Raw genomic sequence first — 56,235 nt, forward strand, 5'->3', positions numbered from 1 at the left:
ACCTGACCCCATGCCGAACTCAGAAGTGAAACGCCGTAGCGCCGATGGTAGTGTGGGGCTTCCCCATGTGAGAGTAGGGAACTGCCAGGCATCAACTACGTGGAAAGCCCCTGTCGAAAGACAGGGGCTTTTTGCTATGGACGTTAGGAATAGTTGTTTATACGTATCCGGTGGCAAAAGACAGCCGGTATCTTGCGTAGATCAGGTAGATAGCCGTAGCAAATGCGGGATAGAAGGGCAGCTTTTAGGATGCAGAAACCTTTCTACCTTATGCAGCTCGCGTTAGTTATGAATTAACGCGAGCTGTAAGATCCCTCATCATGGTGATGTTGGGGAAAGCCTGCGCAGGTACGCAGGCTAATTTGGTTGTACTGGATTAGTGCAAAATCTGTGAAAGAAATGACTGCGTGCGCTCTGAACGAGGGCTTGAGAAGAAGATGTCCGGTGGGGCTTGTTCTACGATCTCACCTTGATCCATAAAGATCACCCGATCAGCGACGGTTCTCGCGAATCCCATTTCATGCGTGACGCAAAGCATCGTCATACCATCCTGAGCCAGCCCGAGCATAGTATCTAACACCTCTTTCACCATCTCAGGGTCCAGGGCGGACGTCGGTTCGTCGAACAGCATAATCTTGGGCTTCATGCACAGCGAACGCGCGATGGCCACTCGCTGTTGCTGACCTCCAGATAGCTGTCCTGGAAATTTATGCGCGTGTGCGGCAATACGCACACGCTCCAGATAGTGCATTGCCAGCTCTTCCGCTTCTTTTTTCGGTGTGTGGCGCACCCAGCATGGTGCCAACGTGCAGTTCTGCAATACGGTTAAGTGTGGGAAAAGATTAAAGTGCTGAAAAACCATGCCGACTTCCGTACGAATTTTTTCGATGTTGCGCAAATCATTATTTAATTCAATCCCATCAACAACAATTCGCCCTTGCTGATGCTCTTCGAGATGATTAATACAGCGTATGGTGGTTGATTTTCCCGAACCGGAAGGGCCGCATAGCACAATGCGCTCGCCTTGCCTGACCTGTAAATTGATGTCTTTGAGCACGTGAAATTGCCCGTACCACTTATTCACATTTTCTAAGGTAATCATGTGATCGGTTGATTGAGTGAATGCAGTCTGATTCATGGATGGCCTCAGTGTGACTTGTGTCCGGTGTTAAAACGATTTTCCAGATGTTGGCTATAGCGCGACATGCTGAAACAGAAAATCCAATAAACCATGGCGGCAAAGACATAGCCTTCTGTCGACATACCCAGCCAGGTGGGGTCGACGGTTGCCTGCTGGATGCTGCTGAAGAGATCGAAAAGGCCGATGATGATCACCAGACTGGTGTCTTTAAAGAGAGAAATAATGGTATTCACCAGACCAGGGATAACCATTTTCAGTGCTTGCGGGAGGATGACCAGCCCCTGCATGCGCCAATAGCCTAAGCCCAGGGATTCCGCGGCTTCATATTGTCCTTTGGGAAGCGCCTGTAAGCCACCGCGAACCACTTCGGCGACATAAGCTGACTGGAATAAAATCACGCCAACTAATGCTCTTAGCAGTTTGTCGATCGTGGTGCCTTCCGTTAAAAACAGCGGCAGCATCACGGATGACATAAAAAGCACGGTGATGAGCGGTACGCCACGCCAAAATTCGATGAATACGACGGAAAGCATACGGACAATCGGCAGCGTGGAACGGCGGCCTAACGCGAGCAAGATGCCAAGCGGCAACGCACCGGCGATACCCACAGCGGCGATGATCAGCGTCAACGTTAAGCCGCCCCACTGATAGGTTTCCACTCTACTGAGCCCGCCAAAACCACCGTAAAGTAACCACCAGGCGACGAGCGGATAAATCACCGTCCAGACGGCAATATAACGTCCGCTATAGGGGATACTTTTCAGGAACATCGGCAGGATACTCAGCAACCCGATAGCGAGCGCAAAGTTGATACGCCAGACTTCCTCTGCCGGATACAGTCCATACATGAAATGACCAAATCTGGCATGAATGAAGACCCAACAAGCACCATCACGCGTACAGTCATTACGGGTTGTGCCAATCCAGTTAGCCTGAAAGATCGCCCAATTGAGCAGCGGCGGTATGGCAACCCACAATAGCCAGAGGCAAAACAGCGTTAACAGGCTATTGCTGATACTTGAGAAGAGATTACGTCGTGCCCACTGTATCGTTCTGAAAAGAGGGGACTGACGGCCTTGCGTATAATGGTTCATCGTCATGACGTCCTCTTAGCGTTCGACTAACGCGATCTTGCGGTTATACAGATTCATCAGCAGCGAGATCAGCAGACTGATAATGAGGTAGACCGACATGGTAATCGCGATGGTTTCGATGGCCTGACCGGTCTGATTCAACACGGTTCCCGCGAACAGCGACACCATATCGGGGTAGCCAATTGCAGCCGCCAACGATGAGTTTTTCACGATGTTGAGATACTGGCTGGTCAGGGGCGGAATGATGACGCGCAGTGCTTGTGGAAGGATCACTTTGCGTAACGTAACGGGATTCGGTAAGCCGAGAGAACGCGCCGCCTCGTGCTGACCGTGTGAAACCGATTGGATACCTGAACGAATAATCTCGGCAATAAACGATGAGGTGTAGACCGAAAGCGCAACGGTTAACGCCGCCAGCTCGGGGATCAGCACCATACCGCCACGGAAGTTAAACCCTTTTAATTCCGGCATATCCCAGTGAAAAGCGGGGCCGAAAATCAGGTGGCTGAGTGTGCACAGCACAAGAAACAGGCCTAACGTCAGCGGCCAGGTTCTACGTGGCTGGCCGGTTAAGGCGTGATAACGCTTATTACGCCGAAAGACGACCCATGTCACGATCGCGGTGATCAACAGAGAAAGGAAAAATGCCGCCGCACCGGGCCCCAATTCAGGTGATGGCAGGTAAAAACCCCGATTGCTGAGGAACGCGACATCAAACGCGCTGATTGACTGGCGCGGCCCTGGCAGATTCCGCAATACGGCAAAGTACCAGAAGAAGATCTGCAATAACGGCGGAATGTTACGGAATATCTCAATGTAAATGTTGGATATTTTCCGTAATAGCCAGTTGTCGGACAGTCGAGCGAGACCAACAGTGAAGCCGAGAATCGACGCAAACACGATACACAACGCCGAAACCAGCAGCGTGTTGAATAACCCAACAAGAAAAACGCGGGCGTAGGTGTCACCTTGTTGATAGTCAATCAGGTGCTGGACGATGCCAAAGCCAGCGCTTTTATTCAGGAAATCGAAGCCAGAGGTGATGCCCCTCTGTGCCAGATTGGTCACGGTGTTGTGCAACAGGTAGGCTGCGACAGCCAATACCGCGATAACAACGACAATTTGATACAGCCAGGCGCGCACCGCTGGATTAGTCAGTGATAAATCACCTTTTACGGTTGGGCGTTGTAGCATGCTGGAACCTCGATACGGGGTACTGAGGGGCGCAGCAATACAACTGCGCCCGGTTTTTTCTGATAATTAACGTACCGCTGGTGCGTACTGGATCCCGCCTTTGTTCCACAATTCGTTCAGGCCGCGCTTAATTTTCAGCTCGCTGCCCATACCGACATTACGTTCAAAGATTTCGCCGTAGTTACCGACCTGTTTGATGATTTTGAATGCCCAATCGTTCGGTAATTTGAGATCTTTTCCGTAGCTGCCTTCATGACCAAGCAGGTGAGACATATCTGGCGTGGTAGGTTTTGCTGCCAGTTGGTCGACGTTTTTCGAAGTCACGCCCATCTCTTCGGCATTCAGCATGGCGAACAGCGTCCAGCGGACGATCGAAAACCACTCTTCATCACCACGACGTACCACCGGGCCCAGAGGTTCCTTAGAAATCACTTCTGGCAGGACGATAAACTCAGCAGGTTTGCTCAACTTGATACGCAGTGCGTACAGCTGTGATTGGTCTGATGCCAGCGTATCGCAGCGGCCAGACTCCAGCGCTTTGGCGCTTTCATCGGAGCGGTCGAACGTGACGGGGGTGTACTGCATTTTATGAGTTTTGAAGTAGTCAGCGACATTCAGCTCGGTATCGGTGCCGGCCTGAATACAGACGGTTGCGCCATCCAGCTCTTTTGCGCTGGTTAAACCTGCTTTGTTATGCGTCAGGAAGCCAATGCCATCGTAGTAGGTGACGCCAGTAAAGAGCATACCCATGCCGCCGTCGCGGGAAGATGTCCAGGTGGTGTTGCGTGACAGCACGTCAACTTCGCCGGATTGCAGCGCAGTGAAGCGCTCTTTCGCTGTCAGCGGCGTGTATTTGACTTTATTGGCATCGCCGAATACGGCGGCGGCAAGGCCGCGACACACGTCAACATCAATACCGGAGTATTTGCCACTGGCATCCGCATAGGAAAAGCCGGGCAAGCCATCGCTGATTCCACACTGCACAAATCCTTTCTTCTGAATGGCGTCCAGCGTTGCACCTGCATGGGCTTGGTTGATGGCGGCAAAGAGTGACGCGCCAGCAACCAGAGTAGAAATCACTATTCTTTTCATAATCATCCTAGCGTCTAGAGTTATTTGCTGTTTTTGAAGTACACAATAAGGTGCACCATACCTGTCTGTCGGGATGCCGACGTGAGCAGAGCGAAGCAAATAAAATGCCAATTTTCTATTTGCTTGATAATGAAGACGAAAGGAAAGGCTTATTGATCTAAGTGGGTAATTCTAAATGGGTATGTGCGCACCGTGACAAATGCAAAGAGGGCAGTGCGCCCTTTTTTGGTGCGTCAGAATGGAGAGTGAGGCATTTTCATCCTGTACGCATATTTTCAGGTGTGGGATTACTGTTAAGCAGGGAGAAATGAGGAGCGTGGTAGCGTCATCAGCCCAGCGGATTGCGTGGGCTGATGCAGGAGGCGTTATTGTGTGATGTGGCGCTGATAATATTTTTCGAGCTTAACCTGTAGCTGGCTTAGCACCGTGCTGAACATCAGGTAAATCAGTGCAGCCTCAACATACAGAATCAAGGGTTCATAGGTAACCGAAACGATACGCTGAGCGGATAAAAACATCTCTGGCACGGTGATGACGGCAGCTAGCGATGTATCCTTGATTAAGGAAATAAACGTATTGGAGAGCGGCGGCAGCGACACGAAAACGGATTGCGGGAAGATGACCCAACGAATCGCCTGCCTTCCGTTCATACCGAGAGAATAGGCGGCATTCCATTGGCCTTTTGGGACAGACAATATTGCCCCACGGACGATCTCCGAGCTATAGGCACCCACGCTGATAGTGAAACCAATAAGGGCAGCCGGAAAGGCATCCAGAGTAATCCCCGCGCTGGGTAGTCCATAAAAAATCAGGAAAAGCTGAACCAATAATGGCGTTCCACGAATAACCCAAACGTAGAAATCACCCACCCATTTCAGCGGCTTTGGACCATAGAGGCGAACCAGCGCGATGATAATGCCGAGAGCTAAGCCAAAGATGAAAGACAGGATAGCCAGAGGGACGGTAAATTTCAGTCCCGCAGACAGCAGGCTCCAGAAGGAGTCTGCCATGAGTTGTAGCCAAGGCGGCATGAAAACGAGCTCCGATAAAGATATGCTCTAATTACAGAGCGCGCTGATGATAATCACATTTATAACAACGCGCTCTGGTAACAGTGCGATTATTGAGAAACATCCTCCCCGAAGTATCGCACAGATATCGTTTTATAGGTGCCGTCTGCTTTAATTTCATCCAGAGCTTTATTTAATGCTTCCACCAGTGGAGCCTGATTTTTACGTACCAGAATCGCGGAAGGCTCACCGTCTTTTGAGGTTGCCGCAATCTTCACGTTGGCATCCGGCTTCTGCTTTTTGAAATCCAGGAATGACAGGTTATCGTTCAACGTGGCGTCGGCACGACCGCTGAGAACCAGATCCAGAGATTGGTTAAAACCATCCGTTGGTACAATTTCCGCACCGTAGCTGGTGGCTTGCTTAGAGTAATTGCTGGTCAGGCTCTGGGCAGATTTTTTGCCTTTCAGATCGCTGAAATCTTTGATGGTGGTGTTATCGCCACGGACAACCAGCACCGCTTTGGAATCAATATAAGGCTTGGAGAAATCATACTTAGCCTGACGCTCTTTGGTTACGCCAACCTGATTGATGACCGCATCGTAGCGCTTGGCATCAATACCGGCGATTAAACCGTCCCAACGTCCTTCAATAAACTGTGCTTTCACGCCAAGCTTTTCTGCCACTGCACGGCCAATATCCACATCGAAGCCAACCAACTGGCCTGATTTATCATGATAGGTATAAGGCGCGTAGGTGCCTTCCGTGCCGATCTTGATAACCCCTGCGGACTTGATGGCGCTAAGGTCATCGGCATGAGCGAATACGCTGGTAGCAAGCAGGGCGCTGGTCAGTAAAGCAAAACGTATTTTTTTCATTATGAATTCCTGTGAGTGGTGTGCAGCGATGTGCTTATAACTTTTGTTAATAACGAATCTACGCGACAAAACATCTGTTTATAAATCACGTTGTGTGATTATTTATATCAGAAGTGAATATAGTACTCATAGCGTGCGTACTTTTGTCGCGAGCCTGACTTTTGTAGTGAATATAGTGCGTCTAACACGTTTTAACCATGTTGAGTCAAAGAACGATAGAAAAAGTCTATTGCTGCTGGGAATGCGGCCCAACTGTCACAATGTGCTTCTATTCTCAAGGACATCATTGCTTTTGCCACTACCCAGCAGGAGACAACAATGAAGATCCGCATCGCCAGCTATAACGTTGAGAACCTGTTCCATCGTACCGCGATTCTCAACCTCCCCGATTCGCAGCAGATCGATGCCCTATTGGAACAGGTCAGGCAGCTTCAGCAACTTCTCGAACAACCCCAATACGATGATGACCTGAAAGATCAGGTGTTCCGCCTTTCTATCGTGCTGCGCCCCTATATTGATATCCGCACCGATGCAGGCACGTTGGGGCGATGGAAAAAGGAGGACGCAGGCACCGGATTCAGGATCAATAAAAGCTGCCGCGGTCGTGGGGATTGGATCGGCGAAATCGTGTTCAAATCTCAGGAATTCAGCAGCCAACAGCGTAAGAATACGGGCAAGGTTATTACTCTGCTTAACGCCGACATTCTGTGCGCTGTTGAAGTCGAAAACATGGACGTCTTGCGTGATTTCAACAGTCAGGTGTTGGGGAAAAAGAAGTTTAATCAGTTCGTGATGATCGACAGCCCGAACGATCCACGCGGCATTGATGTTGCCTGCCTGACGCGTTACCGGATTGCTCAACTACGTACCCATATTTTTGACGCCGGAAAACAGTTTGACCCCGTCTTTAGCCGTGATTGTCTCGAAGTCACGTTGGACGCTGGCCTCAAGCAGCCGCTCTATGTTTTGTGTAACCATTTCAAAAGCCAGAGCGGTCAAACGGAAGAAGAGCGACAGCGTGGAGCGCAGAAGCGACGTGACCAATCCGAACGTGTCGCAGAGATTGTTCAACAGACTTACGATCTCAAGAAGGACTACGTGGTCATTCTCGGTGATTTGAACGAGGATTCGTCAAACCCCTGGCAAAGTTTGGCTCCGTTGTTTTCCCTGTCGGACTTACACCCGGTTATCGACCCTGAACGTCCGGAGAAAGAGCGTTATACCTACTATTTCTCTGGGGGAAAGAAGGGCGCGCGGTTAAATCAGCTGGACTATATTTTCCTATCTGCACCGCTGCATCAGGCGGTGGTGGAGTGGGGAGTCGAGCGCCGAGGTATCTACAATATCGACAAGATTGCCGCCAAAGAGGGCGCTGAACCCGTTACGCCGCTACCCGAAGTCACCTCATGGGACACGGCGGCGTCTGACCATGCCGCGCTCTGGGTGGAAGTAGACATTACTTGATGACCTCTTTACGGCTATGATGGCGTAATAAAAGAGAGTAATCATAGCCGTATAAACCGAGGAAGATGATGAGTCATAAACAAGGATTGGAAAAGTACCCAGACGCGCTGCGCTGGTCGTTTGGCGATAGCACCGAGCTGGCCGATGAGCTGTTGCAGCTGGTACGGAAAGGGCATAAAACGGCAACCTGTAGCTCGTATCACGCGTTCAAAAATGAGGAAACGCCGCAGGTCGGTGATTACAACATCGTTCTGGACGGTGCCGGACAGCCTTCCTGCGTAATCCGCACGCGCTCGCTAACGCTGGTGCGTTACTGCGACGTCACCGCTGAGATGGCAGCCAAAGAAGGCGAAGGCGACAAAAGCCTGGCTTTCTGGCGTGAAGGCCATCAGACATTTTTCGAACGAGAAGGCACTTTCGCCCCCGATATGCTGCTGGTGTTTGAAGAGTTTGAGCTGGTCGAGGTGTTTTGATTCTGGATTAGCAGGAATAAAAAATCTGGCGATTACTTGCCAGCATTTTTAAAAGCACTTATCTGTTGTGATTTACTGATCTTATGATTTGTATAAATAAGGAGTCTAGAGTAACTCGTATCCGGTAGCAGATACGAGTTATTACATAGTCAGTCGGAAGAAAAAAACCCAATAGATTATTAAATAGTATATTAATTATCTCAAAAACTCTATTTAGAGTACACAACCTGACGAGCTAGCCAGATTGTGTTATTGTTATAATTGGTTGTTAAATATCTTGGGAGCTGAATTTTACCGAGATAAGCGAATAGTCGTCAATGGGGGGGCCATTTTCAATTCTTTTCTTCAAGCTTGAACTAAAGCGTGAAGGTTCTGATAATGTGTTAAGAGAAAAACGTGGTCGCTTTTCCCAAAATGAATGTGCGCCATCAGACATAATAAAAATAGATAAGTTCCCATGTTCATCTGCTAATTCTTTGAATGTAAAATTAATAATATTGTATTTTAGCTCTAACGTTTTTGAAATGGCTGTTGTCAGTATATTTTTTCCTTTTGCGTTTTTAAGCTGACGGGAAGTAAAAATTCCATCATCTATATAGGCTTGATGCTGAGTATGATCTTTGGTTAACTGGCTTAATTTTGATTTGTTTTTTATATATAATCTGCAATCACCAATGTGACCAATAATAACTGACTCTTGAGTGACATAACACAATGTTAATGTACTGGCCGCATTAACATATTCTTTTTCGACCTCGCTTATTTTTTTTATCTCATCTTTGAGATTCTGAAATAAACTTATAAAATTACTTTCTATTTCACTTGCGAAATTTTTAGCTAAATAGTCTACAACCCTTTGAGAGGCTTTATCCCCACCTTTATATCCTCCTAGCCCATCAGCAATAGCAAAAAGGTAGCCATCATTTATTTTTAATGGGGGAAGAATGGTATCTTGGTTGATTCTATTATTTTCTTTTGAAAATGAAAAAAATGAAGCTGATGTTAAATTTAACATGGTTATATAACCTCGCCTATTCTTTTGATATCCGTTATAAGTTGCTCAGCGCTGACATATCTTTTTTGTAATTTTCTATCAGTACTTCTTGCCACTATATCATCGAATCCATCAATATTTAATTCTTCGATTATTATACCTAGTGAAAAAATATCTGATTGTCTTGAGTATCCATTAATAACAACATTGTGATCGAAATATTTTGGTGTTCTTGGGAAATGGCCTGCTAGTGTTAGAATTTTGCTGGCTTCGGACGGATCCATGTGTCTTGCAATTCCAAAGTCAGATATTTTATAAGTTCCGTTAGAGAATTTTAATATATTTTGAGGTTTTATATCACGGTGTAGATAACCTTTAGAATGAATCCAAGCTATTCCTTCTGCTATCATTAAAACAATATTTATTTTTTCTTTTCTACTTAGCTTTCCTGATTTAATTTCATTATCTAAATTTGACTCTGCAAGTTCCATTATAAACCATGGAGGGGTCGTATCTAGATTGCATATGAATATTTGAGCAACATTCTTATGAAGGCATAAATCTTGAAGTCTTACTTCTCTTATAAACCTTGAAATTAAGTCAGGGTCTTCATGTTGATTGATTAATATTTTTCTAGCGTATTCACCACAGATAACATTTTGAGTGTTTTTAACTCTTACTTTCTCTACTACCCCAAAACTACCAGTTCCGATCTGGTTCATTGGTTCGATTATATAATTGCTATGTGAAATCACATCAAACTCCTAGGTTTTAATGTTATTTTCCATGGTGATTATATTTTATATTTATTAAATAATTATCAGTGTTGAGGTCATATTTATCAGCCCCTAAAAGACACGTATTGATAACTATCTGTATAATATTATTATCACTAACTTCTAACAATACTGTTAATTTATCAGGGGGGTAAACCAAATCATGTCGAAATTTTTGTGATGAGTTGTTCGTTAAGAATGCTTTTAATTTTTTTACTTTTTGTTTTTTAAAGCTATTTTATTATTACCACTTACTGGTTTTGGATTATGGGGTGGTCGAATATGAGTCATCAATGTGTAAAGCACATCTAGTTATGCAGTACTCAGTTGCTAACCTCGATAGTATCTAACTTTAGACGAACTGGTCTACGCCACCCGTAATACCAGTCAGTCTTTTGATTCGTCTTTAAGCTGCTTGCGCTGGCGGCGTTTAATCTCGCCTTTTACTGCGGTGATGATGAATTGCGCCTTTGTCTCACCAGCTTCAAGGCTGCTTTCCATTTCAGCAACAACGTCGTGCGGGAATCTTGCATTCAACTGCTGTGATTTGTTGTTAATTGAACCCGTTGCCATTGCTGGATCTCCATGTACTAAGTGCGATTCAGTATACGTAAAAATAATTCTAAAAAATAGCTTGAGGTGCGATTCACTTGGGCGTAATGTTAGCTGCATAGGTGCGATTCACCTATGAAATGCGAAGCCCGGCAGTGTTGGAGCACTAACCGGGCCTCTAACCACAATGTTATTGGAGCTAACACTATGGCTGATATCCAGTCTACCCAAACTCGCCCCGAATTTCAGTATCGCTTTCTTGCTCTGGGTATATCGTCCCAATCCGTCGTCCATGTTATCGCGGCTACCGAACGTCAGGCGCGGGAACATTCCCCTGATGGTCATGTCATGGTCTTTGCTGGTCGCCTGCCTGTTCAGGAGGTGCGCCATGTTTGATAGCACGCCGTTAGAGCCAGAAGAAGCACTCGATCAGTGTCGTGCGCTGGCTTACGCCATTGTTGAATTGAATAACCCAGAATCGAAAGAGATTTTAACGTTCGTGTTGGCAGAGCGATTAGATAACCTGTACCGAATTCTTCACGCGTCGGAAACGGATCAACAAGAAGGGATGAGTCATTAACAACGAATTCCCCATCTCTCAGATGCCACCGCTCAGCATGTCCACGCTAAGGCCGTTGCTGCCTAAATAGAAGGCAAAGAAAAAGGCGCTTAACCCAAGAGGTAAAGCGCCTTTTTTCAAATGCTTAACTGATTAGTATCAGTTCATGCCGTATTTTTTCAATTTCTTACGCAGAGTACCGCGGTTGATGCCCATCATCAGGGCGGCGCGGGTTTGGTTACCGCGGGTGTATTGCATCACCATGTCCAACAGTGGCTGTTCAACTTCAGCCAGTACCAGCTCATACAGGTCACTTACATCCTGACCGTTCAATTGAGCAAAATAGTTCTTCAGTGCCTGTTTAACCGAGTCGCGCAGGGGTTTTTGGGTTACCTGAGCCTGAGAGTTTACAGTGGAAACGGTCAGTACGTCAGAATTCACGCGTTGTTCGAACATAGTTCTGTCAGCTCTTTTTCTGTTTACGCAAGATTTTCAAAATATGCCTTCAACGCCTCCAGCTGCTCGCTGGCATCCTCAATGGCGTTGAATGTGCGCCTAAACTGGTCGTTTGGGGCATGCTCCTGGAGATACCAGGATACGTGCTTACGAGCGATACGAAATCCCTTGCCTGGACCATAAAAGTCGTGCAATTCCCGTATGTGCTCGATCAACAAGCGCTTAACCTCTGCCAATGGCATCGGTGCCAGCAACTCCCCTGTGTCCAGATAATGCTGGATTTCCCGAAAGATCCAGGGTCTTCCCTGAGCGGCTCGTCCTATCATCAGGGCGTCAGCCCCGGTGTAGTCAAGAACCGCTCTGGCTTTATGCGGGTCTGTAATGTCGCCATTCGCAATAATAGGAATGGAAACGGCCTGCTTAACTGCCCGAATGCTGTCGTATTCGGCGAAACCATTGAACAGGCACGCACGCGTGCGTCCGTGAATGGTTAACGCCTGAATCCCACAGTCTTCAGCCAATTTGGCAATTTCTACACAGTTGCGGTGCTCTGGTGCCCAACCGGTACGGATTTTCAGTGTCACCGGTACGTCTACCGCTTTCACTACCGTAGAGAGGATTTGTTTGACCAAATCCGGATACTGCAACAACGCAGATCCTGCCATCTTGCGGTTCACCTTCTTCGCCGGGCAGCCCATATTGATGTCGATGATCTGTGCGCCGGAATCAGCGTTGATTCTCGCTGCCGCCGCCATCTCATCGGGGTCACAACCGGCAATCTGCACGGCTCTGATACCCGGTTCATCGCTATGAACCATTCGCAAACGCGACTTGTCTGAACGCCACACTTCCGGGTTGGAAGAAAGCATTTCAGACACGGTCATTCCAGCGCCCATCGCATGACAGAGTGCTCTAAATGGGCGATCGCTAATACCAGCCATTGGGGCTGCTATCAAGCGATTACTAAGCTGAAATTGTCCAATGTGCATAGACAAAAATTGACCATACTGTGCCTGCAAGGGCGCGTATATTACGCATTTTTTACGTCAGATGAAAGGCCAAACTTTGACCAATTTACAGCTATCGATCAATGAAAATGCACTTCATAAAGATGCATAAAAATATTATTCATATTTAACAGATAGTTATATTTTTATGTCGATTTTTTGTTCTGGGAAATAATCATCTGTTTACAGAATTTTATCTGCAAGCGCGGTCATTTTTGGTGGAGATACAGCAGCCTATCAATGCTTTATCAGTGAAATGCGTTGGTTAATGTGGCAAAAAAGGGTACCGATTTACCTGAGGCTGGCCGACAGACCGTCTGACCAGCCTCGTGAAGTGACTTAATGGATGATGATTCGGCCATTAAGCGGTTGTGTGGGGCGATTATTGGCGTGATGCATGACCGAGCGGAACTGGTTTATCTGATCGGCAGAGGCAGTGACGGGGTGATCTAGTACGAGCCAGCGAATGCCTTCTGAGCAAGGTGGCGTGGTGAGCGACCCACTAAACCGATAGTAGTTTAATGACGTCGGTAACAGGCTCTGAATCGCGATTGGCGTGCGCACGTCCTCTGCCTGATTAACCTGAGCCGGAATCTGCTGCCATGTCGTGGCTAACGGCAGATTGGCTTCTCCTTCCTGAAACATCAGCGCGATAACGGTAAGTGCGCCAGCCGCGTCTTTATAGACAAAATGGCCTTCCAGCGGGAACTGTTTACCGTCAATTTCATTCTCGCTCGGTGCGTGAAAGTGAAACTGCTGCAAGGTGAATGTCTCGTTATCCAATACCAGCGTATTCCCTGGGCCAACGTTAACCTGAACGGTATGCCCATTGTTGATAATTTGCTGCGTCCCAGACTGGAAAGCTAACTGTAGAGGGTCGTGTTGAGCGTTCAGAGCCTGGCGGATATTGATGGGAGACTGGTTTTTACCCGTTTCACATAGCGAGAAGTCTGGAGACAGCTTTCCCCAGTGTGCGGGATCGCCGTTGCCTTCGTAGCCCCAGTGTACCGGATCGGCCGCCAAGGCGGAAGAGCAGGCGGATAGCATCAATACGATAGAGAGTTTACCTTTCATTTTTCATCCCTTGAAAATAATGATATGGCATCGTTGAGCGCCGGGCGCAGGTACGTCCAGTCGCTTGCCGGACTGCATCTGCCCGTCATACTTCAAGTTTCATGTGCGTTGGCTGCGCTTACTCACCCGAATCACTTACTTGAGTAAGCTCATCGGATTCCCTCGCTTGCCGCCTTCCTGAAACTCGAATTATTTAGGGCATAATACGCCAGTTTATTGGGATCAATCGTGAGATATAGCAAGAAGAAAGGTGCCCACCGTTGCACATACGGTGGGCGGGACTAGCGGGATAATGTTATTACGATGCGCGGCGTTGGCCGGTAATGCGGCACCACTCTTCGCGTTCAGCCACCGGATCGAGCGTGAACTTGTCTGCGTAGGCTTCTGCGACGCCATCGGCCTGCGTCGCCAGCACGCCGGAAAGGCCAAGGTGACCTCCCGCTTTTGGCAGATCGCTAATCAGCGGTGCCAGCTCGCGCAGCGGGCCAGCAAGGATGTTGGCGACGACGACATCAGCAGACAGGTCGGCAGGTTGGTCTTTCGGCAGATAAAGCTCCAGACGCTCAGAAACGCCGTTGCGCTGTGCGTTGTCTCGGCTGGCCTGAATCGCCTGCGGATCGATATCAATCCCGATGGCGCGTGCTGCACCCAGTTTCAGGGCGGCAATTGCCAGAATGCCGGAACCGCAGCCAAAATCGATGATGGTTTTCCCTTCCAGATCCAGCCCATCGAGCCATTGCAGGCACAGTGCGGTTGTTGGGTGGGTGCCAGTGCCAAATGCTAGGCCAGGATCGAGCATCACGTTGACGGCAGTCGGGTCAGGAATGTCACGCCAGCTTGGGCAAATCCACAGACGTTTGCCGAACTGCATCGGGTGGAAGTTATCCATCCACTCGCGTTCCCAGTCTTTGTCTTCCAACTGCTCGATTTTGTGTTTAAAACCCACGCCCAGCAGCGGCTCTTGCTCCAGCATCGCGATAACCGCGTTCATGTCGGTTTCGGCATCGTACAGCGCAATCGCGTCAGTATCGCCCCACAGGCGGGTCTCGCCCGGTAGCGGTTCGAACACCGGTGTATCGTGCGTATCCTGAAACGTAACGGATACCGCACCGCTTTCCATCATGACGTCACCCAGTTGTTCTGCAACCTTTCCTGAGGTGTTTATTTTCAGTTGAATCCACGGCATAGCAGTCTCTATTACATTTAAAGTGAAGATGAAGCGGCAACTGGCGCTGGTGGATTATGACCAAAGCGGTTGCCAATAATAAACGCCATCAGGCTGAGTAACAGCGATGGCACAATCGGGTGATACCCGGCCAGCTGAAGGTTGAAGCTGGCCAGTAAGGTATAGCAAATCGCCCCGGTGAACATGGCGCTGAGCGCGCCCGCGGCATTCGCGCGTTCCCAATACAGGCCTAGCACCAGCGGCCACAGGAACACCGCTTCCAGCCCGCCAAACGCCAGCAGATTCAGCCAGATAATCATTTCCGGCGGCCGTAAGGAGGCCAGCAGCACCAGCAGGCCCAATAGTAGGGTCGTCACGCTGGACAGGATCTTGATGCGGCGTTCGTTATGGATCTGCTGCGGGCGTACGCTGAGATAGAGATCTTTGATGATCGTGGCGGAGGCCTGAAGCAAATGCGCATTAATGTTGGACATGATAGCGGCCATTGGCGCAGCGAGAAAGATCCCAGCGGCCAGCGGCGGTAATACGGTGACCATCAGCGCCGGTAACACTTGATCGGGGATCGTCAGGTTTGGCATCACGGCGCGGCCCAGCGCACCGGCCAAGTGCATGCCGAGCATCAGGATACCGATGACGATGGTGCCGATGATAATGCCACGGTGCAGCGCTTTGCTGTCACGATAAGAGATGCAGCGCACGGCGGTGTTCGGCAAGCCGATGACGCCGAAGCAGACCAGCACCCAGAATGAAGCCATAAACGGCATCGACAGAATACCGTTGCTGCCCTGCGGCGATACCAGCATCGGGTCGATTTGTTGCAGCTTATCGACTGCGCTATGTAAGCCCCCTGCGGCATAAATCACGCCCACCAGCAGGATGACGGTGCCGATCAGCATTACGATGCCCTGCATTGCATCATTGAGCACGCTGGCACGGAAGCCGCCAAACGTGGTGTACAGCGCGATGGTGACGCCGAAAATCAGTAGGCCGATGTCGTAAGGGATGTTCGCTGCGGTTTCCAGCAGGCGTGCGCCGCCGATGAACTGCACAGCCATGGCGCCGATAAACGCGACCAGCAGGCTGATGCTGGCGAACCATACCAGCAGCGGGCTGTTGTAGCGGGCGTACAGCATGTCGTTCAACGTGATGGCGTTGTAACGCCGCGCCAAAATGGCGAACTTTTTCCCCAAAATCCCGAGCGATAGCAGCATGGTAGGAAGCTGGATCATCGAAAGCAGCACCCAGCCCAGCCCGTATTTATACGCGGCACCTGGCCCGCCGATAAAAGAGCTGGCGCTGACGTAAGTGCCGATGAGCGTCATCGCTAGGACAAACCCGCCCATTGAGCGGCCGCCGAGGAAATACTCGTTAAGGAAGTTACCCGCTTGACGGCGACGGTACGCATAGACCGACAGCCCGAAGACCAGCAGCAGGTAGCCAATCAGCGGCAATAAGATTTCAATTTGCATCGTCACTCTCCAGTGAGATATCGCGGAAAATAACGCGCACCATCAGCCAGCACAGCAGCGTAAACACGAGCGGCAGCAGCAGGCAGGCCATCTCAAACCAGTGTGGCAGGCCGGTGATCCCTTGTGTGTTGTCAGGCAAATAGGCGGCAAGCACCCAGGCCACTAAATAAACCAGCGTCAGGCCAAAAGCCCAGCGGGCCTCTTTGTGCGCCTGAGGAAAGCGTGTATCCATGTTCTTCTCCACCGTAAATGGGAGGATTGGCATCGTTATGAACGTCGTGATGACGAAAGCGGGAATTTTACGGCATGTGGGCCAATTGACTAGTAAGAATTGCGCTATCAGCGTAAAAGCCAGCCGTGGGGTCATCCCGATCGTGTAAGGAGCGAGAACCATTGGGGGATAAAAAGAGGGGTTGGCAGCGTGTTGCTTCACCCATTTTATTTCGGTTTTTTGAGCAACTGATCGGGGCGAAAATAGAAGACATCTCTCCAAAAAATAATACCAAGTGAGTATGTTTATTTATTGATATTGAGGTAATTGGCTAATGATGGAAGTAGCATCGCATAATTCTCTCAGAGGAAAGCCTACTATGAGGCTATTATTTACCGTCTGCTATTCCAGAGCAGAATAGTTAAAGACGAACCAAAGGAGTCGTTATGTCAGTTTCAGCAAGAAATCAGCTTTCGGGTGTTGTGTCTTCCATTTTTGAGGGTGCGGTAAACAATGAAGTCGCATTGACTCTGGAAAGTGGGGATAAGTTAACGACGGTGATTACACGAACCAGCTGTGATTCAATGGAATTGGCTGTCGGCAAGCCGGCCATTGCGCTGGTGAAAGCCCCTTGGGTCATTCTGGCATCGGCGGAATGTGGTTTGAATTTTTCTGCCCGCAATCAATTTCACGGCAAAGTGAGTACCGTGGCTAAAGGTGCCGTCAACTCGACGGTGCAACTGGTTACCGCGGGTGGGTTGACGCTGACCTCAACCGTGACCAATGAAAGCCTGGAAGAGATGAACATTGATGTGGGCAGCGAATTAATCGCTCTGGTTAAGGCTTCCAGTATTATTCTGGCTACCCGGAAATAATTACCGATTGCTTTAGCGAATTCAAATATCTCTTATTTCCCGTTTAAATAGCCAATGTTGGGTATCGTCGGAAGTGTGATCTGAATGATTGACCTTGAATAGGGTTATTTAAGAGATATACATCGGCATAAATAACAAAGGCCAGCATAGGCTGGCCTTTTGACTCGATTGCGTGGGGTTTACTGCAAGCCGAGTTTCTTTTCCAGATAGTGGATGTTCGTGCCACCTCTCTGGAAGTTTTCGTCGCTCATGATCTTCATCTGAAGTTCGATGTTGGTTTTGATGCCATCGATGATCAGTTCAGCCAGCGCGTTCTTCATACGGGAAATCGCGATTTCGCGGGTTTCGCCGTAGGTGATCAGCTTGCCGATCATGGAATCGTAATACGGCGGTACGGTATAACCGGCGTAAATATGCGATTCCCAACGGACACCAAAGCCACCCGGCGCGTGGAAGCGCGTGATTTTACCCGGGCTTGGCAGGAAGGAGTTCGGGTCTTCCGCGTTGATACGGCATTCTACCGCATGGCCGCGAACCTTGACGTCTTTCTGCTTGATGGACAGTGGCAGACCGGCAGCGATGCGCAGCTGCTCTTTGATCAGGTCCACGCCGGTAATCATTTCGGTTACCGGATGCTCCACCTGAATACGGGTGTTCATTTCAATGAAGTAGAACTCACCGTTTTCGTACAGGAACTCAAACGTACCCGCACCACGATAGTTGATATCGATACAGGCTTTGGCGCAGCGATCGCCGATATTGCGGCGCAGCTCGTCCGTAATGCCCGGTGCCGGCGCTTCTTCCACCACTTTCTGGTGGCGACGCTGCATGGAGCAGTCACGCTCGGCCAGATAGACGGCGTGGCCCTGACCATCAGCCAGAATCTGAATTTCCACGTGACGTGGGTTTTCCAGATACTTTTCCATGTAGACCATGTCGTTGTTGAAAGCCGCTTTGGCTTCCGCACGGGTCATGTTGATGGATTGTTCCAGCTCTTTGTCGCTGCGCACTACTCGCATACCACGACCACCGCCGCCGCCAGAGGCTTTGATGATGACCGGATAGCCGATGCGTTTTGCATGAGCACGGTTAGCGTCCATGTCACCGTCTAACGGACCATCAGAGCCTGGTACGGTCGGAACCCCCGCTTTTTTCATTGCGGTGATGGCAGACACTTTGTCGCCCATCAGGCGAATGGTTTCTGCGCGTGGGCCGATGAAGATAAAGCCAGAGCGTTCAACCTGCTCGGCAAAATCCGCATTTTCGGACAGGAAACCGTAACCAGGGTGAATCGCGACGGCACCGGTGATTTCCGCAGCGGAAATAATCGCTGGGATGTTCAGATAGCTTTTTGTTGACGGCGCCGGGCCGATACACACGGTTTCGTCCGCCAGCAATACGTGTTTCAAATCGCGATCCGCACTGGAGTGAACGGCGACGGTTTTGATGCCCAGTTCTTTACAGGCACGCAAAATACGCAGCGCGATCTCTCCGCGGTTAGCGATAACGATTTTATCTAACATGATAAGCCTCGTTATTCGATGACAATCAGTGGCTCGTCAAATTCGACCGGCTGACCGCTTTCGAGCAGAATGGCTTTAACCACGCCCGCTTTGTCGGCTTCGATCTGGTTCATCATTTTCATGGCTTCGACGATGCACAGGGTATCGCCAACGTTGACGCGCTGACCCACTTCCACGAAAGCTTTAGCATCCGGGCTTGGGGTGCGATAGAAGGTTCCAACCATTGGAGAACGAACGATGTGTCCACTGATGGCAGCCGGTGCGGCAGGAGTTTCCACTGGCGCTGGTGCAACGGCGGCGGCCAGAGCAGGCTGTGGCTGCATCATTGGCGTAGCGTAGGCCTGTTGCATCATCGGGTAGTTAACCGCTGCTGGGGCACGACTGATACGTACTGATTCTTCACCTTCAGAAATTTCCAGTTCGGCGATGCCGGACTCTTCAACCAGTTCGATCAGTTTTTTGATTTTACGAATATCCATGGATGTGGTTCCGTACTCTTTTGTTTAATTGGAAGTTGACAGGCGTTTTACCGCCGTCTGTAAAGCATACTGATAACCATCTGCCCCCAGGCCACATATCACGCCTACCGCAACATCAGAAAGGTAGGAATGATGACGAAAAGGCTCACGTGCGTGCACGTTGGACAGATGAATTTCGATAAACGGAATCGCGACTGCCAGCAGGGCATCACGCAGCGCAACGCTGGTGTGGGTAAATGCCGCCGGGTTAATCAGAATGAAGTCTGTGTTTCCTCTGGCCTGATGGATAGTATCGATCAGGACATGTTCCGCATTGGATTGCCGATGGGAAAACTTCACGTTCAATGCCTGCGCCTGGGTTTCCAGCTCGCTGACAATGTCTGCTAACGTCGTGTTACCGTATTTGTCGGGCTCCCGGGTTCCTAGCAGATTCAGGTTTGGACCGTTCAAGAGCAAAATGTGAAACTTTTCTGCCATTGTGCTGCTATCTCCCGCGATTGACCAAGATTGCCAAAACCGTGTCGCACAAAATAGCGCGAAGCTATTCGTTTGTCACCTTTCGTGACGCAAATTGTCCGGCCCGAGAAATTAAAGTCGTGCATTATAACCATATCGTGGCAATTCGCAGCTAAATACTGGTCTTATCTGCGGAGATATTCCTGCACCAGACCGTGAGAAGGCGTGAATTTCACTGCGGTCCGTAACCGGCTTTTCCTGTGTTGCTGCGGCGTTTAGCGCCACCATTGGCGAAATTTCTTATAACGCAACAGCAGCAATATCAGCGCCGCGAGCGCATACAAAATAGGCTGCGGGGAGAGCGTTTTAACTGACCAAAGATAGTGGATAGGCGCAAGGATGGCGACTAAATAGACGAAATTATGCAGTTTTTGCCATTGCGATCCCAACTTGCGCATCATTATCTGTGGTGAGGTCACCGCCAGCGCCAGCAAAATCAGCCAGCTTATGATTCCCAACGTTAGATACGGCCGGGATATCAGTTCTTTTCCCAGCAGGGCCAGATGATCCAGACCCAGCTCCAGCAGCGCATAGCTCACCAGATGTAACGTCGCCCAGAAAAAGCACCACAGCCCGAGGAGGCGTCGGCAGCGAATCAGCAGCGGCTGTTTACCGTAGCGCGCCAGTGGCGTGACCAACAGCGTCGCCAGCAGCAATTTCAGCGCCATTCGGCCGGTAAAATGCTGGATATCTTTGGCGGGGTCAGCGCTGAACCACCCTTGGTCAACTGACAATATCAGCCACAGCAGCGGCAGAAAACCAGCCAGATGGAGTAGCACTTTTAGCCCGTTAATGTGTTGTAACGTCAGTCTCATGCTGATGTGGATCCCTATCCTGACAGGATGCTGTAGCGAGAAGTTTTGTGTTATTAGCTAGATGTTTTGTGTTGTTAACTAAAAGTTGTCGCGCAGATTCAGGCCGCGATACAGCGAGGCGACCTGATCGGCATAGCCGTTGAACAACAGCGTGGGTTGACGTTCAACGTTAAGCAGGCCGCCTGAGCCAATGACGCGCTCTGTCGCCTGCGACCAGCGTGGGTGATCCACATGCGGGTTAACGTTGGCATAGAAGCCATACTCGTCTGGCGCCGCCAGATTCCACGTGCAGGGCGGCTTCTCACGAGTGAGCCGGATATGTACTATGGATTTGATGTTCTTGAAGCCGTATTTCCACGGTGTGACTAACCGGATGGGCGCACCGTTCTGCGGCGGCAACGTCTTGCCGTAGACGCCGACGGCCAGCAGTGCCAGAGGATTCATTGCTTCATCCATCCGTAGCCCTTCTACATAGGGATAATCCAGCCCGCCGCCCATGAAACGATCTTTTTGCCCCGGCATTTGCTCCGGGTCGTAAAGCGTCTGAAACGCCACGTAGCGGGCGTTGCTGGTGGGCTCGGCGAATTTAATCAGCTTGCCCAGCTCAAAGCCGACCCACGGAATCACCATCGACCACGCCTCGACGCAGCGGAAACGGTAGATCCGTTCTTCCAGCGGAAAGCGTTTTAGCAAATCGTCGATATCCAGCGTGAGAGGCTTGGCGACGTCGCCGTCTATCTTGACAGTCCAGCCTTCGGTTTTTAACCCGCCCGCATTGGCCGCCGGATCGGCTTTGTCCAACCCGAATTCATAGAAGTTGTTATAGCCCGTAACTTTATCTTCCGGCGTGAGTGGCAGGTCGAGTTTCCAGTCGGCGGGTTGGCTAAACGTGAGCGGTTTACCCAGTGGAGCTTTGGGTTTATCGCCGCCTTTAAACCAGGCCAGCAGGTCAGCCTGTGCAGAAAACGGCAGTGAGAGCGCCGCAGCGGAAATACCCAGCGCTTTTAATACGCGTCGACGCTGATAGAAGAGGGATTCCGGGGTAACGTCGGCTTCCGTGAATTTGCGATGTTTGTGCATGTGAACTCCCGCCAGTCATTATTATTGTTGACGCAAAGTGGCGTTTTTAATGCTTACCGTTCACTTAGTTATAGATGACTTGCGGTAGAAACTGCGACAGGAGAGATGAAATACTTTTTTGCAGGGTGTAACAGCCACCCGAAGGTGGCTGAGTGCATCAACAAAAGACGTTAGCTGATTTTCACCAGCGTACGGCCGGTGACTTTGTTTTCCAGCAGGGCAGCAGCAACGGCAGGGACGTCTTCCAACCCGATTTCCTGCGTGACCTGCTGATAGAACGACTCAGGCAGGATGGCAGCCAGACGCTCCCACGCTTGCTGACGGCGCGCCAGCGGTGCCATCACGGAATCCACGCCTTGCAGGCGAACATTACGTAAAATAAATGGCATCACAGTTGTCGGCAGGGCAACACCACCAGCCAGACCGCATGCGGCAACCGTCGCGTTGTAATCCATCTGCGCCAGCAGCGTCGCCAGCACGTTGTCGCCGACGGTATCCACCGCGCCAGCCCAACGTTGTTTCTCTAGCGGGCGAGGGCTGCCGCTGAATTCGCTGCGATCCAGCACCTGTTTGGCACCCAATTTTTTCAGGTAATCAGTGTTGTCGGCACGGCCGCTGACGGCGGTCACCTGATAGCCTAGCTCTGCAAGCAGGGCGACTGCCGTGCTGCCGACGCCGCCGCTGGCACCCGTCACAATGATGTCGCCGCTTTCCGGAGTGATGCCGCCGTCTTCCAGCGCCATCACGCACAGCATCGCAGTAAAGCCTGCGGTGCCAAGAATCATAGCTTTACGCGCATCCAGCGACGCGGGCAGAGGGACCAGCCAATCGCTCTTCACTCGCGCCTGTTGTGCCAGGCCGCCCCAGTGGTTTTCACCCACGCCCCACCCCGTCAGGATGACTGGCTGACCGACGGCAAACCGATCGCTGTCACTGTGACGCACGGTTCCGACAAAATCGATCCCTGGAACCATCGGGAAGTTACGAATAATTTTGCCTTTGCCGGTAATGGCAAGCGCATCTTTATAATTAATACCGGACCAACTGATATCAACAGTTACATCCCCGGCGGGAAGCTGCTCTGCGTCAATCTCGCGAATCTGAGCGTGGGTCAGTCCGTCTGACTGTTCAAGAACTAAAGCCTGCATGGGCTATCTCCTGTAGCAGGATTAAATATGGGGAAGTCATTAACGACTATAGTTATTACAGGTACTATTTGTTAAAAGGTACTGTTTGTTAAAAAAGTACTATGTAGCTGGCCTATGCGAACTGATAAAAAACAACAAACTCGCAGAAATAACAATTATTTGGAATAGGACGCAGGGATGGGATTTACGACCAGGTTCTCGATACTCATAGTATTGCTGACGGTTCTCGCCATTTTTCTTATGCTTTTCAGTAGCATATTTAGTCTCTGTTATTATAGCCAGTTGCGAACCGAGCAACAGCTACGCGAGGTCACGGCCAGTATCGATCAGGCGCTATTAGTGCAATCGCCCGAAAATATTCAATATTGGCTGCCGGGAATGATGAAAACGGCAGGCATTGTGGCGTTGGATATTCAGGATAACGATTCAACCCTCTATTCAATACAGCTGCCCGAGGCCGGCTGGGAACGCACGCACCTCTATCATGAGGTCGAATTTCCACTGATGCATCATTTGAACATGTCGATCGCCTTAAAATATGTCGACCCGCTGATTGGTTTACCGCGTTTCGTGGTGTCGACGCTATCAGTGCTGCTGGCTGCGGGCCTGATGCTCCTGATGCTGTACTTCTCCATTCGCTGGCTGCGTCGGCAGGCTGCCGGACAGGAAGAGTTGGAAAAACGCGCACAGCGTATTCTCAAGGGCGAGCGAGAATCGGTTATGCAGGGGTCGGTGCGTGAATGGCCAGTTAAGACCAGCGGGGCGCTCGATCAACTGCTGTCTGATTTAGTGGAAGCGCGTGAGGAACGCGGGCGGGTTGATACCTTAATCCGCGCTTTCGCCGCGCAGGATGCTGAAACCGGGCTGAGTAATCGTCTGTTTTTTGATAATCAACTGACCACACAGCTGGAAGATGGCGAAGAGGTGGGGACGCACGGCGTTGTCATGATGATTCGCGTACCTGATTTTGAAACCTTGCAAGAAACGCACGGCGATACCAGTGCGCTTCAGGAATACCGTTTCACGCTGATCAACCTGCTGTCGACGTTTGTCATGCGCTATCCCTCTGCGCTGCTGGCGCGTTATTTCAGCAGCGATTTCACCGTATTACTCCCCCACCGCACGCTAAAGGAAGCCACTGCGATAGCCACGCAACTGGTGAAATCCATCGATATTCTCCCCGCCTGTCCGTTGATCGATCGCGAGGACGTTCTCCACATTGGTATTTGCGCCTATCGCGGCGGGCAAAGCGCTGAGCACGTGATGGAGAGTGTGGAGGACGCGACGCGCAATGCGGTGTTGCAGGGCGGTAACAGCTGGTGTGTATTTGACAGGCAGGTGCCAGACAAAGGGCGCGGCAGCGTGAAATGGCGGACCTTGCTGGAGCAGACGCTGGCGCGCGGCGGTCCGCGGTTGTATCAGAAACCTGCGGTCACCAAAGAGGGCGTGGTACATCATCGTGAAATGATGAGCCGTATTTACGACGGAGAACAGGAACTGCTCGCGGCGGAGTATATGCCGCTGGTTCAACAGCTGGGGCTGGCGGCCAGCTATGATCGGCAGCTTGTGGCGCGAATTATTGATTTGTCAGCGAGTTGGCCCGGAGAAACACTGGCTTTACCGGTAAGTGTGGACTCACTTTTGCAGAAACCTTTCCTGCGCTGGCTGAAAGAAGTCTTACTGCAATGTCCGAAAACGCAGCGTCAGTGCATTTTATTTGAACTTGCAGAGGCAGATGTCTGTCAATATATCGGCCGCCTGCGCCCGGTTCTCAATTTGATCCTGGGATTAGGCTGTCGCCTGGCGGTCACGCAGGCGGGTTTGACGCTGGTCAGTACGACGTACATCAAGTCACTCCCCGTGGAGATCATCAAGCTTCATCCTGGTTTGGTCCGCAGTCTTGAGCGCCGCCCGGAAAATCAGCTGTTTGTACAAAGCTTGACCGAGGCCTGTAAAGGCACGCAAACGCGGGTATTTGCCGCTGGCGTGCGGACCAAAGAGGAGTGGCGGATGCTGTTGGGCAAGGGAGTTTATGGTGGGCAAGGTGATTTTTTTGCCGCATCAGTCTCTGTAACGGATGAGCTGAAAAAATATTCACCGCGGCATCGTGTTTAATATAAACGTCCCGTTCAAATTGACGTAGAATGAGGCGGTTGTTAAATCGGTTAGTGTGTGCTTACGTTAGCGGCAATCCGATTAAATGTTAGATTTTATGTCCTGTGTTAGCGCAATTCTGTCGGGTGGACAGTGGTAAGATGCCTTGCCGCCTGAGGAGAAAGCATGTTGTGCCTTTCTCCCTGACGCCGACGTGCGCAACGCAGACTTATTTTCACCGAAGCAGACCCTTTTCGTGCCTTGTCGCTGCTTCGTGTGGTTGGTAAAGTAGGCGGATTTATTTTTCGCCCCCAGCTTGCAGGATTATCCTTTAGTTATGTTTAAGAAATTTCGTGGCATGTTTTCCAACGACTTGTCCATCGACCTGGGTACCGCCAATACCCTGATTTATGTTAAAGGGCAGGGCATCATACTGAATGAACCCTCTGTGGTTGCGATTCGTCAGGATCGTGCTGGTTCTCAAAAGAGTGTGGCAGCAGTCGGCCATGACGCTAAGCAGATGCTAGGCAGAACCCCTGGAAATATCGTGGCGATTCGCCCGATGAAAGACGGTGTGATTGCCGATTTCCAGGTCACAGAAAAAATGTTGCAGCACTTCATCAAGCAAGTGCATAGCGACAGCTTTATGCGTCCGAGCCCGCGCGTGCTGGTGTGTGTTCCGGTAGGCGCAACGCAGGTTGAGCGTCGTGCCATTCGCGAATCCGCATTGGGTGCCGGTGCCCGTGAAGTGTTCCTGATTGAAGAGCCGATGGCGGCTGCGATTGGTGCTGGCATGCCAGTATCCGAAGCGACCGGTTCCATGGTTGTGGATATCGGTGGTGGTACCACGGAAGTCGCGGTGATCTCGCTAAACGGCGTGGTGTACTCCTCTTCTGTACGTATTGGTGGTGACCGCTTTGATGAAGCGATCATCAACTACGTTCGCCGTAACTATGGTTCACTGATCGGTGAAGCGACGGCAGAACGTATCAAGCATGAAATCGGCTCTGCTTATCCGGGCGACGAAGTGCTGGAGATTGAAGTGCGCGGCCGTAACCTTGCTGAAGGTGTACCGCGTGGATTCACGCTGAACTCCAACGAAATTCTGGAAGCGCTGCAAGAACCGTTGACGGGCATCGTCAGCGCGGTCATGGCGGCGTTGGAACAGTGTCCACCAGAGTTGGCTTCCGATATTTCCGAGCGCGGTATGGTGTTAACCGGCGGCGGCGCGCTGCTGCGTAACCTGGATCGTTTGCTGATGGAAGAAACCGGTATTCCGGTTGTGGTGGCTGAAGATCCACTGACCTGTGTTGCCCGCGGCGGCGGCAAGGCGCTGGAAATGATCGACATGCACGGTGGCGATTTGTTCAGCGAGGAGTAATCCTGTCTGGAAAAGGGGGGACCTGATGGATGAACGCTTGCGTTTTTCATCTCTCGTGGTTACCCCTTTTTTATTTGCCTGTAGCCTTACGGGGCGCCGCTTTGTGACGTTAAAAATCGCCAGGTGCGATTTGAGGTTGCTGTCGAGGAATACGCAAATTTTATGAAGCCGCTTTTTAGCAGGGGGCCTTCCCTGCAATTACGACTTTTTCTTGCTGTCGTTACCGCGATTGTCGTGATCGTTGCGGACAGTCGGCTCGGTTCGTTCGTCAAAATCAGAACGTACATGGATACCACTGTCAGCCCATTCTACTTTCTGGCGAATGGACCCCGTCAGGTTTTGGACAATATGTCTGCCTCACTGGCAACCCGTGAGCAATTAAGCCTTGAAAATACCGCGCTGCGTCAGGAACTGTTGATGAAAAACAGTGACCTGTTGCTGCTAGGCCAGTTCAAGCAGGAAAATGCGCGGTTACGTGAACTGCTCGGCTCGCCGCTGCGTCAGGATGAGCAGAAAATGGTGACGCAGGTGATGTCCGCCGGAACCGACCCTTACAGCGATCAGGTGGTGATTGATAAAGGTCAGGCGAACGGCGTGTATGAAGGGCAACCGGTCATCAGCGATAAAGGCGTGGTGGGTCAGGTTGTGGCGGTTGGTCAGTTTACCAGTCGGGTTTTGTTGATTTGTGATGTTTCCCACGCGTTGCCGATTCAGGTGCTACGCAATGATATCCGTGTGATTGCTGCCGGTAATGGCTGCGCCGACGATCTGCAACTGGAACACCTGCCTAACAATACCGACATCCGAGTGGGTGATGTGCTGGTCACATCGGGTCTGGGCGGTCGTTTCCCAGAAGGGTATCCCGTTGGTGTTGTGTCATCGGTCAAGGCCGATACGCAGCGAGCCTATACGATTATTCAGGCACGTCCGACAGCGGGGCTACAGCGCCTGCGCTATCTGCTATTACTGTGGGGCGTGGAAAACAACTCCAATACGGCGCTGCCGCCAGCAGAAGTGCATCGGGTTGCCAATGAGCGCCTGATGCAGATGATGCCGCAGGTTTTACCGTCGCCTGACGACATGGGACCGCCGCTTCCTCCTGATACCGCTACGCCCACCGCCGAGCCGCAGAGAGGCCGCCAATGAACCGTTATCGCAGGCATGGCAACTGGATTATCTGGCTTTCTTTTCTGATCGCCATGGTTTTGCAGATTATGCCGTGGCCGGATGAAATCTACATGTTTCGCCCCTCCTGGCTGACGCTGTTCCTCATTTACTGGGTGATGGCATTGCCACATCGAGTGAATGTCGGCACCGGATTTATATTAGGTCTGATTATGGACCTGATTCTTGGGTCTACACTGGGAGTACGGGCGCTGGCGCTGAGCATTGTTGCTTATTTGGTCGCCTTTAAATTCCAGCTATTCCGAAATATGGCGTTATGGCAGCAGGCGTTAATCGTCATGTTGTTGTCGCTGCTGATGGATCTCACGGTATTCTGGGCAGAATTTTTAGTTATTAATGTCTCTTTCCGACCGGAAACATTCTGGAATAGCGTCGTTGATGGCGTACTCTGGCCGTGGCTGTTCCTGCTGATGCGTAAAATTCGTCGTCAGTTTACTGTGCAATAAGGTGATTCATGACTCAGCTTTATCTGGCCTCCGCTTCTCCCCGCCGTCGCGAACTGCTTACGCAGCTCGATATTACTTTTTCTGTACTGAATGTCGCGGTGGAAGAACAGCGGTTACCAGAAGAAGCGGCGGAAGTTTATGTCCGACGTCTGGCGCATGAGAAAGCGGCCGCCGGTGTCGCGGCTGCCCCGTCCGATTTGCCGGTTCTGGGTGCCGATACCATTGTGGTACTGAACGGTCAGGTATTAGAAAAACCGCAGGATGAAGCCCATGCGGCAGAGATGCTGAGTCAACTGTCCGGGAAATCACATCAGGTGATGACGGCCGTCGCGTTGGCAGATAAAGACGATGTCTTGAGCTGTCTGGTGATAACCGATGTCGTCTTCCGTCCGCTCTCGCAGCAGGATATCGAGCGGTATATCGCCAGCGGCGAACCGATGGATAAAGCCGGGGCTTACGGTATTCAGGGCAAAGGTGGATGCTTTGTCCGGTCGCTTAACGGGAGCTATTACGCGGTGGTTGGGCTGCCGCTGGTAGAAACCCATGAGCTATTCAGTAATTTTGCTGCGTTGCGGAGTGCAAGAGGAAAACATGACTGCTGAGTTACTGGTAAACGTTACACCGTCAGAAACGCGCGTTGCCTATATCGACGGCGGTATTCTGCAAGAAATTCATATTGAGCGTGATGCGAAGCGCGGTATTGTCGGCAACATCTATAAGGGCCGCGTGAGCCGCGTCCTGCCGGGAATGCAGGCGGCGTTTGTGGATATCGGTCTGGATAAAGCGGCATTCCTGCACGCGTCCGATATTATGCCGCATACCGAATGCGTTGCCGGTGACGAACAAAAGAATTTTCACGTCCGTGATATCGCCGAACTGGTGCGTCAGGGGCAGGATCTCATGGTGCAGGTGGTCAAAGATCCGCTGGGAACCAAAGGCGCACGTCTGACGACGGATATCACGCTGCCGTCGCGCTATCTGGTGTTTATGCCGGGCGCATCGCACGTCGGCGTGTCACAGCGGATTGAGAGCGAAGCGGAACGCGAGCGCTTAAAGAAAACGGTCGCCGAGTATTGTGATGATGATGGTGGTTTCATCATTCGTACCGCTGCGGAAGGCGTCGGTGAAGAAGAGCTCTCGCAGGATGCGGCGTTCCTGAAGCGTCTGTGGGGCAAGGTGATGGAGCGCAAAAAGCGCAACCAGACCAAATGTAAGCTCTACGGTGAAGTGGCACTCGCCCAGCGAATTTTACGTGATTTTGCTGGTGCCGCGCTGGATCGCATTCGGATTGACTCCCGACTGACGTATGAAGCGCTGCTGGAATTTACCGCCGAATACATCCCGGAGATGACCCGCAAACTTGAACACTATGCGGGCAAACAGCCGATTTTTGACCTGTTTGACGTGGAAAATGAGATTCAGCGTTCGCTGGACAGAAAGGTTGAACTGAAGTCTGGCGGCTATTTGATCATCGATCAGACCGAAGCGATGACCACCGTCGATATCAACACGGGGGCATTCGTCGGCCACCGCAATCTGGATGAAACCATTTTCAACACCAATACGGAAGCGACGCAGGCGATTGCACGACAGCTGCGTCTGCGTAACCTCGGCGGCATCATCATTATCGACTTCATCGATATGAATAATGAAGATCACCGTCGGCGGGTGCTGCATTCTCTGGAGCAGGCGCTCAGTAAAGATCGGGTCAAAACCAGTATTAGCGGCTTCTCTCAACTAGGATTAGTGGAGATGACGCGCAAACGCACGCGTGAGAGTATCGAACACGTGCTGTGTCATGAATGCCCGACGTGTCATGGCCGTGGCACCGTGAAGACAGTAGAAAGCGTCTGCTATGAAATTATGCGTGAAATCGTGCGTGTCCACCACGCTTATGACACCGATCGTTTCCTGGTCTATGCCTCACCGGCAGTCGGGGAAGCGCTGAGAAGTGAAGAGTCGCACGCGTTAGCTGAGGTTGAGATTTTCGTCGGCAAACAGGTCAAAGTACAAATCGAACCCCTGTATAGCCAGGAGCAGTTTGACGTCGTAATGATGTAAATTCGTGCGCTCGTCGTCGGCGACGAAAGAAGGAGAAATTAGTGAGGCGACTGCCCGGAATACTTATCATCACGGGTGCCACTCTTGTCGTGATGGTAGCGCTGTTAGTCAGCGGCTTAAGACTGGTGCTGCCACAGCTCGATCACTTCCGGCCACAGCTGGTGGCCTGGGCGCAGTCTGCTGCCGGTGTTCCGTTAGAGATCGGCTCGATGACAGGGCGCTGGGAGTCCTTTGGCCCCACGCTAGAAATTGAAAAGCTTCGCACGTCCCTGCCGGAATCGGACTGGCAGGTTGACCGTATTACGCTGGCGTTGGATGTGTGGCAGTCGCTGTTGCACGGGCGCTGGCAGTTTCGCGATCTCACGTTTCACCAGTTAAAACTGGATATTAATAGCCAATTTACCGGGCAGCAGCAGGATAGCAAACTGATGGAGTCAGGGAAGGTCAGCGATCTTTTCCTGCGCCAGTTTGACCACTTTGACCTGCGTGATAGCCACGTTACCTTTCTTACCCCTTCCGGTTCCCGCGCGGAGCTGAGCATTCCGCAACTGACCTGGCTGAATTCCGAGAAGCGCCACCGAGCGGAAGGCTTGATCAGCCTGTCGAGTTTTAACGGTCAGCACGGTGTCGTGCAGATGCGTATGGACTTGCATGACGATCAGGGGCTACTCAGCAACGGTACGTTCTACCTGCAGGCTGACAATATCGATATGAAGCCCTGGCTCAGCCGCTGGATGAAAAACAATACCGGGCTGGAAAGTGCAGATTTTAGTTTGGCGGCGTGGCTCAACGTCCGTGATGGTGACATCCACAGTGGCGATGTGCTCCTTAATCAGGGTACGGCGAACTGGGGTGAAGGAAGTGATGCGCATCGCCTGAATGTGGATGATATGGCGCTACATATCAGCCGTCAGGAAAATGGCTGGCAGGTGGATGTGCCTACATTGAATCTGGCAACGGATGGCGTCGCCTGGCCGAAAGGTCGGCTTTCCGCCCTCTGGCTGCCCAAAAATGAACATATGTTAGGGCCCGATCGGCAGGAAGAGCTGCGTGTTCGAGCCAGCAACCTGGCATTGGAGCGGGTAAGCACGCTGCTTCCACTGCTGTCCGGCACGACGCCAGAATTGAAAGCGCGCTGGGATGAACTGCAACCGACAGGCACCTTGAATACCGTTGCCGTCGATATTCCTCTGCAACAGCCGGAGCGAAGCCGCTTTCAGGCCAACTGGCAGGATGTGAGCTGGAAACAGTGGAAATTACTGCCGGGGGTCGATCATTTCTCCGGCTCTGCGCGCGGTAGCGCCGAGCGTGGTCAGGTCAGCGTCGAATTAAAACAGAGCACGCTGCCCTATGTTGATATGTTCCGCGCGCCGCTGGAAATCAAGCAGGCCAGCGGCACGATTGACTGGCGTAATGATGCGCAAGGCCTGTCGCTCTGGAGTCATGGGCTGGATGTGCAGGCGAAATCGCTATGGGCTAACGGCGATTTCCGCTATGAACAGCCCGCCAAACAGGAACCGAAGCTGGATATTTTGGCGGGCATTCGGCTGACCGATGCGGCGGATGCCTGGCGCTATTATCCCGAACTGTTTATGGGCACCGAGCTGGTGGACTACCTGAGCGGTGCGCTGAAAGGCGGCCGTGTTGATAACGCGACGCTGATCTTTGCTGGTAATCCGCAGCATTTCCCGTATACGCACAACGAGGGCCAGTTTGAAGTCTGGGTACCGGTTAAAGATGCCACCTTCGAATTTCAGCCGGGCTGGCCTGCGCTGACGCCGCTGGATATCAATCTGGACTTTGCTAACAACGGCCTGTGGATGTTTGCGCCACAAACCTGGCTGGGTAAGGTGGAAGGCAAAAACATTAGCGCGGTTATTCCCGATTATGAAAAAGAGATGCTGCTCGTCGATGGCGAACTGGACGGTCCGGGGCCAGAGGTGGGGAACTATTTTCATCAGACGCCGCTGAAATCCTCGTTGGGCACGGCGCTGGACGAGCTGAAAATTGGCGGGCCGGTGAAAGGGACGCTGCATCTGGATATTCCGCTTGCCGGTGACGATGTCCGCGCCAGTGGCGACATTACGCTGAACAATAACAGTCTCTACATCAAGCCGCTGGATACCACGATTAAGAATCTCACCGGTAAGTTCCGCTATGAAAACGGTAACTTACGCAGTGAAACCCTTCAGGCGAACTGGCTGAATCAGCCGATGGCGGTCAATTTCACGACGGAAGAGCAGGCGAAGGCTTTTCTGGTGAATGTTGGCTTGCAGGGCGACTGGCAGCCTGCGCTCTTGCCCGGTTTACCGGCATCGGCAAGCAAAGCCCTGTCCGGCACAGCAGGCTGGAAGAGTACGGTGGCTGTCAACCTGCCGCATTCTGGTAAAACGACCTATGATGTTGATGTACAGGCTGATCTAAATAAAGTAAGTAGTCACTTACCTAACCCACTCAGTAAGCCTGCTGGCGAGAACCTGCCGCTGGAAGTGAAAGCCAGCGGCGACCTGAATGGTTTTGCCATGCAAGGGCGAGTGGGCAAAGATAACCGTTTCAATAGCCAATGGCTGCTAAAAGGCGACACCGTGACGCTGGCGCGGGCAAGCTGGCAGAACGGGGCAACGGCGGCGCCTGCATTGCCAGAAGATTCCGCTTTGGTACTCGATCTCCCGCCGCTGGATGCTGAAAGCTGGCTGGGGCTTCTGCCTGCGCTGCGTGCCTCGACACCAGCCGAAGGGAAAAAGGCGCATAGTTCTCTTCGTTTTCCTGAAGCCGTGACACTGCGGACGCCTGAGCTACAGTTGCTGGGGCAACAGTGGCACGATCTGGAAATCACGCGTAAAAATACGCTTTCTGGCAGTGAAGTGCAGGCAAAAGGGCGCGAAATTGACGGCATGGTTGAGATACCCAATCGCGGCATGTGGCGCAGCGACATCAATTATCTCTACTACAATCCTCAGTGGAAAGGGAATGAAGCGACCAACCCAGTGGCATTAGCAGAGAAAAAATCGCCGCTAAACGACCCGAGCATCAGCTTTGAGGACTGGCCGTCGCTGGCGGTTAACTGTCGGCAGTGCTGGATTCTCGGGCAGAATATGGGACGTATCCAGGGAACGCTGCTGCCAGAAAAGGAAAAATTAACGCTGGCAGACGGCATCATTGATACGGGCAAGGCGCGTTTGACGGTAAACGGTTCCTGGCAGGAAAACGCAGAAGGCGTGCGGACGGCGTTAAAAGGCCGTCTGACAGGTGATAGCCTAGAGCAGAACGCTAACTGGTTTGGCGTTGATTCACCGCTGAAAGCTGGTTCTTTCGATGTGGACTACGATCTGTACTGGCGCGGTACGCCTTGGGCACCGGATATTGCCAGCCTGAGCGGAATATTGCACACGCGCATCGGTAAGGGTGAGATTGCTGAAGTGGGGGCGGGTCAGGCTGGTCAATTGCTGCGTTTATTGAGCTTTGATGCGCTGATGCGTAAGCTGCGGTTCGATTTTAGTGATACGTTTGGCCGTGGATTTTACTTCGACTCGATTCGCAACACGGCATGGATTAAAGACGGCGTGTTGCATACTGATGATATGTTGGTCGACGGGCTGGAGGCCGATATCGCGATAAAAGGCGATCTCGATCTCGCTAAGCGACAGGTCAATATGGAAGCGGTTATCGCCCCGGAAATTTCTGCGACGGTGGGGGTGGCGACCGCATTTGCCGTCAACCCGGTCGTTGGGGCCGCGGTGTTTGCTGCCAGTAAAGTGCTGGCACCGCTATGGAACAAGATTTCGCTGATTCGCTACCAGATTTCCGGTAGCCTCGATCAGCCAAAGATTCAGGAAGTGTTGCGTGAGCCGAACAAGAAGAAAGGCGAATAATGCCGTTAGGGCAGCGCAGCGTACTCAGCCGATTATCTGATAAAGAGTGAAAAACTATGAGCCTTTCGTTTGTCAGTGAGCAGTTACTCACCGCCAACAAATTGAATCTTGACGATCTCGCCGCTGTGCTGGGGTCGCTTAATGAGCGTCGACTGGACTATGCCGATCTCTATTTCCAGTCCAGCTACCATGAGTCTTGGGTACTGGAAGATCGCATCATTAAAGACGGTTCTTACAATATCGATCAGGGCGTGGGTATCCGTGCGATTGACGGTGAAAAGACCGGGTTTGCTTATGCCGATCAGATCACGCTGAACGCATTGCACCAGAGCGCGCAGGCAGCACGCAGTATTGTGCGGGAACAGGGTACAGGCACGGCGCACACGTTGGGAGCGGTATCGCATCATGCGCTCTATCCAACGTTGAACCCGCTGGATAGCCTGACGCGTGAGGACAAAATTGCGCTGTTGCAGCGTGCTGACACGGTCGCGCGTGCCGCAGATGCGCGCGTGCAGGAAGTGTCAGCCAGCCTGACCGGCGTGTATGAGCTGGTGCTGGTGGCGGCGACGGACGGTACGCTGGCGGCGGATGTGCGGCCGTTAGTGCGTTTGTCGATCAGCGTGTTGGTCGAAGCCGAGGGCAAACGTGAACGCGGCTCCAGCGGTGGCGGCCTGCGTGGCGGCTATGACTATTTCTGGGAAGTGGCTGACGGCGAAGCGCGCGTCGATGCCTGGGCAAAAGAAGCCGTGCGTATGGCGCTGGTTAACCTGTCGGCGGTGGCTGCACCTGCGGGGCCAATGCCTGTGGTGCTGGGTGCTGGCTGGCCGGGTGTGTTGCTGCATGAAGCGGTAGGACACGGTCTGGAAGGCGATTTTAACCGTCGCGGTACGTCAGTGTTCAGCGGACAGATGGGGAAACTCGTTGCGTCAGAGCTGTGCACGGTGGTGGATGACGGCACGCTGACCGGGCGTCGCGGTTCGGTTTCGATGGACGATGAAGGCGTTCCGGGGCAATACAATGTCCTGATCGAAAACGGTATTCTGAAAGGCTATATGCAGGACAAGATGAATGCTCGTCTGATGGGCGTTGCGCCAACGGGCAACGGTCGCCGCGAATCTTATGCGCATCTGCCGATGCCGCGCATGACGAACACCTACATGCTGGCTGGGAAATCCACGCCGGAAGAGATTATCTCCAGCGTTGAATACGGTCTGTATGCGCCAAACTTTGGCGGCGGTCAGGTCGATATCACTTCTGGCAAGTTCGTCTTCTCGACATCTGAAGCATACCTGATCGAAAAAGGCCGTATCACTACGCCAGTCAAAGGCGCAACGCTGATTGGTTCCGGCATTGAAGCGATGCAGCAGATCTCGATGGTTGGTAACGATCTGGCGTTGGATAAAGGCGTCGGCGTGTGCGGTAAAGAAGGGCAAAGCCTGCCTGTCGGTGTGGGTCAGCCTACGCTGAAGCTGGAAAGCCTGACCGTCGGCGGCACCGCGTAATTCGTGCTGATGTTTGAGAACCCTTTAGAACCGCGCTTTATTAGCGCGGTTTTTTTTCCTCGCTATGATTCTGCCGATAACCCTGATATGTCAGGGCGACGTTTTTGAAGTATTCCGTCATGTAGTTAATGCAGACCTGTACTTTTAGCGGCAGGTTATCTTTGCGGGTGTAGAGCGCGTAGACCGGACGCGGGTCGGAGTGGTAGCGGTTGAACAGGATCTCAATTTCGCCGCGATTGATTTCGTCCACGATCCACATGAGCGGCACGTACGCGATGCCCGCTCCGGCCTTGAGCCAGCGCACCAGCGTTTGTGGGTCGTTAGTGACAAAGCGTCCTTGTGGTGTGACGCGGGTCGAAATGCCTTCGGGGGCGATCAGCTCAAATTCGCTGTCGGGCCGCACGCTGTATTCCAGCCAGGAAAAATTCACCATATCTGCCGGCTTATCCGGCGTACCGTGCTGTGCCAGATAGCTTTTCGCGGCACAGACCACCATCGGCATCGAGCCTAAGCGTTTCGAGAACAGGCTGGAATCCTGTAGCGCACCGACGCGGATAACGATATCCAGTCCGTCGGCAATCAGGTCGGGCGCGGGAATTCCGGTGACCAGATTGACGGATAGACCGGGATATTCCTTCAGCATCGCGGCAGTCATGGTGGACAACACATTCTGTGCCATCGTGGAAGAACTACCGATGCGCAGCGTGCCGATCGGCGTGTTGTTGAAAGCATAAAGCTGCTCATGGACCTCATGCGCTTCATGCAGCATGCGGCGACAGCCGTGGTAGTAAATTTTCCCCGCTTCCGTCAAACCAATGCTGCGCGTACTGCGATTAAGCAGCTTAATCTGTAGTTCATCTTCAAGCTTGGTGACGGTCTGGCTGACGGCGGATACGCTCATCTGCAACTGGCGAGCGGCGGCGGTAAAAGAACCAAATTCCACCACGCGGGCAAACACCGACATACTCTTTAGTCTTTCCATTATTCACTCTGGCTTAAAAGTGATTTAGATCACACTATGTAGATAAGGTGATAATAAGCATCCATAATATAGCCTATCCGGTGGTTCTGGGCAGAACAGAGCCATTCAATGATTGTGTTTATTTACCCAATTAGAGTAATACGCTGATTTCCCATCGTTAGTCAGCCCCTGCTGACATCGCTATTCATCAGTTTAACGTTATCCCATCCGTTGGCTGCTCGCCTGCGGGATGAGGCTCTGTTGTCGGTGCTGAAAGGCCGCGCCAGACGACATAATTTACCACCCGGTAGCACACCTGCTCGCTACCGTTATCGACTAGAAAAAGGAAAAGAGGATGAGTTCACTCCCGGTTATGGTGCTGTTCGGGCTGTCATTTCCCCCCGTATTTTTTGTCTTGCTGGTGTCGTTGACCCTGTTCTTTGTCGTGAACCGCCTGCTGCAACCGACGGGTATCTATGACTTCGTCTGGCACCCTGCGCTGTTTAACAGCGCGCTGTTCTGCTGTCTGTTTTATTTACTGTTCCGTTACGGTCTGTGAGGTGTCTGTGAAAGCGTTCTTTTTACCCTTGTTTAGACAGCAGGCCGTGCTGATCAAAAAACTGAGCCGCGTGGTCATCACGCTGGTGATTGTGCTGTGTGCGATTGTGGCAATCTTCCGTGTCTGGGCGTTCTATACCGAATCTCCCTGGACGCGTGATGCCAAATTTACGGCAGATGTGGTGGCGATCGCGCCAGATGTCAGCGGATTATTGACCGATGTTCGCGTCACGGACAATCAACTGGTAAACAAAGGTGATGTGCTGTTTGTCATCGACCAGCCGCGCTACCATCAGGCCGTGGCACAGGCGGAAGCGGATGTTGCCTACTATCAGGCGCTGGTGACGGAAAAACGCCGGGAGTCCGGTCGTCGGGCGCGGCTGGGTGTCAGCGCGATGTCCCAGGAAAATATCGACCAGTCCAGCAATGCGTTAGAAACCGCCACGCACCAGCTTGCTAAAGCGCAGGCGGTACTGTCACTGGCTAAACTGGAACTGGAACGCACCGTGGTACGCGCCCCTGCCGACGGCTGGGTCACCAACCTGCATGTACAGAGCGGCGAGTTTATCGAACGCGGCAATACGGCGGTGGCGCTGGTGAAAAAGGATTCGTTTTACCTGCTGGCTTACATGGAAGAGACCAAGCTTGAAGGTGTTCGCCGTGGCTATCGTGCGGAAATCACCCCGCTGGGTAGCGAAAAGATATTTTACGGCACGGTAGACAGCGTGGCGGCTGGGGTCAATAACAACAGCAACAGTGCGAACACGAAAGGCCTGGCTAACGTGGATTCCAATCTGGAGTGGGTGCGTTTGGCGCAGCGCGTGCCGGTAAAAATCCGTCTCGATCGACAAATGGGCGATCTCTATCCAGCTGGCACGACGGCGACCGTAGTGATTACCGGCGAGCAGGTCAACAACGACAAAAAACCGTCGCCGCTCATTCGTCTGCTTTATCGCCTGCGTGAGTTCGGCTAAGTGAGGCGATGATGAAAACTCCGTCGCTAACAGGCTCTATGTTCTTTACGACGCCAAAGTTTGCGCGCCTTCGCTTCGCTTTCAAACTGAGCTTCGCGATTGTGCTATCCCTGTTTCTGGGCTTCCACCTCCAGTTGGAAACGCCGCGCTGGTCGGTGCTGACGGCGGCGATTGTCGCCGCTGGCCCGGCGTTCGCTGCGGGTGGTGAACCGTTTTCTGGCGCGATCCGTCATCGTGGTATTCTGCGCATTATTGGTACGTTTATCGGCTGTATCGGTGCGCTTGTCATCATTATCGCTACCGTTCGTGCACCTGTCGTGATGTTGATGCTGTGCTGTATTTGGGCAGGGCTCTGCACCTGGGTTTCCTCGCTGGTTAAAGTCGAAAACGCCTATATCTTCGGGCTGGCAGGTTATACCGCGCTGATTATTATTGTATCGACGCAGGGAACGCCGTTGCTGACGCCGCAGTTTGCCGTGGAACGCTGTAGCGAGATTGTGCTGGGCATCGTCTGTGCCATTTTGGCGGATTTACTGTTTTCGCCACGTTCGATCAAGCAGGATGTTGACCGCAGCATCGGTGAACTGCTGGTGGATCAGTATCGGCTACTGCAACTCAGCATGAGCGGGGCGGAGAAAGAAGCGATAGACGCGGCATGGCACGCGCTGGTGCGTAAAACGACCGCGCTGAACGGCATGCACAGCAGCCTGATGCTGGAGTCTTCACGCTGGCAGAACAGCAATCGCCGCTTAACATCGCTGCATACGCAATCGCTCACGATGATCACACAGGCGTGTGAAAACTATCTGATGTTGCAGGATGTCCCGACCCCTGTAAAAAGCAGCCTGAAACTGGTGTTGGAGCAGCCTGTTGAGTCGCTCCGCGATGTGCATTGCCGTGTGAAAGCATTACGCCACTTGATTGCGGCGGATAGCCGCGATGTGCCGCCTACGTTGGTCAGTTGGGTTGGCGCGGCAATGCGCTATCTGCTATTGGCGAAGGGCGTACAGACCAACGGGCGCATTAATACGATAGAAGCTGACGTGCTGAACAGCGAGGTGGAAATTAAAGCGCCTTCGGCTGAAACCCATCATGCCATGATCAACGGTTTACGCACTGGCGTGGCGACGGCGCTGGGCTGCCTGTTCTGGCTAAGCACCGGCTGGACTTCCGGCAGTGTGTGTATGGTGATGATTGCGGTGGTGACGTCGCTTGCCATGCGTTTGCCGAATCCACAGATGATGGCGAAGGATTTTCTTTTTGGGACGATCTACGCGCTGCCGCTGGGCGCATTGATGTTCATGTTTATCATGCCGTCAACGCAGCAAAGCATGCTGCTGCTGTGCCTGAGTCTGGGGGCGATGGCTTTCTTCCTCGGGCTTGAGGTACAAAAGCGTCGGTTGGGCTCGCTGGGCGCATTAGCCAGTACGATCAATATCCTGGTGCTGGATAACCCGATGACGTTCAACATTAGCCAGTTCCTGGACAGCGCGATCGGCCAGATCATCGGCTGTTTTCTGGCGCTGATGGTGATCCTGCTGATCCGGGATAACACCAAAGCACACACGGGGAGAACGCTGCTGAACCGCTTTGTGTATGGTGCCGTCTCAGCACTGACGACCAACACGGCGCGTCGCAAGGAAAACCACCTGCCCGCGCTGTATCAACAGCTGTTCCTGCTGCTGAGCAGCTTCCCTGACGATATTGCCAAGTATCGTCTCGCGCTATGGCTGATCATTATGCACCAACGTTTGAGAACGCTGAATATTCCGCAAAACGCGGCGCTGTCTGCCTTTCATCGTCAGATTCGTGCAACCGCAGAGCAGGTGATTTCAGCCCGACGCGATACTACGCGCAGCCGCTATTTCACGCAGCTGTTGGATGAGCTTGAACGTTATCAGCAAATGCTGACAGAACAGCAACTTCCTCCAAGCGTGACGGTGCCTGTAGGGCGATTAACCGGGATTCTGCGTGATTATCAGCATGCGCTAAGCCGCTAAGCCGCTAACCTCGGTGGGCGAGATGGTGCGATAACACTAACGATTAATCCGAGAGTGCCTCAGGCCGCGCCCATCCCTTCTATACTGAATTATCCATAGCTTCCCTCATAACGTCATGGAATATGACCCTTTTCAGGAGGTAACACGATGTCAGGACAAAATTTGCAGAGTCATGAACTGTTCAAAACGGGCTACTTTGCTGCGGGGAAATGGCAGCAGAGCGGCGCGACCTTCGAGGTTGTGAATCCGGCGACGGGTGAATCGATTGCCAGCGTGGCGAAAGCGGGAAAGAAAGAGACGCAGGCGGCGATTGATGCAGCCTATGCCGCTTTTCCTGCCTGGAAGCGTAAAACCGCGAAGGAACGGTCTGAAATTCTGTATCGCTGGTACGAACTGATTCTGGAAAATAAACGCTATCTGGCGGAGTTGATGACCGCTGAGCAGGGTAAGCCAGTGCAGGAAGCCGAAGGTGAAGTCGTCTACGCGGCGAATTTCATTCAGTGGTTTGCTGAGCAGGGAAAACGGGCTAACGGTGAGATTATTCCGCCTGCGAAACCCGGATCGAAGATTTACGCCACGCGTGAACCCGTAGGCGTCGTTGTCGCTATTACACCGTGGAATTTCCCGCTGGCGATGCTGACACGTAAGCTGGGGCCAGCCCTGGCCGCGGGATGTACCGGCGTCATCAAACCCGCGAACAACACGCCGCTGTCTGCGTTTGCGCTGTTGGCGCTGGCACAGCAGGCGGGTGTGCCGGATGGCGTACTCAACGGTGTGGCGGGCGACACGCAGGCGATTAGCGATACCGTCATGGCGAGCGATAAAGTGCGCAAAATTTCCTTCACTGGTTCGACAGAAGTAGGGAAAACGCTGGTGCGCAACGCTGCAGATACGATGAAGAAAGTGTCGATGGAGCTGGGCGGCAACGCGCCTTATATCGTGTTTGATGATGCGGATATTCAGGCTGCGGTGAAAGGCGCGATCGCTAATCGCTTCCGCAATGCGGGTCAGGTCTGCGTCAGCGCCAACCGATTTTATATTCAGGACGGCGTCTACGATGAGTTTGTCTCTCTGCTTGCGGAAGAAGTGAAGAAGTTGAAGGTCGGCAACGGTATGGATGACGGCGTCGTGCTCGGTCCGCTGATTGACGATGCTGCCGTTGAGAAGGTGGAAAAGCACGTCAATGACGCGGTAGAAAAGGGAGGCAAGGCGCTTGTCGGTGGTAAACGGTACAAGCTGGGCCACAGCTTCTTTGAGCCGACGGTGATTGTTGATGCCAACGAAGCGATGCTGCTGGCGCAGGAAGAAACCTTTGGCCCGGTAGCTCCCTGTTTCCGCTTCAAAACGGAAGAAGAAGTGATTCAGCGCGCCAACAATACGCCATTTGGTCTGGCGGCTTACTTCTACAGCCAGAATTTGCAGCGTGTGTTCCGCGTAGCAGAAGCGCTGGAGAGCGGCATGATTGGCATTAACGAATGCGCGGTTTCAACCGAGTTAGCCCCCTTCGGCGGCGTGAAAGAGTCAGGATTAGGCCGCGAAGGCTCTGTTCTGGGGCTGGATGAGTTTCTGGAAGTGAAAACCTGGCATCTGGGCGGGTTGTAATCTGGGATGCTGTCGCGATCGGAATGGAACGTGAGCTTAACGAACTACCGGTAATACATGGGATGAGTGAGACATACTCCTCATCCCACGATCGCCGTTAGTCTGTGGTCTCAGCCAGTTCGCGTAGATACTGGAAGATCTGGCGGGCAGATTTCGGCGGCTTATTCGTCGCTTTCTCTTTCTGCGCATTGCGCACCAGAGAACGTAACTGCTGACGGTCAGCGTGAGGATACAGCGCCAGAATATCGGGGACCACATCGTCACCCTCTTCAATCAGACGGTCGCGCAGCTGTTCCAGTTTGTGGAATAACGCCACCTGCTGATTATGACGGTTGTTCAGCTTATCCAGCGCGGTTTGGATCGGCTCTGGATCGCGGGCGCGCAGCATTTTACCAATCAGCTGTAGCTGACGGCGGCGGCCTTCTTTCTTAATCCGCTGCGCCAGTTCCACTGCCGCACGCAGATCGTCGTCCAACGGGATCTTCTCCAGGGCGTTTTTGCCCAGATCGACCAGTTCCGCGCCGAGATCTTTCAGCGCTTCGGCATCGCGCTTTATTTCACTTTTGCTGACCCAGATAATTTCATCATCTTCGTCGTCTTCTTGGTTATCGGGGGCGTCGTTCAGCCAGTCTTCGTATTTTTGCTTCATGGTTGGCTCCTAAAAAGTGTCCAGGAGCAATTCGTAACGCTACGTGTAGCGGCTCCGGGATGGTGAACAGCGTGCCCACCAGAAAAAAGAGGCTGATACTAACAGGTTTGGGCTTTGTGCGAAATTGTCCGTAGATCCTGTTAGACTAGAAAGCATTATGCTACACCATTTTATGCTCCTCATACTTCACGTTACCTACGTGTTGGCTGCGCGAAGTATATAGAGTATACGCCCCTTTTGTGCTCGTTGCGGGGATGATGATGGTGAGCTTTCTTCCACTCATTATGGCAGAACAATGACGATAACTACTCAGGTTGCAGAGCAGCGTAAAGCGCTGGAGCTCGCGGTTGCTCAGGCGCTGGAACTGGCGCGTGCCGGTTCTGATGCGGCAGAAGTCGCGGTGTCAAAAACGACGGGCATTAGCGTCAGTACCCGTTATGGTGAGGTTGAAAATGTTGAATTCAACAGCGATGGCGCGTTGGGCATTACGGTTTATCACCAACAGCGTAAAGGCAGCGCATCGTCTACCGATCTCAGCCCGGATGCGATAGCCCGTACCGTACAGGCCGCGCTGGATATTGCGCGTTATACCTCTGTCGATCCTTTTGCTGGCCCGGCGGATCGGGAGCTTCTGGCGTTCGACGCGCCGGATCTGGATCTGTTCCATCCGACCGAGCTGGATGCGGATCGCGGCATTGAATTAGCCGCTCGCGCAGAGCAGGCGGCGTTACAGGCAGACAAGCGCATCACTAACACCGAAGGCGGCAGTTTTAACAGCCACTACGGTGTGAAGGTGTTCGGCAATAGCCACGGCCTGCTGAAAAGCTACTGCTCTAGCCGTCACTCTATGTCCAGCTGTGTGATTGCCGAAGTGAATGGCGATATGGAGCGAGATTATGCCTACACCGTTGGCCGTGCGCTGGATGACTTACTCAGCCCGGAATGGGTGGGCGAAGAGTGCGCGCGCCGCACATTATCCCGTTTGTCACCGCGTAAACTGCCCACCATGCAGGCTCCGGTGATGTTCTCTGCGGAAGTGGCGACGGGCCTGTTTGGCCATTTGGTTGGCGCCATTAGCGGCGGCAGCGTTTATCGTAAATCCACTTTCCTGCTGGATAAGCTGGGTCAGCAGATTCTGCCGAAGTGGCTGACGATTGAGGAACAACCTCATCTGCTGAGAGGGCTGGCCTCTACGCCGTTCGACAGTGAAGGCGTGCGGACGCAGGCGCGTGAAATTGTGAAGGCGGGCGTGTTGCAGACCTGGCTCATGACAAGCTACTCCGCGCGTAAGCTGGGCATGCAGAGCACCGGTCATGCGGGAGGCATTCATAACTGGCGGATTGCCGGACAGGGTTTGGATTTCAACGGTATGTTGAAACAGATGGGCAAAGGCCTGCTGGTGACCGAACTGATGGGGCAAGGTGTGAGCGGTGTGACGGGGGATTATTCCCGTGGAGCATCCGGCTTCTGGGTCGAAAACGGTGAAATTCAATATCCGGTCAGCGAGATTACTATCGCGGGTAACCTGAAAGACATGCTGCGTAATATTGTGACGGTGGGGAACGATATCGAAACCCGAAGCAATATCCAGTGTGGTTCCGTTCTGCTGCCATCGATGAAGATCGCAGGGGAATAAACCTGCTCTTCGTGAGTAACCGTCGCCGTCGGCAGTGTCCGACGGCTGTTACTCTATCTCTGGTTTAGCGGTGGTACTCGCCCGCGGCTTCTGGCTGATAGAGTAGTTCTAGTACTTCAATTCGCGTTTCTTCACCGTTTGGCAATTGCCAGGTGATAGAATTTCCCACATGCATTCCCAATAGTGCCGCACCCAGCGGAGCCATCACCGACAGCGGTTCTTTGCTGTCCTTCACTGCGGCTGGGTAAACCAGCGTGCGGATGTGCTCTTCGTTGGTATTCAGATCGCGGAAACGCACCCGACTATTCATGGTGACGACATGTGAGGGAATCGATGCCGAAGGCAGAATGTCTGCCCGATCCAGCTCCTCATTCAACGCCTGTGCGATATCGCTGTCCGCAAAGGCGGGCTGCTCCAATAACATATCCAGACGTTCTGCATCCAATTCACTGATTGTCAGGTTAGGTTTCGTCATACTCCTCTCCAGTTGGTATTTTCAGATGATATAAAAATAACCCCCCGCGCCCAAAGGAGCAGGGGGTATAAGAAAATATTATGATTTATATAGGTAGATAGTAGGAGGTTCGGAAGGGAAAGTGAAGCGATGCTTGTCACGAAGGCTGGCAGATAGCCTGCTAAGGAAATGCTAGTCCTCGTCGAACCCGGCTTCAAACAGCCCGATGACGGCGGCAAGCGCCTGTTCTTCATCCGGGCCAGTGGCTTCCACCTCAATGAGACGCCCTTTGGCCGAGTCCAGCATCAGCATGGCAATCACGCTGCTGGCTTCGGCTTCGGTGCCGCTGTCATTACGCAGTATTACTTCTGCATCAAAGCTCTGTACCAGCTCGAACAATTTCATGGCTGGGCGAGCGTGCATGCCCAGCTTGTTTTTGATTTCAACCGTTTGCCGGACTGTCATAGGTTACCTGGCTGTACTGGTTTGCCGACTATCACGAGGGTTTACGTTTTTCCAGCGTACGGTGGCGTGACTGTACGTTCTTACCGCGTGAGCGGAAGTAGTCTGCCAGCTGTTCAGCAACGTAGACGGAACGGTGTTTACCGCCGGTACAGCCAATCGCAACGGTCAGGTAGCTGCGGTTATTGGTTTCCAGCATCGGCAGCCACAGTTCCAGATAGCTGCGAGTCTGGTAGATGAAGTTGTGAACTTCGGTATGCCTGTCGAGGAAAGACGCAACGGGCTTATCCAGACCGGTCATCGGGCGCAGTTTCGGATCCCAGTGCGGGTTCGGCAGGAAGCGCACGTCAAAGACGTAATCCGCATCGATAGGGATACCGTGCTTGAAGCCGAACGATTCGAACACCATCGTGAGCTCGCGTTCTCGCTTGCCGAGCAGCCGAGTACGCAGCATTTCGGCCAGCTCATGTACCGACATCTCTGAGGTGTCGATAATCAGATCGGCACGTGAACGCAGCGGCTCCAGTAGGTCGCTTTCTTCATCAATGGCGCTTTCCAGTGACAGATTCTTGCTGGAGAGCGGGTGAAGGCGACGGGTATCGCTGTAGCGACGAATCAGCGTATTGCGATCGGCATCCAGAAACAGCAGTTGAGGCGAGAAGCTGGGTGGCAGTTGCTCCATGGCATGCTCGAAGATCTCTGGGGATTCCGGCATATTGCGCACGTCAATGCTGACTGCTGCGGAAATGTTACGTGCCGCAAGCGTATTAGCCAGTTCTGGCAGTAGAACCACTGGCAGGTTATCTACGCAGTAGAACCCCATATCTTCCAGTGCGCGCAGGGCGACAGATTTCCCTGAACCTGAGCGACCACTGACAATCATCAGCACCATCTGACGACTCCCCTCTGGCAACGTGATGGCGAATTTGCATTGCCACTGTTTTTATAAAGTGATGTATAGCTAAAAAAATGACGGCTTAGCGCATGGATTGCAAGCATTCTCTGAATCCACGGCAAATCGCTCATCATCGTGAACATGACCACCATCCGGCTTAACCGGCTTCCGTCATAATCTGGTACAGCTCTTCATCGCTTTGCGCCGCACGCAGGCGTCGGCAAACCGTTTTATCCGCCAGCCGCTTGGCAACAAGCGACAGGGTATGCAAATGGGTTTTACATTGTTCCGCCGGAACCAGCAAGGCAAAAAGCAGATCAACGGCCTGATTATCAATGGCATCGAAAGCGATCGGTTGCTCTAACTGGATGAAAACACCGATGGCGCCCAGCGCATTATCGTCTTCCAGCTTACCGTGAGGAATGGCAATGCCGCCGCCGATTCCCGTGCTGCCCATGCGTTCGCGGGTGAGGATGGCATCAAAAATAATCTGCGAAGGAATGTTAAGCTGCTTTGCGGCCAGCTCGCTGATAATTTCCAATGCCCGTTTCTTACTCTGGCAGTGGACGGTGCTTCGGGTGCACTCAGGGCGTAATACGGTGCTGAGCTGCAATACGGGATCGTGGTTCATTATATTTTCACTTAACGACGCTTTCACTTCTGGTGATCCCGACCCACCCGATGGATGGGCCGAGTTTGTTCCTTTGCCAAACGGCAAAGGAGAAAATTAGTGCTGCTTAAGTTTATCTTTATGCTTATTGAGCTGTCTCGCCAGCTTATCAATCAATAAATCTATCGCAGCGTACATATCTGCCGCCTCTGAGGTTGCATGCAGCTCGCCGCCATTAACGTGGAGCGTGGCCTCGGCAATTTGCTGAACTTTTTCCACTCTCAATACCACATTGACCTGATTAATCCGGTCAAAATACTGCTCTAATTTGGCAAATTTGCCATTCACAAAATCACGCAGTGGTTCAGTGATATCGATGTGGTGTCCGGTAATGTTGAGCTGCATAGTGTCTTCCTTCTCTGTTGAGATCAAACCAGTTGTTTACGCTGATTCGATGGTGGGATAGATAAAGACTCTCGGTATTTTGCAACGGTTCGACGTGCCACGATAATGCCCTGATCGGAGAGTAGCGCTGTCAGCTTACTATCGCTCAGTGGCTTCACGGGATTTTCCGCTGCAATAAGCTTCTTCACCAACGCGCGGATTGCCGTTGACGACGCTTCTCCGCCGCTATCGGTATTAACGTGGCTGGAGAAGAAATATTTTAGCTCAAAAATGCCGCGCGGGCTGTGCAGGAACTTCTGTGTCGTCACGCGTGAGATGGTGGATTCATGCATATCCACTGCCTGCGCGATGTCTGCCAGTACCATGGGCTTCATGAATTCTTCACCCTGCTCGAAGAAATCCTGCTGCTGCTCGACGATGCAGCGGGTTACCTTCAGCAGCGTGTCATTGCGACTTTCCAGGCTTTTGATGAGCCAGCGCGCTTCTTGCAGGTTGCTGCGGATAAACTGCCCGTCGCTGTCGTTGCGCGCGCTGTTACCCAGCGCAGCGTATTGCTGGTTAATCTGCAAACGGGGAACGCTGTCAGTGTTCAGTTCAACGGACCAGATTCCCTGAACTTTACGGACCAGCACGTCAGGGATGACGTATTCGGATTCACCCGTGTTGATCGATTGTCCCGGACGGGGATCGAGCGATTGGATCAGCGCCAGTGCTTCTTTCAGCACTTCTTCTTTCAGGCGCGTGATGCGGATCAGGCTGCGGAAATCATGGTTGGCTAACAGATCGAGATGATCGCTGACGATCAGACGCGCTTCGGTCAGGCGTGGCGTGTCGTCGGCGAATTGGGAAAGCTGCACCAGCAGACAATCACGCAGGTCGCGGGCGGCGACGCCAACGGGATCGAAGCGCTGTACGCGTTTGAGTACGGCTTCAACTTCTTCCAGCGTCACGTCGTCGTCACCGATGCTCTCAAGAATGTCTTGTAGCGGTACAGTCAGGTAACCGGTGTTGTCCACCGCATCGACGATAGAGGTCGCGATAGCCGCGTCGGTATCGGAAAACGGCGTCAGCTCAACCTGCCACATCAGGTAATCCTGAAGCGTTTGCGTGGTTTCGCCTTGATAAATCGGTAGTTCTTCATCGCGATAATCGGTGCCAGTGCCCGACGGCGTGCCTGCGGAGTAGATTTCATCCCAGGTGGCATCAAGCGGCAATTCTTCCGGCATGTCCCTTTGTTCAAGGGCTTCACCGGTATCCAGTGAATCGCTGTCTGCCTTTTCAAATGACTCGATTTCGTCGTGCTGATCCGTTTGTTCGAGCAACGGATTACTTTCTAACGCCAGTTGAATCTCCTGTTGCAATTCAAGCGTGGACAGTTGCAACAGGCGGATCGCCTGTTGGAGCTGTGGAGTCATGGCCAGTTGCTGGCTAAGCCTGAGTTGCAAACCTTGCTTCATAAATCGCGCTAACGTCCCATAAGTACTGCAAAGATAAAATATTACCCTATCAGAGTCGGAAGCCTTCGCCCAGATACACGCGTTTTACCTGTTCATCGGCCAGAATATCGGTCGGTGAACCGTGGGCGATCAGGTTACCCTGACTCACGATGTAGGCTCGTTCACAGACATCAAGCGTTTCGCGGACGTTATGATCGGTAATCAACACGCCAAGCCCGCTGTCACGCAGATGCTCAATGATTTTTTTAATATCCAGTACGGAGATCGGGTCTACGCCCGCAAACGGTTCATCCAGCAGGATGAACTTCGGATTCGCTGCCAGCGCACGCGCAATCTCTACGCGGCGTCTTTCCCCACCGGACAGCGATTGTCCCAGACTATCGCGCAAATGAATAATATGGAATTCTTCCATTAGCTCATTGGCACGATCTTCCTGCTGTTCGGTCGTCAGATCTTTACGGATCTGTAACACCGCCATCAGATTGTCATACACGCTTAAGCGACGGAAGATAGAGGCTTCCTGCGGCAGATAGCCGATGCCACGCAGTGCACGTTCGTGCAAAGGAAGCAGGCTGATGTCGTCGTCATCAATGACGATGCGTCCTTCATCACGCGGGACGATGCCCACCACCATGTAGAACGTTGTCGTTTTGCCAGCACCGTTCGGCCCGAGCAGGCCGACGATTTCACCAGAATTCACGGTGAGGCTGACGTTTTCCACGACCTTACGGCCTTTGTACGCCTTGGCTAGATTTTCTGCGGTTAATGTTGCCATAACTTATTCAGTGACCCGTGGTTGCGGTTGCTGAGAACGAGAAGGCTGGCTCTTGTTCTCTTTCTCCTGAAGCTGAGAAGGGACCAACACCGTCGTCACGCGTTTTCCTTTGTCGCTGGTGGCTTCCATCTGCTGCTGTTTCACCAGATAAGTGATGCGATCGCCTTTGACATTGCTGTCCTGCTGTTCCAGATAGGCATTGCCTGTGAGTACCAGAAAGTCTTTGGCCAGCTCGTAGCGGATTTTCTGCGCGTGACCTTTCACCGGCTTGCCGTTGTCCTGCATCTGGTAGAAGGTCACGGGGTTGCCGTAACCTTCCACCACTTCACTGCCTTGCGTGCCCTGTGGACGCGTCACGACGACCTTGTCGGCTTTCACTTCAATCGTCCCTTGCTTCACGACAACATTACCAGTGAACGTCACCGTGTTGCCCTGCATGTCCAGAGATTGCTGTGCTGAATCTATGTGAATAGGTTGGTTGCTATCGCCGGTAAGGGCAACGGCGGAAACGCTGACGGCGAACAGCGAGCTGGCGATCAGGGTGTTACGCATGAGGTTATTGGTTTTGGATTTCATAAGAGGTTTTTACCTTTTCGATCAACTCGGCCGTTTTGTTACGCAGATTCCCGCGCATTTTCATTCCGCTTGAGGTAAAGCTGGCACCGTACAGGGTGACTTCATCATCGGAAGAGACGTCCTGTGTGACCAGATTCACCTGGGCATTATTCGTTGTGATGCGCTGAAGCTGTGCGTCTTTCGTCAGGCTATTCACCTCAACGTTGCCGTACAGATAGAGCATCTTGTCTTTTGTCAGCTTGGCGCGATCTGCGCGTACTGACCAGGTTGCCGTGCCTTGTTCATTGAACAGCGTGGCTACAGGCTTGGTAAACCAGCTCAACTGCTCGTCGTTGAAATACTCCGCTTTTTCCGAAATCAGCCTGTAGCTCAGCTTACCCGCAGGGCTGTATACCTGCGTATTAGTCTTTTCGCTGGTATAAACCGGCACGGCGGGGTCGTTTGCATCCGGTGCTGTTACCGTGTCGTCATCTGCAATGTTCCAGCCGATGAGGATAAGCACCAACAGGGCCAGAAAAGCGGTGAGCCAACGCTTGGTTTTACTCATATTGACAACCCTTTGGCATGCTCCAGCTTGTCCTGCGAGAACAGAATCAAATCACACAGCTCACGTACTGCGCCACGGCCTCCCGCAATGCGGGTGACATAATCTGCGCGTGGTAACAGCAGCGGATGGGCGTCTGCCACGGCAACGCTCAGCCCGACCTGTGCCATTACTGGCCAGTCGATCATATCGTCGCCGATATACGCGACCTGATTTGCCGTTACTGACAGTTTATCCAACAGATCGTTGAAGGCCAAAACCTTATCCGATTGCCCCTGATAAAGATGGTTAATGCCCAGCGTCTTACACCGATCTTCCAGCAATTTTGCAGAACGCCCGGTAATGATGGCAACCTCAATATCGGACGTCAGCAAGCAGCGAATACCATAGCCGTCGCGGACGTTAAAGGCTTTCAGCTCCTCGCCGTGGTTACCCATATAAATCAGACCATCGGACATCACGCCGTCAACGTCGCAGATTAACAGGCGTACCTCACGGGCTTTATCCAGTACCTGTTGATCGACAGGTCCATAGCAGGTATCGGTTTGCGCCCTGACTTCACTCATTCACTATTATCCTTTCTTTTTAAACCACGCCAGCCCGCAGCATATCGTGCATATGGACGATCCCGACCAGACGATCGTTTTCTGCCACCAGCACTGAGGTGATGTGGCGTGACTGCATCAGGTTAAGTGCATCCACCGCCAGCGTTTGCGGTGCGACCCGGATGCCGCCCGCGGTCATCACATCAGCAATGCGCGCGCTGTTCAAGTCAATATTCATGTCGAAGATGCGGCGCAGGTCACCATCGGTAAAGATGCCCTGAATTTTCATATCCGCCTCGCAGATTACCGTCATACCCAGATTTTTGCGCGTAATTTCCACCAAGGCATCACGTAATGAGGCATCGTGTGGGACATGGGGAATCTCATCGCCCGAATGCATGATATCGCTGACGCGCAGTAAAAGTTTGCGGCCGAGTGCGCCACCGGGGTGAGAAAGGGCGAAATCTTCTGCGGTAAAGCCGCGCGCCTGTAACAAGGCTACGGCCAGCGCATCTCCCATGACCAGCGTCGCGGTGGTGCTGGTGGTGGGCGCCAGACCGAGCGGGCAGGCTTCCTGTGGGACGTGAACGCATAGGTGAATATCCGCAGCCTTGCCCATCGTACTTTCCGGTGCGCTGGTCATGCAGATCAGGAACACTTTCTGGCGTTTCAGAACGGGAATCAGCGACAGAATTTCATGGGACTCGCCAGAGTTGGAAATGGCGATCACGATATCGTGCGGCGTCACCATGCCGAGGTCACCGTGGCTGGCTTCGCCCGGGTGAACAAAAAAAGCAGGTGTACCGGTGCTGGCGAAGGTCGCGGCAATCTTGCAGCCGATGTGGCCGGATTTGCCCATTCCCATCACCACCACTTTGCCCTCGCAGTGAAATATCTTTTTGCAGGCGAGGGTAAAATTGTCATCAATGTACTGGTCTAATTGCGCAAGCCCATCGCGCTCGATACTCAGTACCTGCTTGCCCGCTTGCTGGAAATCGAAATCGGCTGGTAGTTCATGAGCCTTTTGTCGCGTGTGAGCGGCTTGTGGTGCGTGATCGGCTTGTGGTGCATGATCGGATAGTGCACGGTCAGACTGCTGTTTTAGATGAGCATCTTGTTCAAACTGTGACATACCAATAGTCCTGATTATGATGAAAAACAGAGCGTCTTATGAAAAACAAAACTTCTTATGAAAAGCAAAACAGGGCCGTCAGATAGGCGATAAACGCGCAGCATAATAATGCGCCTGCACCCTGTCCTATACGGCGTTTTTTGCTGAGGCACAGCGCGGTTAACAGCACGCTCGCCGCCAGCATGACCCAATAGTCGCGCTGAAAAACCTGAGGGTTCAGTGCGCCCGGCGAGAGCAGCGCAGGTACGCCTAGAACAATCGCGATATTAAAAATGTTCGAGCCAATCAAGTTGCCCAGCGCAATATCATCTTCTTTCTTCAGCGTCCCGACGATGGCGGTAGCAAGCTCAGGCAGGCTGGTGCCAATCGCCAATATGGTCAGCCCGATAGTCAACTCGCTGACATCGAAGTAGCGTGCAATGACGGTAGCGTTATCCACCACCATACGGGCGGCCATGGGTAAAATAATCATGCCGAGAATCAACCACAGCACGGCGACCATCTGGCTGCTGTCATCCTGTGGGAGTTCCGCCAACTGTTCGCGTGTCAGGCTATCGCCGCCTTCCCGCTGCGCCTGTTGTGCCATGCGGAGTATCAGCACCAGACACAGAATGGCGGCAAAGAGCAGCATTATGCCGTCGGTGCGGCTCAGGTAGCTATCATGCAGTAAAACGCCACACAATAAAGTGACGGACAACATGAGCGGCAATTCCCGGCGCAGAATGGCCGAATGTACCGTTAGAGGGCGAATGAGTGCCGCGCTGCCGAGAATGAGTAAAATATTGGTGATATTGGAGCCCAGAACATTACCGACGGCCATATCGTTCTGATCGTTCAACGCGGCAGTAACCGAAACGATCAGCTCGGGGAGCGAGGTGCCGAAGCCGACAATGGTGATGCCGATAACGAAAGGAGGTAAGCCAAGAGAACGCGCAAGCACGGCGGCACCATAGACAAGACGATCGGCACCGTAAACCAGTAATAGCAAACCAACGAACAAGAGTAGTGTTGCAAAAAGCATGCAGCGTCCTTTAATAGGATATAATCACCGGCCTGTTGTCGAATAAGTCAGTATTTCTGGACGATTTTCGCACAAAAAGCATTTTCTGTGATGAGTGCTAATTCTGACGGTGCTTGGCGAAAAAGTAAAACCTGTCGCGATAAGTAAAACCCAGTAACGGTTTGTGCCGCCATTTTGGACAAGAACTTACGGTAAGTTTTTGTAAAACTCGCACCTTGATGAAAGCCAGCCGTTAGGCTGGAGTGAAAGACCTCTTTATGAGCGTACTGATGGGTAAGGAATGGAAATAATGAACCATGAGGCAACTAATCTGGTCGAGATCCGTGGTCTTAGCTTTCGGCGCGGAGAGCGAGAGATTTTTACGGACATCACGCTGAATGTGCCTAAAGGCAAGGTCACCGCGATCATGGGGCCTTCCGGTATCGGTAAAACCACGCTGTTGCGCCTGATTGGTGGACAGCTACCGCCAGACAGCGGCGAAATCTGGTTTGATGGCGAGAATATCCCGACGTTGTCGCGCAGTGAGTTGTACAACGCGCGCAAGAAAATGAGCATGTTGTTTCAGTCCGGTGCGTTATTCACCGATTTGAATGTGTTTGATAATGTCGCCTGGCCGCTGCGTGAACATACCAAACTGCCGGAAGCGCTGTTGCGTAGCATCGTCATGATGAAGCTGGAAGCCGTGGGATTACGTGGCGCCGCCGAGCTGATGCCCGCGGAGCTTTCCGGCGGCATGGCGCGGCGCGCGGCGTTGGCGAGAGCCATCGCGCTCGACCCACAGCTGATTATGTTTGATGAGCCTTTTGTCGGGCAAGACCCGATTACGCTCGGGACACTGGTGAAGCTCATCGACGAGTTGAATCATGCATTGGGCGTGACCTGCATTGTGGTTTCTCACGATGTACCAGAGGTGATGAGCATTGCCGATTACGCGTATATCGTGGCCGATAAGCGGGTGATCGGAGAAGGGACTGCGGACCAACTGAGGGCAAATAATGACCCGCAGGTTCGTCAGTTCCTGGATGGTATCGCCGACGGGCCAGTGCCTTTCCGTTTTCCTGCGGGTGACTATAAAACGTCGCTGCTAGGTTCAGGGGGTTAACGCAGTCATGTTATTACGGACGTTGGCGTCGTTGGGGCGTCAGGGAATCTCCACCAGTGCCTCGTTTGGGCGCGCCGGGCTGATGCTGTTTAATGCCTTGGTGGGTAAACCCGAATTCAGAAAACAGTGGCCGCTGTTGGTGAAACAGCTTTACAGCGTTGGCGTGCAGTCGCTGCTGATCATCATGGTTTCCGGTCTGTTCATCGGCATGGTTCTGGGGTTACAGGGCTATCTCATCCTGACGACTTATAGCGCCGAGGCCAGCCTGGGCATGATGGTGGCGCTGTCGCTGCTGCGTGAGCTCGGTCCGGTGGTGACGGCGCTGCTGTTTGCCGGACGTGCGGGTTCTGCATTGACGGCGGAAATTGGCCTGATGAAGGCAACGGAACAGCTCTCCAGCATGGAGATGATGGCGGTCGATCCGCTGCGCCGCGTTGTCGCACCTCGCTTCTGGGCTGGGTTAATCAGCATGCCGCTGCTGGCGGTAATTTTTGTCGCGGTGGGCATTTGGGGCGGCGCGCTGGTCGGTGTGGACTGGAAAGGCATCGACAGCGGGTTCTTCTGGTCTGCCATGCAGGGCGCGGTTGACTGGCGTCAGGATGTCTTGAACTGCGTGATTAAAAGTATCGTATTTGCGATTACCGTGACCTGGATTGCACTGTTTAACGGCTATGACGCGATCCCGACGTCTGAGGGGATCAGCCGTGCAACGACCCGAACCGTCGTGCACTCGTCGTTAGCGGTACTGGGATTGGATTTTGTGCTGACAGCACTGATGTTTGGGAACTGAGTCGATGCAAACAAAGAAAACTGAAGTCTGGGTTGGTGTGTTTATGTTGATCGCGCTGGCTGCCATCCTCTTTTTATGCCTGAAAGTCGCCGATCTCAAATCGATCGGTAACGAGCCGACGTATCGCCTGTATGCGACGTTTGACAACATTGGCGGGTTAAAATCGCGTTCTCCGATCAGAATTGGCGGCGTGGTTGTTGGCCGCGTAGCGGATATTTCGCTGGACGAGAAAACGTACCTGCCGCGCGTGGCGATGGATATTCAGCAGCGCTACGATCATATTCCTGATACCAGCTCTCTGGCCATTCGTACCTCCGGTTTGCTGGGCGAACAGTATCTGGCACTGAACATTGGGTTTGAAGATGAGGAAATGGGCACCGCGATCCTGAAAGACGGTGGTGTGATTCAGGACACCAAGTCAGCGATGGTGCTTGAAGACCTCATCGGCCAATTCCTATATAAGAGCGGTAGCAATAGCGAAGATAATGCCGGTCAATCGGGTACGGAGCCGGGTGCTAATCCTGCGGCAACGCCTGAGCACAACAACGAACCTGTTCCTTCACATCCATAAGAGGATATCTGCATGTTTAAACGTTTACTGATGGTGGCTTTACTGGTGGTCGCGCCATTAGCCAACGCGGCGGACCAAACGAATCCCTACAGTTTAATGAATGAAGCGGCGGAAAAAACGTTTAACCGCTTGAAGAACGAACAGCCAAAGATCAAACAAAATCCTGACTATCTGCGTACTATCGTACGTGAAGAGTTGCTGCCGTATGTTCAGGTGAGATACGCCGGTGCGTTGGTGTTGGGGCGTTACTACAAAGACGCGACACTGGCACAGCGTGATGCCTATTTCAAAGCGTTTGAAGCCTATTTGGAACAGGCCTACGGGCAGGCTTTGGCGATGTATAACGGGCAAACCTATCAAATTGTGTCGGGACAGCCGCTGGGCAATAATGATATCGTTTCCATTCGCGTGAACATTGTTGATAACGGCGGCCGCCCTCCGGTACGTCTGGACTTCCAATGGCGTAAGAACAGCCAAACTGGCCACTGGCAGGCGTTCGACATGATTGCCGAGGGTGTCAGTATGATCACCACTAAACAGAACGAGTGGGCGGCAGTACTGCGTCAGAACGGCGTGGATGGCCTGACTAAACAGCTGGAATCCTCGGCGAAGCAGACCATCACGTTGGATCAGAAAAAGTAATTTGGGTACGAACATGGCGAACGCATTGAACTGGCAGGCACAGGACTCCACGCTGGCGTTAACGGGCGATCTGGATCGAGAAACGCTGTTACCGTTCTGGCAGCAGCGTGAATCGTTGCTGGCGGGTAAAACTATGCTGGATGTGTCTGGATTAAACCGCGTTGATTCTGCCGGGTTAGCATTGCTGATGCACGTTTATCAGCAGCCGTCTTCAGGCGGAGATATAACGATTGTCGGTGCCAGCGATCGGCTAAAAACGCTCATTGC

Annotated in this window: 58 protein-coding genes and 1 rRNA gene (1 of these 59 only partly in view); 24 read left to right on the top strand and 35 right to left on the bottom strand. The window is 52.4% G+C overall.

The window, feature by feature from the left end; all coding sequences use genetic code 11:
* Positions 1-90, top strand: a 5S ribosomal RNA gene (gene rrf / locus BUB06_RS04230); the annotation flags it as partial.
* Positions 91-376: 286 nt separating this feature from the next.
* On the opposite strand, the gene BUB06_RS04235 is transcribed toward rrf, so the two are convergent.
* The 6 genes from BUB06_RS04235 to BUB06_RS04260 form a co-directional block, all read right to left on the bottom strand.
* A complete protein-coding gene (locus BUB06_RS04235; protein ID WP_039470288.1) occupies positions 377-1,138 on the bottom strand; it encodes an amino acid ABC transporter ATP-binding protein in 762 nt (253 codons plus the stop codon).
* A gap of 8 nt (positions 1,139-1,146) precedes the next feature.
* Positions 1,147-2,241, bottom strand: a complete 1,095-nt coding sequence (locus BUB06_RS04240; RefSeq protein ID WP_039470290.1) for an amino acid ABC transporter permease — start codon at positions 2,239-2,241, stop codon at positions 1,147-1,149.
* A gap of 9 nt (positions 2,242-2,250) precedes the next feature.
* Positions 2,251-3,429 (bottom strand): amino acid ABC transporter permease, encoded by a 1,179-nt coding sequence (locus BUB06_RS04245; protein ID WP_039470292.1) that lies wholly within the window; start codon positions 3,427-3,429, stop codon positions 2,251-2,253.
* A 66-nt stretch (positions 3,430-3,495) separates the two neighbouring features.
* A complete protein-coding gene (locus BUB06_RS04250; RefSeq protein ID WP_005975324.1) occupies positions 3,496-4,521 on the bottom strand; it encodes an amino acid ABC transporter substrate-binding protein in 1,026 nt (341 codons plus the stop codon).
* Between the two features lie 365 nt (positions 4,522-4,886).
* Positions 4,887-5,552, bottom strand: coding sequence for an amino acid ABC transporter permease (locus tag BUB06_RS04255; RefSeq protein WP_010300238.1), 666 nt, complete (start codon positions 5,550-5,552; stop codon positions 4,887-4,889).
* 89 nt (positions 5,553-5,641) lie between these two features.
* Positions 5,642-6,409: an amino acid ABC transporter substrate-binding protein gene (locus tag BUB06_RS04260; RefSeq protein WP_039470294.1), complete on the bottom strand. Its 768-nt coding sequence runs from the start codon at positions 6,407-6,409 to the stop codon at positions 5,642-5,644.
* A 318-nt stretch (positions 6,410-6,727) separates the two neighbouring features.
* Here BUB06_RS04260 and BUB06_RS04265 point away from each other — a divergent pair, with 318 nt between their 5' ends.
* Both BUB06_RS04265 and BUB06_RS04270 read left to right on the top strand, forming a co-directional pair.
* On the top strand, positions 6,728-7,873 hold the full coding sequence (locus BUB06_RS04265) for an endonuclease/exonuclease/phosphatase family protein (protein ID WP_039470296.1): 1,146 nt from the start codon (positions 6,728-6,730) through the stop codon (positions 7,871-7,873).
* A 68-nt stretch (positions 7,874-7,941) separates the two neighbouring features.
* On the top strand, positions 7,942-8,346 hold the full coding sequence (locus BUB06_RS04270; protein WP_039470297.1) for an ASCH domain-containing protein: 405 nt from the start codon (positions 7,942-7,944) through the stop codon (positions 8,344-8,346).
* 268 nt (positions 8,347-8,614) lie between these two features.
* Here the strand turns inward: BUB06_RS04270 and BUB06_RS04275 are convergent, their stop codons facing one another.
* The 3 genes from BUB06_RS04275 to BUB06_RS22090 form a co-directional block, all read right to left on the bottom strand.
* A complete protein-coding gene (locus BUB06_RS04275) occupies positions 8,615-9,361 on the bottom strand; it encodes a PP2C family protein-serine/threonine phosphatase (protein ID WP_039470298.1) in 747 nt (248 codons plus the stop codon).
* Between the two features lie 2 nt (positions 9,362-9,363).
* Positions 9,364-10,095, bottom strand: coding sequence for a protein kinase domain-containing protein (locus tag BUB06_RS04280; RefSeq protein WP_039470300.1), 732 nt, complete (start codon positions 10,093-10,095; stop codon positions 9,364-9,366).
* A 408-nt stretch (positions 10,096-10,503) separates the two neighbouring features.
* Positions 10,504-10,689: a YlcI/YnfO family protein gene (locus BUB06_RS22090; RefSeq protein WP_039470302.1), complete on the bottom strand. Its 186-nt coding sequence runs from the start codon at positions 10,687-10,689 to the stop codon at positions 10,504-10,506.
* A 186-nt stretch (positions 10,690-10,875) separates the two neighbouring features.
* On the opposite strand from BUB06_RS22090, the gene BUB06_RS04290 reads away from it, so the two are divergent.
* Both BUB06_RS04290 and BUB06_RS04295 read left to right on the top strand, forming a co-directional pair.
* Positions 10,876-11,064: a host cell division inhibitor Icd-like protein gene (locus tag BUB06_RS04290; RefSeq protein WP_072012977.1), complete on the top strand. Its 189-nt coding sequence runs from the start codon at positions 10,876-10,878 to the stop codon at positions 11,062-11,064.
* Positions 11,057-11,248, top strand: a complete 192-nt coding sequence (locus BUB06_RS04295) for a hypothetical protein (RefSeq protein ID WP_039470305.1) — start codon at positions 11,057-11,059, stop codon at positions 11,246-11,248. Before BUB06_RS04290 ends, BUB06_RS04295 begins: the two co-directional genes overlap by 8 nt.
* Before the next feature lie 138 nt (positions 11,249-11,386).
* Here BUB06_RS04295 and fis read toward each other — a convergent pair whose 3' ends face one another.
* The 6 genes from fis to BUB06_RS04325 all read right to left on the bottom strand — a co-directional run bounded on the left by fis (position 11,387) and on the right by BUB06_RS04325 (position 16,651).
* On the bottom strand, positions 11,387-11,683 hold the full coding sequence (gene fis / locus BUB06_RS04300) for a DNA-binding transcriptional regulator Fis (protein ID WP_005975342.1): 297 nt from the start codon (positions 11,681-11,683) through the stop codon (positions 11,387-11,389).
* Between the two features lie 23 nt (positions 11,684-11,706).
* The gene (gene dusB, locus BUB06_RS04305) at positions 11,707-12,672 is read right to left on the bottom strand and encodes a tRNA dihydrouridine synthase DusB (protein WP_010300275.1); all 966 of its coding nucleotides are present in this window, start codon (positions 12,670-12,672) and stop codon (positions 11,707-11,709) included.
* Positions 12,673-13,029: 357 nt separating this feature from the next.
* On the bottom strand, positions 13,030-13,764 hold the full coding sequence (locus tag BUB06_RS04310) for a carbonic anhydrase (RefSeq protein ID WP_039470307.1): 735 nt from the start codon (positions 13,762-13,764) through the stop codon (positions 13,030-13,032).
* Between the two features lie 298 nt (positions 13,765-14,062).
* On the bottom strand, positions 14,063-14,950 hold the full coding sequence (prmA, locus tag BUB06_RS04315) for a 50S ribosomal protein L11 methyltransferase (protein ID WP_039470308.1): 888 nt from the start codon (positions 14,948-14,950) through the stop codon (positions 14,063-14,065).
* Between the two features lie 17 nt (positions 14,951-14,967).
* Entirely contained in the window at positions 14,968-16,419 is a 1,452-nt protein-coding gene (panF, locus tag BUB06_RS04320; RefSeq protein WP_039470309.1) for a sodium/pantothenate symporter, read from the bottom strand.
* A complete protein-coding gene (locus BUB06_RS04325) occupies positions 16,409-16,651 on the bottom strand; it encodes a YhdT family protein (protein WP_010681541.1) in 243 nt (80 codons plus the stop codon). Before BUB06_RS04325 ends, panF begins: the two co-directional genes overlap by 11 nt.
* A gap of 425 nt (positions 16,652-17,076) precedes the next feature.
* On the opposite strand from BUB06_RS04325, the gene BUB06_RS04330 reads away from it, so the two are divergent.
* Positions 17,077-17,505, top strand: coding sequence for a TOBE domain-containing protein (locus BUB06_RS04330; protein WP_039470311.1), 429 nt, complete (start codon positions 17,077-17,079; stop codon positions 17,503-17,505).
* Between the two features lie 179 nt (positions 17,506-17,684).
* Here the strand turns inward: BUB06_RS04330 and accC are convergent, their stop codons facing one another.
* The 6 genes from accC to acuI all read right to left on the bottom strand — a co-directional run bounded on the left by accC (position 17,685) and on the right by acuI (position 23,066).
* A complete protein-coding gene (accC, locus tag BUB06_RS04335; RefSeq protein WP_010300306.1) occupies positions 17,685-19,028 on the bottom strand; it encodes an acetyl-CoA carboxylase biotin carboxylase subunit in 1,344 nt (447 codons plus the stop codon).
* An 11-nt stretch (positions 19,029-19,039) separates the two neighbouring features.
* Positions 19,040-19,507, bottom strand: a complete 468-nt coding sequence (gene accB, locus BUB06_RS04340) for an acetyl-CoA carboxylase biotin carboxyl carrier protein (protein WP_010300308.1) — start codon at positions 19,505-19,507, stop codon at positions 19,040-19,042.
* Positions 19,508-19,531: 24 nt separating this feature from the next.
* On the bottom strand, positions 19,532-19,984 hold the full coding sequence (aroQ, locus tag BUB06_RS04345) for a type II 3-dehydroquinate dehydratase (protein ID WP_039470313.1): 453 nt from the start codon (positions 19,982-19,984) through the stop codon (positions 19,532-19,534).
* Positions 19,985-20,238: 254 nt separating this feature from the next.
* The gene (gene msrQ, locus BUB06_RS04350; protein WP_039470315.1) at positions 20,239-20,838 is read right to left on the bottom strand and encodes a protein-methionine-sulfoxide reductase heme-binding subunit MsrQ; all 600 of its coding nucleotides are present in this window, start codon (positions 20,836-20,838) and stop codon (positions 20,239-20,241) included.
* Positions 20,839-20,916: 78 nt separating this feature from the next.
* The gene (gene msrP / locus BUB06_RS04355) at positions 20,917-21,918 is read right to left on the bottom strand and encodes a protein-methionine-sulfoxide reductase catalytic subunit MsrP (protein WP_039470317.1); all 1,002 of its coding nucleotides are present in this window, start codon (positions 21,916-21,918) and stop codon (positions 20,917-20,919) included.
* A gap of 170 nt (positions 21,919-22,088) precedes the next feature.
* Positions 22,089-23,066: an acrylyl-CoA reductase (NADPH) gene (gene acuI, locus BUB06_RS04360; RefSeq protein ID WP_010300317.1), complete on the bottom strand. Its 978-nt coding sequence runs from the start codon at positions 23,064-23,066 to the stop codon at positions 22,089-22,091.
* A gap of 177 nt (positions 23,067-23,243) precedes the next feature.
* Here acuI and csrD point away from each other — a divergent pair, with 177 nt between their 5' ends.
* From csrD to tldD, 8 genes are all read left to right on the top strand, one after another.
* The gene (gene csrD / locus BUB06_RS04365) at positions 23,244-25,181 is read left to right on the top strand and encodes an RNase E specificity factor CsrD (RefSeq protein WP_029368238.1); all 1,938 of its coding nucleotides are present in this window, start codon (positions 23,244-23,246) and stop codon (positions 25,179-25,181) included.
* 316 nt (positions 25,182-25,497) lie between these two features.
* Positions 25,498-26,541, top strand: a complete 1,044-nt coding sequence (gene mreB / locus BUB06_RS04370) for a rod shape-determining protein MreB (RefSeq protein WP_010300322.1) — start codon at positions 25,498-25,500, stop codon at positions 26,539-26,541.
* Between the two features lie 162 nt (positions 26,542-26,703).
* Positions 26,704-27,687, top strand: coding sequence for a rod shape-determining protein MreC (mreC, locus tag BUB06_RS04375; protein ID WP_039470319.1), 984 nt, complete (start codon positions 26,704-26,706; stop codon positions 27,685-27,687).
* Complete coding sequence (gene mreD, locus BUB06_RS04380; protein ID WP_010300327.1) at positions 27,684-28,172, top strand: rod shape-determining protein MreD; 489 nt, start codon at positions 27,684-27,686, stop codon at positions 28,170-28,172. Before mreC ends, mreD begins: the two co-directional genes overlap by 4 nt.
* 8 nt (positions 28,173-28,180) lie before the next feature.
* Positions 28,181-28,774 (top strand): Maf family protein, encoded by a 594-nt coding sequence (locus BUB06_RS04385; protein ID WP_039470320.1) that lies wholly within the window; start codon positions 28,181-28,183, stop codon positions 28,772-28,774.
* Complete coding sequence (gene rng, locus BUB06_RS04390) at positions 28,764-30,233, top strand: ribonuclease G (RefSeq protein WP_010300332.1); 1,470 nt, start codon at positions 28,764-28,766, stop codon at positions 30,231-30,233. Before BUB06_RS04385 ends, rng begins: the two co-directional genes overlap by 11 nt.
* Before the next feature lie 41 nt (positions 30,234-30,274).
* Positions 30,275-34,105 (top strand): AsmA2 domain-containing protein YhdP, encoded by a 3,831-nt coding sequence (yhdP, locus tag BUB06_RS04395; RefSeq protein WP_039470321.1) that lies wholly within the window; start codon positions 30,275-30,277, stop codon positions 34,103-34,105.
* Between the two features lie 56 nt (positions 34,106-34,161).
* Positions 34,162-35,607: a metalloprotease TldD gene (gene tldD / locus BUB06_RS04400; RefSeq protein WP_039470323.1), complete on the top strand. Its 1,446-nt coding sequence runs from the start codon at positions 34,162-34,164 to the stop codon at positions 35,605-35,607.
* Between the two features lie 40 nt (positions 35,608-35,647).
* Here the strand turns inward: tldD and aaeR are convergent, their stop codons facing one another.
* Positions 35,648-36,589: an HTH-type transcriptional activator AaeR gene (gene aaeR / locus BUB06_RS04405; RefSeq protein WP_039470325.1), complete on the bottom strand. Its 942-nt coding sequence runs from the start codon at positions 36,587-36,589 to the stop codon at positions 35,648-35,650.
* Positions 36,590-36,923: 334 nt separating this feature from the next.
* On the opposite strand from aaeR, the gene aaeX reads away from it, so the two are divergent.
* From aaeX to BUB06_RS04425, 4 genes are all read left to right on the top strand, one after another.
* A complete protein-coding gene (gene aaeX, locus BUB06_RS04410; RefSeq protein ID WP_005975424.1) occupies positions 36,924-37,127 on the top strand; it encodes a p-hydroxybenzoic acid efflux pump operon protein AaeX in 204 nt (67 codons plus the stop codon).
* A 7-nt stretch (positions 37,128-37,134) separates the two neighbouring features.
* The gene (gene aaeA / locus BUB06_RS04415) at positions 37,135-38,100 is read left to right on the top strand and encodes a p-hydroxybenzoic acid efflux pump subunit AaeA (protein WP_010296617.1); all 966 of its coding nucleotides are present in this window, start codon (positions 37,135-37,137) and stop codon (positions 38,098-38,100) included.
* 38 nt (positions 38,101-38,138) lie between these two features.
* Positions 38,139-40,100 carry a p-hydroxybenzoic acid efflux pump subunit AaeB gene (gene aaeB, locus BUB06_RS04420; RefSeq protein WP_413783454.1) on the top strand — a complete coding sequence of 654 codons (1,962 nt, stop codon included), beginning with the start codon at positions 38,139-38,141 and terminating at the stop codon, positions 40,098-40,100.
* 147 nt (positions 40,101-40,247) lie between these two features.
* The gene (locus BUB06_RS04425) at positions 40,248-41,702 is read left to right on the top strand and encodes an NAD-dependent succinate-semialdehyde dehydrogenase (RefSeq protein ID WP_039470329.1); all 1,455 of its coding nucleotides are present in this window, start codon (positions 40,248-40,250) and stop codon (positions 41,700-41,702) included.
* Between the two features lie 97 nt (positions 41,703-41,799).
* Here the strand turns inward: BUB06_RS04425 and yjgA are convergent, their stop codons facing one another.
* The gene (yjgA, locus tag BUB06_RS04430; RefSeq protein ID WP_039470330.1) at positions 41,800-42,351 is read right to left on the bottom strand and encodes a ribosome biogenesis factor YjgA; all 552 of its coding nucleotides are present in this window, start codon (positions 42,349-42,351) and stop codon (positions 41,800-41,802) included.
* Positions 42,352-42,646: 295 nt separating this feature from the next.
* Between yjgA and pmbA the strand changes: the two genes are divergently transcribed.
* The gene (gene pmbA, locus BUB06_RS04435) at positions 42,647-43,987 is read left to right on the top strand and encodes a metalloprotease PmbA (protein ID WP_039470332.1); all 1,341 of its coding nucleotides are present in this window, start codon (positions 42,647-42,649) and stop codon (positions 43,985-43,987) included.
* Between the two features lie 64 nt (positions 43,988-44,051).
* Here the strand turns inward: pmbA and rnk are convergent, their stop codons facing one another.
* The 12 genes from rnk to BUB06_RS04495 form a co-directional block, all read right to left on the bottom strand.
* Complete coding sequence (gene rnk, locus BUB06_RS04440) at positions 44,052-44,462, bottom strand: nucleoside diphosphate kinase regulator (RefSeq protein WP_010296624.1); 411 nt, start codon at positions 44,460-44,462, stop codon at positions 44,052-44,054.
* Positions 44,463-44,633: 171 nt separating this feature from the next.
* Positions 44,634-44,906, bottom strand: coding sequence for a PTS phosphocarrier protein NPr (gene npr / locus BUB06_RS04445; RefSeq protein WP_010296626.1), 273 nt, complete (start codon positions 44,904-44,906; stop codon positions 44,634-44,636).
* A 31-nt stretch (positions 44,907-44,937) separates the two neighbouring features.
* The gene (gene rapZ, locus BUB06_RS04450) at positions 44,938-45,795 is read right to left on the bottom strand and encodes an RNase adapter RapZ (RefSeq protein WP_010296630.1); all 858 of its coding nucleotides are present in this window, start codon (positions 45,793-45,795) and stop codon (positions 44,938-44,940) included.
* Positions 45,796-45,955: 160 nt separating this feature from the next.
* The gene (gene ptsN, locus BUB06_RS04455; RefSeq protein ID WP_029367653.1) at positions 45,956-46,429 is read right to left on the bottom strand and encodes a PTS IIA-like nitrogen regulatory protein PtsN; all 474 of its coding nucleotides are present in this window, start codon (positions 46,427-46,429) and stop codon (positions 45,956-45,958) included.
* A gap of 96 nt (positions 46,430-46,525) precedes the next feature.
* Positions 46,526-46,813, bottom strand: coding sequence for a ribosome hibernation promoting factor (gene hpf, locus BUB06_RS04460; protein WP_010296634.1), 288 nt, complete (start codon positions 46,811-46,813; stop codon positions 46,526-46,528).
* Positions 46,814-46,836: 23 nt separating this feature from the next.
* The gene (gene rpoN / locus BUB06_RS04465; protein WP_010296636.1) at positions 46,837-48,270 is read right to left on the bottom strand and encodes an RNA polymerase factor sigma-54; all 1,434 of its coding nucleotides are present in this window, start codon (positions 48,268-48,270) and stop codon (positions 46,837-46,839) included.
* Positions 48,271-48,319: 49 nt separating this feature from the next.
* Positions 48,320-49,045 (bottom strand): LPS export ABC transporter ATP-binding protein, encoded by a 726-nt coding sequence (gene lptB / locus BUB06_RS04470; protein ID WP_010296638.1) that lies wholly within the window; start codon positions 49,043-49,045, stop codon positions 48,320-48,322.
* Between the two features lie 3 nt (positions 49,046-49,048).
* The gene (gene lptA / locus BUB06_RS04475) at positions 49,049-49,621 is read right to left on the bottom strand and encodes a lipopolysaccharide ABC transporter substrate-binding protein LptA (protein WP_039470333.1); all 573 of its coding nucleotides are present in this window, start codon (positions 49,619-49,621) and stop codon (positions 49,049-49,051) included.
* Positions 49,602-50,168: an LPS export ABC transporter periplasmic protein LptC gene (lptC, locus tag BUB06_RS04480; protein WP_039470335.1), complete on the bottom strand. Its 567-nt coding sequence runs from the start codon at positions 50,166-50,168 to the stop codon at positions 49,602-49,604. The genes lptA and lptC overlap by 20 nt, the downstream gene beginning before the upstream one ends.
* The gene (kdsC, locus tag BUB06_RS04485) at positions 50,165-50,731 is read right to left on the bottom strand and encodes a 3-deoxy-manno-octulosonate-8-phosphatase KdsC (protein ID WP_010296644.1); all 567 of its coding nucleotides are present in this window, start codon (positions 50,729-50,731) and stop codon (positions 50,165-50,167) included. Before kdsC ends, lptC begins: the two co-directional genes overlap by 4 nt.
* 19 nt (positions 50,732-50,750) lie before the next feature.
* The gene (gene kdsD / locus BUB06_RS04490) at positions 50,751-51,842 is read right to left on the bottom strand and encodes an arabinose-5-phosphate isomerase KdsD (protein WP_039470336.1); all 1,092 of its coding nucleotides are present in this window, start codon (positions 51,840-51,842) and stop codon (positions 50,751-50,753) included.
* A 55-nt stretch (positions 51,843-51,897) separates the two neighbouring features.
* Positions 51,898-52,863 carry a calcium/sodium antiporter gene (locus tag BUB06_RS04495; RefSeq protein WP_039470338.1) on the bottom strand — a complete coding sequence of 322 codons (966 nt, stop codon included), beginning with the start codon at positions 52,861-52,863 and terminating at the stop codon, positions 51,898-51,900.
* A 289-nt stretch (positions 52,864-53,152) separates the two neighbouring features.
* Between BUB06_RS04495 and mlaF the strand changes: the two genes are divergently transcribed.
* The 5 genes in view from mlaF to mlaB are tightly spaced (at most 13 nt apart) and all read left to right on the top strand, a layout consistent with a single transcriptional unit that may run on beyond the window.
* Complete coding sequence (gene mlaF / locus BUB06_RS04500) at positions 53,153-53,965, top strand: phospholipid ABC transporter ATP-binding protein MlaF (protein ID WP_010296654.1); 813 nt, start codon at positions 53,153-53,155, stop codon at positions 53,963-53,965.
* Positions 53,966-53,972: 7 nt separating this feature from the next.
* Positions 53,973-54,755 carry a lipid asymmetry maintenance ABC transporter permease subunit MlaE gene (gene mlaE / locus BUB06_RS04505; protein ID WP_010296655.1) on the top strand — a complete coding sequence of 261 codons (783 nt, stop codon included), beginning with the start codon at positions 53,973-53,975 and terminating at the stop codon, positions 54,753-54,755.
* A 4-nt stretch (positions 54,756-54,759) separates the two neighbouring features.
* Positions 54,760-55,326 carry an outer membrane lipid asymmetry maintenance protein MlaD gene (mlaD, locus tag BUB06_RS04510; protein ID WP_039470339.1) on the top strand — a complete coding sequence of 189 codons (567 nt, stop codon included), beginning with the start codon at positions 54,760-54,762 and terminating at the stop codon, positions 55,324-55,326.
* A 12-nt stretch (positions 55,327-55,338) separates the two neighbouring features.
* Positions 55,339-55,968 (top strand): phospholipid-binding protein MlaC, encoded by a 630-nt coding sequence (gene mlaC / locus BUB06_RS04515; protein ID WP_039470341.1) that lies wholly within the window; start codon positions 55,339-55,341, stop codon positions 55,966-55,968.
* A 13-nt stretch (positions 55,969-55,981) separates the two neighbouring features.
* Positions 55,982-56,235 carry the 5' portion of a lipid asymmetry maintenance protein MlaB gene (gene mlaB, locus BUB06_RS04520; protein ID WP_039470996.1) on the top strand. 37 nt of this gene lie beyond the right edge of the window, so 254 of the gene's 291 nt are visible here — the first part of the coding sequence; its start codon is at positions 55,982-55,984; its stop codon lies off the right edge, out of view.

Origin of the sequence: Pectobacterium carotovorum (genome assembly GCF_900129615.1) — a bacterium.
Classification (GTDB): domain Bacteria; phylum Pseudomonadota; class Gammaproteobacteria; order Enterobacterales; family Enterobacteriaceae; genus Pectobacterium; species Pectobacterium carotovorum.

Excerpts from the sequence above, each read along its gene's own strand:
- BUB06_RS04235 (WP_039470288.1), bottom strand. The coding sequence starts at position 1,138 with ATGAATCAGACTGCATTCACTCAATCAACCGATCACATGATTACCTTA.
- BUB06_RS04240 (WP_039470290.1), bottom strand. The coding sequence starts at position 2,241 with ATGACGATGAACCATTATACGCAAGGCCGTCAGTCCCCTCTTTTCAGA.
- BUB06_RS04245 (WP_039470292.1), bottom strand. The coding sequence starts at position 3,429 with ATGCTACAACGCCCAACCGTAAAAGGTGATTTATCACTGACTAATCCA.
- BUB06_RS04250 (WP_005975324.1), bottom strand. The coding sequence starts at position 4,521 with ATGAAAAGAATAGTGATTTCTACTCTGGTTGCTGGCGCGTCACTCTTT.
- BUB06_RS04255 (WP_010300238.1), bottom strand. The coding sequence starts at position 5,552 with ATGCCGCCTTGGCTACAACTCATGGCAGACTCCTTCTGGAGCCTGCTG.
- BUB06_RS04260 (WP_039470294.1), bottom strand. The coding sequence starts at position 6,409 with ATGAAAAAAATACGTTTTGCTTTACTGACCAGCGCCCTGCTTGCTACC.
- BUB06_RS04265 (WP_039470296.1), top strand. The coding sequence starts at position 6,728 with ATGAAGATCCGCATCGCCAGCTATAACGTTGAGAACCTGTTCCATCGT.
- BUB06_RS04270 (WP_039470297.1), top strand. The coding sequence starts at position 7,942 with ATGAGTCATAAACAAGGATTGGAAAAGTACCCAGACGCGCTGCGCTGG.
- BUB06_RS04275 (WP_039470298.1), bottom strand. The coding sequence starts at position 9,361 with ATGTTAAATTTAACATCAGCTTCATTTTTTTCATTTTCAAAAGAAAAT.
- BUB06_RS22090 (WP_039470302.1), bottom strand. The coding sequence starts at position 10,689 with ATGGCAACGGGTTCAATTAACAACAAATCACAGCAGTTGAATGCAAGA.
- BUB06_RS04290 (WP_072012977.1), top strand. The coding sequence starts at position 10,876 with ATGGCTGATATCCAGTCTACCCAAACTCGCCCCGAATTTCAGTATCGC.
- BUB06_RS04295 (WP_039470305.1), top strand. The coding sequence starts at position 11,057 with ATGTTTGATAGCACGCCGTTAGAGCCAGAAGAAGCACTCGATCAGTGT.
- fis (WP_005975342.1), bottom strand. The coding sequence starts at position 11,683 with ATGTTCGAACAACGCGTGAATTCTGACGTACTGACCGTTTCCACTGTA.
- dusB (WP_010300275.1), bottom strand. The coding sequence starts at position 12,672 with ATGCACATTGGACAATTTCAGCTTAGTAATCGCTTGATAGCAGCCCCA.
- BUB06_RS04310 (WP_039470307.1), bottom strand. The coding sequence starts at position 13,764 with ATGAAAGGTAAACTCTCTATCGTATTGATGCTATCCGCCTGCTCTTCC.
- prmA (WP_039470308.1), bottom strand. The coding sequence starts at position 14,950 with ATGCCGTGGATTCAACTGAAAATAAACACCTCAGGAAAGGTTGCAGAA.
- panF (WP_039470309.1), bottom strand. The coding sequence starts at position 16,419 with ATGCAAATTGAAATCTTATTGCCGCTGATTGGCTACCTGCTGCTGGTC.
- BUB06_RS04325 (WP_010681541.1), bottom strand. The coding sequence starts at position 16,651 with ATGGATACACGCTTTCCTCAGGCGCACAAAGAGGCCCGCTGGGCTTTT.
- BUB06_RS04330 (WP_039470311.1), top strand. The coding sequence starts at position 17,077 with ATGTCAGTTTCAGCAAGAAATCAGCTTTCGGGTGTTGTGTCTTCCATT.
- accC (WP_010300306.1), bottom strand. The coding sequence starts at position 19,028 with ATGTTAGATAAAATCGTTATCGCTAACCGCGGAGAGATCGCGCTGCGT.
- accB (WP_010300308.1), bottom strand. The coding sequence starts at position 19,507 with ATGGATATTCGTAAAATCAAAAAACTGATCGAACTGGTTGAAGAGTCC.
- aroQ (WP_039470313.1), bottom strand. The coding sequence starts at position 19,984 with ATGGCAGAAAAGTTTCACATTTTGCTCTTGAACGGTCCAAACCTGAAT.
- msrQ (WP_039470315.1), bottom strand. The coding sequence starts at position 20,838 with ATGAGACTGACGTTACAACACATTAACGGGCTAAAAGTGCTACTCCAT.
- msrP (WP_039470317.1), bottom strand. The coding sequence starts at position 21,918 with ATGCACAAACATCGCAAATTCACGGAAGCCGACGTTACCCCGGAATCC.
- acuI (WP_010300317.1), bottom strand. The coding sequence starts at position 23,066 with ATGCAGGCTTTAGTTCTTGAACAGTCAGACGGACTGACCCACGCTCAG.
- csrD (WP_029368238.1), top strand. The coding sequence starts at position 23,244 with ATGGGATTTACGACCAGGTTCTCGATACTCATAGTATTGCTGACGGTT.
- mreB (WP_010300322.1), top strand. The coding sequence starts at position 25,498 with ATGTTTAAGAAATTTCGTGGCATGTTTTCCAACGACTTGTCCATCGAC.
- mreC (WP_039470319.1), top strand. The coding sequence starts at position 26,704 with ATGAAGCCGCTTTTTAGCAGGGGGCCTTCCCTGCAATTACGACTTTTT.
- mreD (WP_010300327.1), top strand. The coding sequence starts at position 27,684 with ATGAACCGTTATCGCAGGCATGGCAACTGGATTATCTGGCTTTCTTTT.
- BUB06_RS04385 (WP_039470320.1), top strand. The coding sequence starts at position 28,181 with ATGACTCAGCTTTATCTGGCCTCCGCTTCTCCCCGCCGTCGCGAACTG.
- rng (WP_010300332.1), top strand. The coding sequence starts at position 28,764 with ATGACTGCTGAGTTACTGGTAAACGTTACACCGTCAGAAACGCGCGTT.
- tldD (WP_039470323.1), top strand. The coding sequence starts at position 34,162 with ATGAGCCTTTCGTTTGTCAGTGAGCAGTTACTCACCGCCAACAAATTG.
- aaeR (WP_039470325.1), bottom strand. The coding sequence starts at position 36,589 with ATGGAAAGACTAAAGAGTATGTCGGTGTTTGCCCGCGTGGTGGAATTT.
- aaeX (WP_005975424.1), top strand. The coding sequence starts at position 36,924 with ATGAGTTCACTCCCGGTTATGGTGCTGTTCGGGCTGTCATTTCCCCCC.
- aaeB (WP_413783454.1), top strand. The coding sequence starts at position 38,139 with ATGTTCTTTACGACGCCAAAGTTTGCGCGCCTTCGCTTCGCTTTCAAA.
- BUB06_RS04425 (WP_039470329.1), top strand. The coding sequence starts at position 40,248 with ATGTCAGGACAAAATTTGCAGAGTCATGAACTGTTCAAAACGGGCTAC.
- yjgA (WP_039470330.1), bottom strand. The coding sequence starts at position 42,351 with ATGAAGCAAAAATACGAAGACTGGCTGAACGACGCCCCCGATAACCAA.
- pmbA (WP_039470332.1), top strand. The coding sequence starts at position 42,647 with ATGACGATAACTACTCAGGTTGCAGAGCAGCGTAAAGCGCTGGAGCTC.
- rnk (WP_010296624.1), bottom strand. The coding sequence starts at position 44,462 with ATGACGAAACCTAACCTGACAATCAGTGAATTGGATGCAGAACGTCTG.
- npr (WP_010296626.1), bottom strand. The coding sequence starts at position 44,906 with ATGACAGTCCGGCAAACGGTTGAAATCAAAAACAAGCTGGGCATGCAC.
- rapZ (WP_010296630.1), bottom strand. The coding sequence starts at position 45,795 with ATGGTGCTGATGATTGTCAGTGGTCGCTCAGGTTCAGGGAAATCTGTC.
- ptsN (WP_029367653.1), bottom strand. The coding sequence starts at position 46,429 with ATGAACCACGATCCCGTATTGCAGCTCAGCACCGTATTACGCCCTGAG.
- hpf (WP_010296634.1), bottom strand. The coding sequence starts at position 46,813 with ATGCAGCTCAACATTACCGGACACCACATCGATATCACTGAACCACTG.
- rpoN (WP_010296636.1), bottom strand. The coding sequence starts at position 48,270 with ATGAAGCAAGGTTTGCAACTCAGGCTTAGCCAGCAACTGGCCATGACT.
- lptB (WP_010296638.1), bottom strand. The coding sequence starts at position 49,045 with ATGGCAACATTAACCGCAGAAAATCTAGCCAAGGCGTACAAAGGCCGT.
- lptA (WP_039470333.1), bottom strand. The coding sequence starts at position 49,621 with ATGAAATCCAAAACCAATAACCTCATGCGTAACACCCTGATCGCCAGC.
- lptC (WP_039470335.1), bottom strand. The coding sequence starts at position 50,168 with ATGAGTAAAACCAAGCGTTGGCTCACCGCTTTTCTGGCCCTGTTGGTG.
- kdsC (WP_010296644.1), bottom strand. The coding sequence starts at position 50,731 with ATGAGTGAAGTCAGGGCGCAAACCGATACCTGCTATGGACCTGTCGAT.
- kdsD (WP_039470336.1), bottom strand. The coding sequence starts at position 51,842 with ATGTCACAGTTTGAACAAGATGCTCATCTAAAACAGCAGTCTGACCGT.
- BUB06_RS04495 (WP_039470338.1), bottom strand. The coding sequence starts at position 52,863 with ATGCTTTTTGCAACACTACTCTTGTTCGTTGGTTTGCTATTACTGGTT.
- mlaF (WP_010296654.1), top strand. The coding sequence starts at position 53,153 with ATGAACCATGAGGCAACTAATCTGGTCGAGATCCGTGGTCTTAGCTTT.
- mlaE (WP_010296655.1), top strand. The coding sequence starts at position 53,973 with ATGTTATTACGGACGTTGGCGTCGTTGGGGCGTCAGGGAATCTCCACC.
- mlaD (WP_039470339.1), top strand. The coding sequence starts at position 54,760 with ATGCAAACAAAGAAAACTGAAGTCTGGGTTGGTGTGTTTATGTTGATC.
- mlaC (WP_039470341.1), top strand. The coding sequence starts at position 55,339 with ATGTTTAAACGTTTACTGATGGTGGCTTTACTGGTGGTCGCGCCATTA.